Source organism: Yinghuangia aomiensis (assembly GCF_039542225.1).
GTDB lineage: Bacteria > Actinomycetota > Actinomycetes > Streptomycetales > Streptomycetaceae > Yinghuangia > Yinghuangia aomiensis.
This window is the reverse complement of record NZ_BAABHS010000016.1, coordinates 112,961-170,631: the sequence shown is the minus strand read 5'-3', so window position 1 is coordinate 170,631 and position 57,671 is coordinate 112,961. Positions and strand designations below refer to the sequence as shown.

General features: G+C 73.5%; 48 protein-coding genes and 1 pseudogene (2 of these 49 running past the window's edge). 26 read left to right on the top strand and 23 right to left on the bottom strand.

What is annotated here, in order from left to right; all coding sequences use genetic code 11:
- Window positions 1–56 carry the 5' portion of an NIPSNAP family protein gene (locus tag ABEA93_RS22905; RefSeq protein ID WP_345677565.1) on the bottom strand. It extends 823 nt beyond the left edge of the window, so only the first 56 of its 879 coding nucleotides appear in the window; the start codon lies at window positions 54–56; its stop codon lies beyond the left edge, outside the window.
- A gap of 260 nt (window positions 57–316) precedes the next feature.
- On the opposite strand from ABEA93_RS22905, the gene ABEA93_RS22900 reads away from it, so the two are divergent.
- From ABEA93_RS22900 to ABEA93_RS22875, 6 genes are all read left to right on the top strand, one after another.
- Window positions 317–775 (top strand): ArsR/SmtB family transcription factor, encoded by a 459-nt coding sequence (locus ABEA93_RS22900; protein ID WP_345677564.1) that lies wholly within the window; start codon window positions 317–319, stop codon window positions 773–775.
- Window positions 772–2,010 carry a cation diffusion facilitator family transporter gene (locus ABEA93_RS22895; protein ID WP_345677563.1) on the top strand — a complete coding sequence of 413 codons (1,239 nt, stop codon included), beginning with the start codon at window positions 772–774 and terminating at the stop codon, window positions 2,008–2,010. The genes ABEA93_RS22900 and ABEA93_RS22895 overlap by 4 nt, the downstream gene beginning before the upstream one ends.
- A gap of 522 nt (window positions 2,011–2,532) precedes the next feature.
- Complete coding sequence (locus ABEA93_RS22890) at window positions 2,533–3,528, top strand: SDR family oxidoreductase (RefSeq protein WP_345677562.1); 996 nt, start codon at window positions 2,533–2,535, stop codon at window positions 3,526–3,528.
- Between the two features lie 297 nt (window positions 3,529–3,825).
- Window positions 3,826–4,743 (top strand): methylenetetrahydrofolate reductase, encoded by a 918-nt coding sequence (locus tag ABEA93_RS22885; RefSeq protein WP_345677561.1) that lies wholly within the window; start codon window positions 3,826–3,828, stop codon window positions 4,741–4,743.
- A 182-nt stretch (window positions 4,744–4,925) separates the two neighbouring features.
- The gene (locus ABEA93_RS22880) at window positions 4,926–5,507 is read left to right on the top strand and encodes a dihydrofolate reductase family protein (RefSeq protein WP_345677560.1); all 582 of its coding nucleotides are present in this window, start codon (window positions 4,926–4,928) and stop codon (window positions 5,505–5,507) included.
- 156 nt (window positions 5,508–5,663) lie between these two features.
- Complete coding sequence (locus tag ABEA93_RS22875; RefSeq protein WP_345677558.1) at window positions 5,664–6,107, top strand: hypothetical protein; 444 nt, start codon at window positions 5,664–5,666, stop codon at window positions 6,105–6,107.
- Between the two features lie 125 nt (window positions 6,108–6,232).
- Here ABEA93_RS22875 and ABEA93_RS22870 read toward each other — a convergent pair whose 3' ends face one another.
- Together ABEA93_RS22870 and ABEA93_RS22865 are read right to left on the bottom strand one after the other, a co-directional pair.
- A complete protein-coding gene (locus tag ABEA93_RS22870) occupies window positions 6,233–6,973 on the bottom strand; it encodes a dienelactone hydrolase family protein (protein WP_345677557.1) in 741 nt (246 codons plus the stop codon).
- A gap of 208 nt (window positions 6,974–7,181) precedes the next feature.
- Window positions 7,182–8,426, bottom strand: a complete 1,245-nt coding sequence (locus tag ABEA93_RS22865; RefSeq protein WP_345677556.1) for a WD40 repeat domain-containing protein — start codon at window positions 8,424–8,426, stop codon at window positions 7,182–7,184.
- 419 nt (window positions 8,427–8,845) lie between these two features.
- Here ABEA93_RS22865 and ABEA93_RS22860 point away from each other — a divergent pair, with 419 nt between their 5' ends.
- The 3 genes from ABEA93_RS22860 (at window position 8,846) to ABEA93_RS22850 (ending at window position 12,387) form a co-directional block, all read left to right on the top strand.
- Window positions 8,846–9,745 (top strand): helix-turn-helix transcriptional regulator, encoded by a 900-nt coding sequence (locus ABEA93_RS22860; protein WP_345677554.1) that lies wholly within the window; start codon window positions 8,846–8,848, stop codon window positions 9,743–9,745.
- Window positions 9,746–10,143: 398 nt separating this feature from the next.
- The gene (locus tag ABEA93_RS22855) at window positions 10,144–11,397 is read left to right on the top strand and encodes a PP2C family protein-serine/threonine phosphatase (protein WP_345677553.1); all 1,254 of its coding nucleotides are present in this window, start codon (window positions 10,144–10,146) and stop codon (window positions 11,395–11,397) included.
- A 462-nt stretch (window positions 11,398–11,859) separates the two neighbouring features.
- A complete protein-coding gene (locus ABEA93_RS22850; protein WP_345677552.1) occupies window positions 11,860–12,387 on the top strand; it encodes a DUF3291 domain-containing protein in 528 nt (175 codons plus the stop codon).
- 28 nt (window positions 12,388–12,415) lie between these two features.
- On the opposite strand, the gene ABEA93_RS22845 is transcribed toward ABEA93_RS22850, so the two are convergent.
- Entirely contained in the window at window positions 12,416–12,637 is a 222-nt protein-coding gene (locus ABEA93_RS22845; RefSeq protein ID WP_345677551.1) for a hypothetical protein, read from the bottom strand.
- Window positions 12,638–13,014: 377 nt separating this feature from the next.
- Between ABEA93_RS22845 and ABEA93_RS22840 the strand changes: the two genes are divergently transcribed.
- Entirely contained in the window at window positions 13,015–13,716 is a 702-nt protein-coding gene (locus tag ABEA93_RS22840) for an ArsR/SmtB family transcription factor (RefSeq protein WP_345677550.1), read from the top strand.
- 65 nt (window positions 13,717–13,781) lie between these two features.
- Window positions 13,782–15,026, top strand: a complete 1,245-nt coding sequence (locus tag ABEA93_RS22835) for an MFS transporter (protein ID WP_345677631.1) — start codon at window positions 13,782–13,784, stop codon at window positions 15,024–15,026.
- 143 nt (window positions 15,027–15,169) lie between these two features.
- Here ABEA93_RS22835 and ABEA93_RS22830 read toward each other — a convergent pair whose 3' ends face one another.
- From ABEA93_RS22830 to ABEA93_RS22805, 6 genes are all read right to left on the bottom strand, one after another.
- Window positions 15,170–15,901 carry a type 1 glutamine amidotransferase gene (locus ABEA93_RS22830; RefSeq protein WP_345677630.1) on the bottom strand — a complete coding sequence of 244 codons (732 nt, stop codon included), beginning with the start codon at window positions 15,899–15,901 and terminating at the stop codon, window positions 15,170–15,172.
- Window positions 15,901–17,181 (bottom strand): MurT ligase domain-containing protein, encoded by a 1,281-nt coding sequence (locus ABEA93_RS22825; RefSeq protein WP_345677549.1) that lies wholly within the window; start codon window positions 17,179–17,181, stop codon window positions 15,901–15,903. The genes ABEA93_RS22830 and ABEA93_RS22825 overlap by 1 nt, the downstream gene beginning before the upstream one ends.
- A 265-nt stretch (window positions 17,182–17,446) precedes the next feature.
- The gene (locus ABEA93_RS22820) at window positions 17,447–17,797 is read right to left on the bottom strand and encodes a hypothetical protein (protein ID WP_345677548.1); all 351 of its coding nucleotides are present in this window, start codon (window positions 17,795–17,797) and stop codon (window positions 17,447–17,449) included.
- A 277-nt stretch (window positions 17,798–18,074) separates the two neighbouring features.
- Window positions 18,075–18,725: a hypothetical protein gene (locus ABEA93_RS22815; RefSeq protein WP_345677547.1), complete on the bottom strand. Its 651-nt coding sequence runs from the start codon at window positions 18,723–18,725 to the stop codon at window positions 18,075–18,077.
- Window positions 18,726–18,933: 208 nt separating this feature from the next.
- Window positions 18,934–20,541: a bifunctional phosphatase PAP2/diacylglycerol kinase family protein gene (locus ABEA93_RS22810; protein ID WP_345677546.1), complete on the bottom strand. Its 1,608-nt coding sequence runs from the start codon at window positions 20,539–20,541 to the stop codon at window positions 18,934–18,936.
- Window positions 20,538–21,599: an ADP-ribosylglycohydrolase family protein gene (locus ABEA93_RS22805; RefSeq protein WP_345677629.1), complete on the bottom strand. Its 1,062-nt coding sequence runs from the start codon at window positions 21,597–21,599 to the stop codon at window positions 20,538–20,540. The genes ABEA93_RS22810 and ABEA93_RS22805 overlap by 4 nt, the downstream gene beginning before the upstream one ends.
- 171 nt (window positions 21,600–21,770) lie before the next feature.
- Here ABEA93_RS22805 and ABEA93_RS22800 point away from each other — a divergent pair, with 171 nt between their 5' ends.
- Entirely contained in the window at window positions 21,771–22,154 is a 384-nt protein-coding gene (locus tag ABEA93_RS22800) for a VOC family protein (RefSeq protein WP_345677545.1), read from the top strand.
- A 156-nt stretch (window positions 22,155–22,310) separates the two neighbouring features.
- Here ABEA93_RS22800 and ABEA93_RS22795 read toward each other — a convergent pair whose 3' ends face one another.
- Window positions 22,311–23,039, bottom strand: coding sequence for a TetR family transcriptional regulator (locus tag ABEA93_RS22795; RefSeq protein WP_345677544.1), 729 nt, complete (start codon window positions 23,037–23,039; stop codon window positions 22,311–22,313).
- 241 nt (window positions 23,040–23,280) lie between these two features.
- Between ABEA93_RS22795 and ABEA93_RS22790 the strand changes: the two genes are divergently transcribed.
- Together ABEA93_RS22790 and ABEA93_RS22785 are read left to right on the top strand one after the other, a co-directional pair.
- Complete coding sequence (locus ABEA93_RS22790; RefSeq protein WP_345677543.1) at window positions 23,281–24,507, top strand: acyl-CoA dehydrogenase family protein; 1,227 nt, start codon at window positions 23,281–23,283, stop codon at window positions 24,505–24,507.
- Between the two features lie 198 nt (window positions 24,508–24,705).
- Window positions 24,706–25,401, top strand: coding sequence for an ester cyclase (locus ABEA93_RS22785; RefSeq protein ID WP_345677542.1), 696 nt, complete (start codon window positions 24,706–24,708; stop codon window positions 25,399–25,401).
- A 565-nt stretch (window positions 25,402–25,966) separates the two neighbouring features.
- Here the strand turns inward: ABEA93_RS22785 and ABEA93_RS22780 are convergent.
- Together ABEA93_RS22780 and ABEA93_RS22775 are read right to left on the bottom strand one after the other, a co-directional pair.
- Window positions 25,967–27,031 carry a tyrosine-type recombinase/integrase gene (locus ABEA93_RS22780; protein WP_345677541.1) on the bottom strand — a complete coding sequence of 355 codons (1,065 nt, stop codon included), beginning with the start codon at window positions 27,029–27,031 and terminating at the stop codon, window positions 25,967–25,969.
- 171 nt (window positions 27,032–27,202) lie between these two features.
- On the bottom strand, window positions 27,203–28,048 hold the full coding sequence (locus ABEA93_RS22775; RefSeq protein WP_345677540.1) for a thioesterase family protein: 846 nt from the start codon (window positions 28,046–28,048) through the stop codon (window positions 27,203–27,205).
- A 786-nt stretch (window positions 28,049–28,834) separates the two neighbouring features.
- On the opposite strand from ABEA93_RS22775, the gene ABEA93_RS22770 reads away from it, so the two are divergent.
- Entirely contained in the window at window positions 28,835–30,331 is a 1,497-nt protein-coding gene (locus ABEA93_RS22770) for an MFS transporter (RefSeq protein ID WP_425585048.1), read from the top strand.
- A 1,057-nt stretch (window positions 30,332–31,388) separates the two neighbouring features.
- Window positions 31,389–32,594 (top strand): hypothetical protein, encoded by a 1,206-nt coding sequence (locus ABEA93_RS22765; RefSeq protein ID WP_345677539.1) that lies wholly within the window; start codon window positions 31,389–31,391, stop codon window positions 32,592–32,594.
- Between the two features lie 16 nt (window positions 32,595–32,610).
- On the opposite strand, the gene ABEA93_RS22760 is transcribed toward ABEA93_RS22765, so the two are convergent.
- The 3 genes from ABEA93_RS22760 to ABEA93_RS22750 form a co-directional block, all read right to left on the bottom strand.
- Window positions 32,611–33,069 (bottom strand): flavodoxin family protein, encoded by a 459-nt coding sequence (locus tag ABEA93_RS22760; RefSeq protein ID WP_345677538.1) that lies wholly within the window; start codon window positions 33,067–33,069, stop codon window positions 32,611–32,613.
- 125 nt (window positions 33,070–33,194) lie between these two features.
- The gene (gene mscL, locus ABEA93_RS22755) at window positions 33,195–33,656 is read right to left on the bottom strand and encodes a large conductance mechanosensitive channel protein MscL (RefSeq protein WP_345677537.1); all 462 of its coding nucleotides are present in this window, start codon (window positions 33,654–33,656) and stop codon (window positions 33,195–33,197) included.
- Between the two features lie 221 nt (window positions 33,657–33,877).
- Window positions 33,878–35,116, bottom strand: coding sequence for a hypothetical protein (locus ABEA93_RS22750; RefSeq protein ID WP_345677536.1), 1,239 nt, complete (start codon window positions 35,114–35,116; stop codon window positions 33,878–33,880).
- A 375-nt stretch (window positions 35,117–35,491) separates the two neighbouring features.
- Here ABEA93_RS22750 and ABEA93_RS22745 point away from each other — a divergent pair, with 375 nt between their 5' ends.
- From ABEA93_RS22745 to ABEA93_RS22725, 5 genes are all read left to right on the top strand, one after another.
- The gene (locus ABEA93_RS22745; RefSeq protein ID WP_345677535.1) at window positions 35,492–35,686 is read left to right on the top strand and encodes a hypothetical protein; all 195 of its coding nucleotides are present in this window, start codon (window positions 35,492–35,494) and stop codon (window positions 35,684–35,686) included.
- Between the two features lie 181 nt (window positions 35,687–35,867).
- Window positions 35,868–37,490, top strand: coding sequence for an ATP-binding protein (locus ABEA93_RS22740; RefSeq protein ID WP_345677534.1), 1,623 nt, complete (start codon window positions 35,868–35,870; stop codon window positions 37,488–37,490).
- 1,355 nt (window positions 37,491–38,845) lie between these two features.
- Window positions 38,846–41,791 (top strand): SpoIIE family protein phosphatase, encoded by a 2,946-nt coding sequence (locus ABEA93_RS22735; protein WP_345677533.1) that lies wholly within the window; start codon window positions 38,846–38,848, stop codon window positions 41,789–41,791.
- A 368-nt stretch (window positions 41,792–42,159) separates the two neighbouring features.
- Window positions 42,160–42,534: an RNA polymerase-binding protein RbpA gene (locus tag ABEA93_RS22730; protein ID WP_345677532.1), complete on the top strand. Its 375-nt coding sequence runs from the start codon at window positions 42,160–42,162 to the stop codon at window positions 42,532–42,534.
- 219 nt (window positions 42,535–42,753) lie between these two features.
- Entirely contained in the window at window positions 42,754–43,173 is a 420-nt protein-coding gene (locus ABEA93_RS22725) for a hypothetical protein (protein ID WP_345677531.1), read from the top strand.
- A gap of 37 nt (window positions 43,174–43,210) precedes the next feature.
- Here the strand turns inward: ABEA93_RS22725 and ABEA93_RS22720 are convergent, their stop codons facing one another.
- From ABEA93_RS22720 to yczR, 4 genes and pseudogenes are all read right to left on the bottom strand, one after another.
- Entirely contained in the window at window positions 43,211–43,810 is a 600-nt protein-coding gene (locus tag ABEA93_RS22720) for an FxsA family protein (RefSeq protein ID WP_345677530.1), read from the bottom strand.
- 313 nt (window positions 43,811–44,123) lie between these two features.
- Window positions 44,124–45,284 (bottom strand): DUF6183 family protein, encoded by a 1,161-nt coding sequence (locus ABEA93_RS22715; RefSeq protein WP_345677529.1) that lies wholly within the window; start codon window positions 45,282–45,284, stop codon window positions 44,124–44,126.
- Between the two features lie 528 nt (window positions 45,285–45,812).
- Window positions 45,813–46,592 (bottom strand): annotated as a pseudogene (locus tag ABEA93_RS22710) (polyprenol monophosphomannose synthase); the annotation flags it as partial.
- A gap of 2,749 nt (window positions 46,593–49,341) precedes the next feature.
- Entirely contained in the window at window positions 49,342–50,880 is a 1,539-nt protein-coding gene (gene yczR / locus ABEA93_RS22705; RefSeq protein WP_345677528.1) for a MocR-like transcription factor YczR, read from the bottom strand.
- A gap of 104 nt (window positions 50,881–50,984) precedes the next feature.
- Between yczR and yczE the strand changes: the two genes are divergently transcribed.
- On the top strand, window positions 50,985–51,683 hold the full coding sequence (gene yczE, locus ABEA93_RS22700) for a membrane protein YczE (RefSeq protein ID WP_425585047.1): 699 nt from the start codon (window positions 50,985–50,987) through the stop codon (window positions 51,681–51,683).
- A 110-nt stretch (window positions 51,684–51,793) separates the two neighbouring features.
- Here the strand turns inward: yczE and ABEA93_RS22695 are convergent, their stop codons facing one another.
- Window positions 51,794–53,407, bottom strand: a complete 1,614-nt coding sequence (locus ABEA93_RS22695) for an amidohydrolase (protein WP_345677527.1) — start codon at window positions 53,405–53,407, stop codon at window positions 51,794–51,796.
- 59 nt (window positions 53,408–53,466) lie between these two features.
- Window positions 53,467–53,907, bottom strand: coding sequence for an Lrp/AsnC family transcriptional regulator (locus ABEA93_RS22690; protein WP_345677526.1), 441 nt, complete (start codon window positions 53,905–53,907; stop codon window positions 53,467–53,469).
- Between the two features lie 157 nt (window positions 53,908–54,064).
- Here ABEA93_RS22690 and ABEA93_RS22685 point away from each other — a divergent pair, with 157 nt between their 5' ends.
- From ABEA93_RS22685 to ABEA93_RS22670, 4 genes are all read left to right on the top strand, one after another.
- The gene (locus ABEA93_RS22685) at window positions 54,065–55,060 is read left to right on the top strand and encodes a hypothetical protein (protein WP_345677525.1); all 996 of its coding nucleotides are present in this window, start codon (window positions 54,065–54,067) and stop codon (window positions 55,058–55,060) included.
- Window positions 55,061–55,278: 218 nt separating this feature from the next.
- Window positions 55,279–55,773: a hypothetical protein gene (locus tag ABEA93_RS22680; RefSeq protein WP_345677524.1), complete on the top strand. Its 495-nt coding sequence runs from the start codon at window positions 55,279–55,281 to the stop codon at window positions 55,771–55,773.
- Between the two features lie 88 nt (window positions 55,774–55,861).
- A complete protein-coding gene (locus ABEA93_RS22675) occupies window positions 55,862–56,317 on the top strand; it encodes a MarR family winged helix-turn-helix transcriptional regulator (protein ID WP_345677523.1) in 456 nt (151 codons plus the stop codon).
- 74 nt (window positions 56,318–56,391) lie between these two features.
- On the top strand, window positions 56,392–57,273 hold the full coding sequence (locus tag ABEA93_RS22670; RefSeq protein ID WP_345677522.1) for an inositol monophosphatase family protein: 882 nt from the start codon (window positions 56,392–56,394) through the stop codon (window positions 57,271–57,273).
- Between the two features lie 69 nt (window positions 57,274–57,342).
- Here ABEA93_RS22670 and ABEA93_RS22665 read toward each other — a convergent pair whose 3' ends face one another.
- Window positions 57,343–57,671, bottom strand: partial view of a histidine phosphatase family protein gene (locus ABEA93_RS22665; RefSeq protein WP_345677520.1) — the 3' portion only. It continues 241 nt past the right edge of the window; the window shows 329 of its 570 coding nt (coding positions 242–570); its start codon lies beyond the right edge, outside the window; its stop codon occupies window positions 57,343–57,345.

Here is a 57,671-nt window from a genome sequence, read left to right as displayed (position 1 = left end):
TGGAAGGCCTCCAGGTGGTCGGGGACGGCCTGGTAGGTGCGCATGCGGTAGATCACGCGCGGGAGCATCCCGCGACGGAACCGTTGGGGGGAACTCGGCGGGGGCCAAGTCCGGTCCACGACATGGCAAAACGTTCCTGGCGGCGGCGCGGCGAGGCGGTGCCGGGGGTGCGGCCGTTCGGGGGAAGCGGGTGGGTGCGGCGGGGTGGACCGTTGCGAGGGGATACCCCCTCCCCGTACCCTCGTCGTATGAAGACCTGTTCAGATGTCAGGGCGGCGGCCGCACTGCGCGCCTTGCCGACCACGCGGAGCGGCAGATGACCGCCGACGCCGCCCCCCACGACACCGACGCAGGCTGCGGCGTCCGCATCGTCGACGCCGACCGCGTCCGCACGGTGCGCGCCGCACTCCCCGACGGCACCCGCGTCGCCGACACCGCCGCGGTCTTCGCCCTCCTCGGCGACCCCGGACGCCTCAAACTCCTCGCCGCCCTCCTCGAAGGCGAAATGTGCGTGTGCGACCTCGCCGCCGCCTGCGGACAAGGCGAGTCCGCGGTCTCCCACCAACTGCGCCTGCTGCGCGCCCACCGCGTCGTCACCGCCCGCCGCGCCGGCCGCATGGCCTACTACCGCCTCGCCGACGCCCACGTACGGCTGCTGCTGGACGTCACCCTCGCCCACCTCGACCACACCGACCACACCGACCCCGACACCCCCGACACGCACCGGCCCGACCCGGCCGCACCCGCCGCCGCCCCCGGAGGAACCGCACGATGACATCCGCGCACGCCCCCGGGGCGATCCACGACCACGCGCACGGCCCGCACGACGCACCCGGCCCCGGTACCCCCGGCCGCGGCAAAAGCTCCGGACACGGCCGCGGACACGGGCATGCGCACGGCCCCGGCGGACACGACGGCCACAGCCACGGCGTCAGCGCCGACGCCGACCGCCGCTACCTCACCGCCGCACTCGTCCTCATCGGCGCCTACATGGCCGTCGAGGTCGTCATCGGCGTCATCGCCCAGTCCCTCGCCCTCATCACCGACGCCGGGCACATGCTCACCGACGCGATCTCGATCGTGCTCGCCCTCGTCGCCATGCGCCTGGCCGCCCGCCCCGCCCGCGGCCGCTGGACCTACGGCCTCAAACGCGCCGAAATCCTCTCCGCACAGGTCAACGGCATCACCCTGCTGCTCCTGGTCGTGTGGTTCACCTACGAGGCCGTCCGCCGGCTGATCTCCCCGCCGGACGTCGAAGGCGGCCTCGTCGTCGTCACCGCGCTCACCGGCATCGTCGTCAACGTCATCGCCGCCTGGCTGATCTCCCGCGCCAACCGCACCAGCCTCAACGTCGAAGGCGCCTACCAGCACATCCTCAACGACCTGTGGGCGTTCATCGCCACCGCCGTCTCCGGCATCGTCGTCCTCACCACCGGCTTCGCCCGCGCCGACGCCATCGCCTCCCTCGTCGTCGCCGCACTCATGCTCAAAGCCGGCCTCGGCCTCGTCCGCGAATCCTGGAAGATCCTCCTCGAAGCCGCCCCCGCCGGCCTCGACCCCGACGAAATCGGCGGCGAACTCGCCGCCCAACCCGGCGTCTCCGAAGTCCACGACCTGCACATCTGGACCATCACCTCCGGCTTCCCCGCCCTGTCCGCCCACGTCCTCGTCGACCAAGGCGACGACTGCCACGCCGTCCGCGGCCGTCTCGAACACCTCCTGCGCGACCACTACGGCGTCGAACACACCACCCTCCAGATCGACCACACACCCCCCGGCCTCTGGCGAATCGCCGACGCCCCCGGCACCACCACCGACACCCACTGCAGCGACCCCCACGGCGCCGTCCACCGCCCCAACCCCGCCACCACACGCAGCAGCAAGAACGGCGCAGCCCCGGCCGACACCGGCAGCGACACCGCCGGCGAACACCACGACGCACCACACGAGCAGCACGGACACCGCACACCGAGCGAACCCCAGGCCGCGACACCGGGACACAGCCACTGAAGAACCGGCACCCGGCAGACCACCGCAGACCGGGGCTTGCCGGATCATCCGATCCCGCGGGCCCCGGTCTGCCCGTGTCCGGACGGGCGCCCGTCCGACGAAGGCGGCCGATGCAGGCGCGGCGCAGCGGAGTGCGTCACGACAGGGCCGGCGTGTCATCGAGGGGTGCTTGGGGTTGAGGACCATCGGAACGAATACCGGTGCTGGGGCTTCCGGGGGTCGTGGGGGCTTTGGCCTGGGGGTTCATCGGGGGCGGAGCCTTCGGCAGTCGTCGCCTGGGCCGACCGTGTCGAGGCCCGGGATACCGGTTGCGTTGCGACGGATGAGCAGGCTGCGGGAGGATGCGCGGCGTTTCGCGGGGCGCCGTCGCATGCGGAGTGGAAGCGGGTCTTCCTCCTGCAGGAAGCGGCGCTTCACGCTCCCCGGTTCGCCACCGCCGCCCGACGGCGTGCACAAAAACACCGGAAACATCCCCGGAATAGCGGACACTCCTTGTCGGGAATTCCCGAGAGGCTGGTCCGCATGAACGACAACGCCACCACACCCGCGGCAACCCCGGTCCCCGCCGACGCCGTCCCCGCGCCCAGCCTCGCCGGGATCGCCCCCGACGTGGATCTGTCCGGCACCGTCGCGCTCGTCGCCGGGGCGACGCGCGGCGCCGGGCGCGGCATCGCCACCCGGCTCGGCGAAGCCGGAGCGACCGTGTACGTGACCGGGCGCAGCACCGCGGGCCGACGGTCGGAGGTCGACCGGCCGGAGACCATCGAGGAGACCGCCGCCCTGGTCACCGCCGCGGGCGGCCGCGGTGTCGCGGTCGTCGCCGACCACCTCGTGCCCGCGGACGTCGCCGCACTGGCCGCGCGGATCGACGCCGACCACGGGCGGCTGGACGTCCTGGTCAACAACATCTGGGGCAGTGAGCACCTGTACGACTCGAGCGCCAAGGTCTGGGAGCACGACCTCGACAAGGGCCTGCACCTGCTGCGCCTGGCCGTGGACACCCACCTGATCACCAGCCACCACCTCCTGCCGCTCGTCATCCGCCGCCCCGGCGGACTGGTCGTCGAAGTCACCGACGGCACCGCCGAATACAACGGCGACCGCTACCGCATGTCGGTGTACTACGACCTGGCCAAGGCCTCGGTGCTGCGCCTGGCGTACGCCCAGGCGCAGGAACTCGCCCCGTTCGGCGGCACCGCGGTCGCGCTGACGCCGGGCTGGCTGCGTTCGGAGGCGATGCTCGACGGTTTCGGCGTCACCGAGGACACATGGCGCGACGCGGTCGCCGTGCAGCCGCACTTCGTGATCTCCGAGTCGCCCGCCTACGTAGGCCGCGCCGTCGCCGCGCTGGCCGGCGACCCGGACCGGGCCCGCCACAACGGCGCGTCCCTGTCGAGCGGCGGGCTCGCCCGCGACTACGGCTTCACCGACCTGGACGGCAGCCGCCCCGACGCGTGGCGGTACCTCGTCGAGGTCCTGGAGCAGGGCAAGCCCGACGACACCACCGGCTACCGCTGACCACCCTGCTCCTGAACCCGAAGGCGCGCGGCGGGCGTTGCCGGAGCCCTTGTACCGGGAGGGCTCCGGGCACCGCCCGGCGTCCCGGCACAAGAAGCCGGAGAACGTCCGCCGAAACGCCGAAACGCCGAAACGTCGAACCGTCGCGACTGCCGAACCCGCCGGCCTGCTCGCCCCCGGGGACGCCCGGCGCACCCGCGGGCACGGGGCCACGGTGCCGGGGGACCGGTCAGGAGCACAGTGTCACGGCTGCGTTCGGAGCATCACGGAACGAGCCGACCGGCTAGGGTCGCTGCCGTGGACCTCCAGCAGCGCATCGGCGACCGCGCGGGTGAGTTTCTGCTCTTCGCGGTGACGCCGCCCAGGCAGACGACCACCCCCGAGCGGGCTCAGGAGATCGCCGGCATCACCCGCACGCGGCTCGACGGCCTGAAGCCCGACGGGCTCGTGCTGTACGACATCGACGACGAAAGCGACCGGAACCCGGCCGAGCGGCCGTTCCCGTTCACGCCGACGATGGACCCCGCCGAGTACCTCGCCCGGCACTTGGGAGCGCTCGACCTGCCGGTCGTGGTCTACCGGGCGGTCGGCAAGTACAACGAGAGCGACTTCCGAAGCTGGCTCGCCGCGCAGCCCGACCGGGCCCTCTCGGTCTTCGTGGGCGCGGCGTCGCGGGAGACGCCGGTCGCCACCACTCTGTCGCGCGCCCAGTCGCTGCGGGCCGGGCTCAGGCCCGACCTCCTGCTCGGCGGCGTCGCGATCCCGGAGCGACACACGCGCACGGGTACGGAGCACCTGCGTTTGCTCGCGAAGCAGGAGACCGGCTGCTCCTACTTCGTCACCCAGGTCGTTTACGACGTCAACGCCGCCAAGGACCTGGTTTCGGACTACCGCTACGAGTGCGCCGCCCGTGATCTGGCGCCCGTCCCGATCGTGTTCACGTTTTCGGTCTGCGGGTCGATGAAGACGCTGGAGTTCCTGCGATGGCTCGGCGTGGACGTGCCCCGCTGGATCCACAACGAACTCCAGCACGCCGACGACACGCTGGAGGCATCGTTCGAGCATGCGCTGGCGACCGCCCGCGAGCTGATGGCCTTCTGCCGGCGGCTCGACGTGCCGTTCGGCCTCAACGTCGAGAGCGTGTCCATCCGCCGTGAGGAGATCGAGGCGGCGGTCGACCTGGCCACCCGGCTCCGGTCCGAACTCCGCCGCTGATCGCCCGCGCGCGGCAGCGGCATCCGGAAGCGACCGGAAGAGACGAGCGAGGCGGACCTGGCCGCCGAGACCGGGCCCGGTCCGGGGCAGGTCGACCTCGCGGTGCTGCGGCTTGATTTCCCGCAGGAGCGACAGCGCACAACCGGCTAATTTGGGGCACCCCCGAAGCAGAGGAGAGCCCCGTGGGCAAGGTGGTCATGTACAGCTCGGTGTCGGTGGACGGCTTCATCGCGGACGAGCATGACCAGCCCGGACCGCTGTTCGCGTGGTTGACCAGTGGCGACGTGCCGTTGGACGAGAGCGGCGTGCTGAAGGTGTCGCGGACGTCCTACGACTACGTGCGGCCGTACTGGGACCGGATCGGCGTCACGATCGTCGGCCGGCACGTATTCGACCTGACGGACGGCTGGGACGGGAAGCCGCCGAGCGGGATCGACCACGTGGTCGTGGTGACCCACCGGCCCGAGCCCGAAGGCTGGGACCCGGCCGCGCCGTTCCACTTCGTCGACGGCGTCGAGGCAGCCGTGGCCACGGCGCAGCAGCTGGCGGGTGACCGCATCGTCGAGGTCTCCGCCGGGGACGTCGGCGGCCAGGTCCTGGCCGCTGGCCTGGTCGACGAGGTGCGCATGGACGTCGCACCCGTCGTGTTCGGGTCCGGCAAACGCTACTTCGGGTCCGTCCACGCCCGGCACCTGCTGGAGGACCCCGACGTGGTGATCCCCGGCAACGGGGTGCTCCACCTGCGCTACCGGGTACGCCGCTGACCGATCCGTCGCCCGTGGCGCCGGGCCTGCCGGGCGACTTCGGCGGGCGGGCCCGGGCGGGCCCTACGCTGAGCGCGGCACATGCGCCGCCCGGATCCCCGTGCCCTGCGCACGGGCCGGACGGCACCCCGACCGGCCCGGCGAGGAGCACCCAGCGTGACGACCGTCAGAAAGCACGTCTTCGAACTCACCCCGTGGCCCTGGCGAACCCTGGCCTGGGTGCAGGTGCCCGACGGCCTCGAGACGTTCACGATGTACGAGATCACCACGATCGAGTTCGGCTCGCCCACCCGCGTCGAGGCCACGCCCGCCGAAGAAGCGCAGTGGTACCAAGCCGCGCAGGCGTTCGAGGAGGAACTGCGCGCCGCGCAGAGCCAGGTGCGGTGGGACCACGGCGTACGCACCCGGCCCGGGTTCATGGTCGACGTCCGCACGGTCCGGCGTCGCCGCTACGACCTGGTCCCCGGCCGCCGCAAACGCTCGCGTGAAGCCTGGGCCCGCTGCGAAGCACGCATGCGTGCCGCGGAGGAGGCGTACCGGCCGATACGCGAAGAGATCGAACAGCGCATCGCCCAAACGGCGGCCACCACGGGGGAGTAACCCCGGGGGCGGCCGCCGTCGGACGTGCACCCCGCCTTGCTGCGCCGGGTCGGTGCGGTGCGGGGCCGGTGCGGGCAGGCCGACGCCGCGAACCGCTCCGCGGCGTCGGCCTGCCCGCCTGGGTGCTACTTCAGGTGCCGGGTGAAGAACGCGGCCGCGGCGTCGCCCGTGTGCTGGGGGACGCCGGTGTGCCCGCCCATGTTGGCGACCAGGGTCTTGTCCTTGGTGCCGAACGCGTCGAACAGGTCCAAGGACGCCTGCCGGTGGCCGCCTTCGTCGTCCCACTGCAGCAGGACGTGCAGCGGGATATCGACCTGCCGGGCCTCCTCGACCACGGCGCGCGGCACGAAGCTCCCCGCGAACAGCACGGCGGCCCGGATGCGTGGCTCGACCACCGCCAGCCGGGTCCCGATCGAGATGATCCCGCCGGAGTACCCGACCGGTCCGCCGATCTCGGGCAGTGCCAGGAGCGCGTCCAGTGCGGACTGCCATTCGGGGACGGCCCGGTCGACGAGCGGGAGGACGAGCCGGTCCACGAGGTCGTCGTCGACCGGCTCCCCGGCCTGCATGACACGGCGCAGGTCGGTGCGCGCCCGGTCGAGGACGTCCCAGCGGGGCCGGTCGCCGCTGCCGGGCAGTTCGATGGTGGCCGCGGCGAAGCCGTCCGCCGCCGACCGCCGGGCCCGGTCCAGCAGCCGCGGGTGCATGTGGCGCAGTCCGAGCGGGGGGAGGCCGAGCAGGATCAGCGGCGCGGGAGCGGACGGGGTTGCGGATCCGGGCGTCCACAGGATGCCGGGGATCTCGCCGAGGGTGAAGGCGCGTTCGACGAGACCGTCGTCGAAACGCTGTGCGGAAGTGAAGTCCATGGTCGTGTCCTTCGGGAGTCGCGTGGAACGGCGCTCCCGGACGACCTGACTATCGTCCGACCGTGACCCCGGAGGGGAGCACCCATGTCGATACTGCGTTCACGGGTACCACCTCCTCGTTCTCTCGCACGGCCTCCCGGAACCTAGCAGGAGCCCCGGCCGGTCCGCCAACGCAATTCCGCCGCGGCTCCCGCCCCGGTGCGTCGGGTCAGGCGCGGAGGACGACGATGCGGCCGCCGTCGCCCCCGCACACCAGCAGATCGCCCGCGTCCGTGTAGACGACCCGGTAGGTGCGGCCCGTTCCCGTGCGCAGCTGCGGGTCGGGGAGGCCGGGGAGGGGGAGTAGCGGGGTGCCGGTGTCGGGGTCGCGCAGTGCGACGACACCGCGGTCGCCGACCGTGAGGCGGGTGCCGTCGGGGGAGAACGCCCAGGCGTAGCAGGTGCCCCACCGGTCGGTGCGGTGCGGATCGGGGACCGCCCACGCCAATGCGCCGGTGTCGAGTGCCATCGCGAACGGGCCTTCGGCGAACCCCCCGTTGGCGACCAGGAACCGCTCCGTCGGGTCGAACCCGAGCACGTCCACACCGCCGCACCCGGCCGAGTCGCGACCGGCGGGGAACGGGAACGGAAACCCGTGCCGCTGCACCCGCCGGCCGGTGTCGACGTCCCACACCTCGACGTGCGCCGGGCCCAACCCGAACGCGAGCGCCAGCAGCCGCCCCGACGGCGACAGGGCACCGGCCCGGCACTCGGGCTGCCGCGCCACGTCCAGTTCCAGCACCGGAACGCCGTCGGCGTCGAGGACGCGGACCCGGTTCCCCGTATCGAAGACCAGCAGCCGCTGCCGGGCCCGGTCCCAGGACGGCTGGACACAGAACGGGTTGAAGTCCGAGGTCTGCCACTGCTCGTAGGCGGCGAGGGTGCGCGAAGCGCCGGTGGCGAGGTCCAGGAGCCGGGTCTCCCCGTTGAGCGCATAGACCACGCCCTGCCCGGCGGCATCGAAACGCACCGTGTGCAGGAACGTCTGACGCTCGCCCGCCGGTTCGGTGTGTACCAGGCGCCGGACGCCGGTTGCGACGTCGACCAGGTGGATTTCGGCTCCGTAGGCCTCCTTGAGCATCGTCGCGACCACGAGCGTGTGCCCGCCCGGGTGCACGTCGAGCACCTGCGATCCACAGCGGTTCGGCGCGGCGGCGACCAGCACCGGCTCGCCGACGGCCGCCTCGGCCGGGTCGCGGAGCATCACGAACCCGTCGCGCAGCCGCTTGTGCATCTCCTTCGCCAACGCGTAGCCGGCTTCCGTCGGCGACCCGCAGTCCTTGGCGCTGTGCCGGGGCTTGCCGGACGAACCGCTGCCGCTCTCCCTGCGCAGCGATCCGCCGTCCACCCGCAGGCGTACGTACTTGGGCTTCGGAAAGCCGTGATGCACCAGCGTGATCTCGTCCGTGTCCACGACGCGGGACGCTAGCCACGGACACCGACAAGGCCGCGGAGGACGGGACGGCTTCGAGCCGGTCCGCGGTGGAGGCGGTCCGGGCTGCCACACCCGGCAAGGCACGCAGCTTCGCGCCGCCCGCGGGCCGCTTCAGGGGCGGAAACAAGCCATCACACCAACCATGACCCTCAAGATGAGGTTGAAGGCTTCCCGGGGGTGTCCGGTGTCCGCTCGCGTGCACCTGGCGGAAGGCGAAAAGGCGTACCCGCACCCGCTCCGGGCACCGCACGAGAGCGCTCGACGCGGTCCTCCCCCGCATCGACACCCCGGACGGCGGGGAGTACGGGGCGCGGCTGCGCAACCATGGCCGCACTGGTGCTCGGCCCGCGCGGCCCCGGCGGTCTTCGTTCACGCAGCGCCGCACCTAGACTCCCCACGTGGAGCCAACGCCCGACACCCGGACCGACGACGGCCTCGCCGCGCCCCGCAACGCCGCCGACGGCAACGACCCGGTCGGTGCGGTCGGTGCGGTCGGGCGCCGCGGACATCGCGCGGGCACCGAGGCGTCCGCCCCGGTCTCGGCCGCGGAGGACGCCGCGCTCGACGCCCTCGGAGCGTTGGCCGATCCGGTGCGCCGGGCGCTGTACAGGTACGTGGCCGCCGCGTCGGAGCCCGTCGGCCGGGCCGAGGCCGCGGAAGCCGTCGGTGTGGGCCGCACCCTTGCCGCGCACCATCTGGACCGGCTCGTCGACGCGGGCTTCCTCGACGCCGAGTTCGCCCGCCCGGCCGGGCGCAGCGGGCCTGGGGCGGGACGCCCGGCGAAGGTGTACCGGCGGGCAGCGGGGGAGACCGCTGTCGCGGTGCCGCCGCGTGCCTACGACACGGCGGGCACCGTTCTGGCCGCCGCACTGGAGCGTCTGCGTGCGGATGCCACGGTCGCCGCCGTGGCCCGCGAGGAAGGCCGCGCCGTCGGGCAGGCGTTCCGTGGCACCGCGGACGATCCCCGCGATCGTCTGCTCGCCGCCTTGACCGCGCAGGGCTACCAGCCGTACGCCGACCCCGCCGCGGGCCTCGACGCGCTGCGCCTGCGCAACTGCCCCTTCCACCGCTTGGCCGACGAGTTCCCGCCGCTGGTGTGCGGCATGAACCTGGCCCTGCTCGACGGCCTCGTCGATGGCGCCGACGCGACCGCCTGGCATGCGCGCATGGATGCCGCCCCGGGCCGCTGCTGCGTCACCCTCGCCCGCACCGAACCCCCGGCCGCCGACGATGCGGACGGCGCGGACGGCACGCGCAGCGCGGACGGCGCAGCGGAAGCCGCCGATTCCGGGATCTGACACAACACCGCCCGCCGCGCTCCGGGGGTTGAGAACAAACGAAAGCCGGCGCCGAGCCTTCGTCTTGCCTGGTGGAGGGCTGACGGGACGTGCTCGGGAATGGGTGCGCAGATATCGCCCTATTGCCTGTGCCGGCCATGGGCGCGAGCTGCTGCGTCGGCCCTCGGGGGCGACCGGGGCACGGCCGGCCGTGGGCTTCGCGCACGTGGCAGTTGCCGTGGCCGCCGTCTTCAATCGCCCCGGCAGGCGAATCGGCCATGCGTGCACCGACGGTCGGGATGCCGGACGAGGCGACAAGGCGCTCACAGGCGCGTCGTGAAAGCCGAACAAATATCCAAAATGTCCGAATTGTATGTATAATCTGCGTTCGGCCCGTCGGACAATGTTTGGAATCACCCATGGCGAACGCGAGCCTCGCGCCCGCGACCATTGCAGCGAACGGCGGGCGGCGACTCGCGGACCGGCTCGACAGGCTGAGGCGTCTGTTCTCCATGGGGCCGCCTCCCCGGCCGGAATCGCGGCACCGCTCGCGCTGGACGGCCGGCGCGCGGCTGCTCGTCGTTGCGCTGGCGGCCATTGTCGTCGCGGCCCACGTCTCGTCGCCCGGCGACGCCCGGCCTCGGCCGTTCCTCATCCTCCTGCTGGTCATGGCCGCGATGTCCACCTCGCTGCCGGTGACCGCAGGCCTGGCGGTGGCCTCGCTGGGCTCGGTGACCTTCGCCGAACTCCTCACCCCTGAGCCCCTGTGGTCGGCCGGCTACCTCGTCTTCGCCCTCAGCGGCGCCTTCGTGGTCCTGGCCTTGTGCGGATTCCGGAGGCGGCAGCGCCGACGCCTCACCGCCGTGTACGACGTCGCCGAGTGCGCCCAGCTCGCGGTCAGGCGCGTCCCCGTCACCCGGATGTACGACCTGACCTTCGCCCACGTGTACCTGCCCTGCGCCGAGGCCGCGAACATCGGTGGCGACTGGTACGACATGCAGCCCTCGCCGCACGGCGTCCGCGCGGTCATCGGCGACGTTACCGGGCACGGCCTCCCGGTGGTCGCCGCCGCCACCGCGCTCCTGGGCACCTTCAGCGAAAGCGGCTACCACGAGTCCGACCTGCGGGAAGTCGGCCGGCGCCTCGACGTCCGCATGCAGCGCCAGAACCTCTGGGCGCGGCACATCAACAGCGACCCGCACAGCCGGTACTCCACCGCACTCCTCCTCGGCTTCGGCGACGGCTACGTGGACATCGCCAACTTCGGGCACGTCCCGCCGCTGCTGGTGCGCGGCGGACAGGTCCACGCCCTGGACCTCGAACCGTCCCTGCCTCTCGGCATGGGCAACATGACAGGCGAGCCGCCGGTCACCCACCGCGTCCCACTCGCCGTCGGAGACGCGCTCGTCATGGTCACCGACGGCGTCACCGAAAGCCGCGACCGCGACGGCGAGTTCTACCCGCTGGCCGACCGCCTGGGAACGCTGGCCGCCCACTGCGGCGACGCCGAGGCACTGCGCGATGGACTGCTTCGCGATCTCGCGGACTTCCGCGGCTCCGACACCTCGGACGACACCGCGGTCCTGATCGCCGAACGAACCCCGGACCGGGACCGCATCGACTACGACCCCGACACCGTGCGCCTCTACGCGAAGAACGCCCTGTGGTCCTGAAGGTCTCTCCCGGCAGGCGAACGGCGTAGGCCGCCGCCCCTTCGACAGGCCGTTGCCCCCGGAACCGCGGATCCGGCCGAGCCGGCGTCCACCTGCACCGGACGCCGACGGTGGCACCGGTGGAGCTGCCCGTTCCCGCCGCGGCAGATCTTCCCACCCGGCTCGGCCACCCGACTCAGCCGCATGGATGTCGCCGATCTTTGCCGGCAGGTCGACGGCCGACTCCCACTCCTGGCAGGCCATCTCCGCGCGGGCATCCCCGACCGTCTGCCCCTGCGCGGCGGTGACGTCGTGGGGGAGGAGGCCGGCGGCTCGGCGCAGCAGTGTGAATGCGTCATCCATGCCGGGATTGTGGCCCGGTCCGGAACCTGCCGTCGGCGCCCGGCCGTTCAGCGTCCGCCCCGCATCTTCTAAAAACAATCAGGATTGACATAGACGTGCGGGGGATGGTGCCATGACGCCATGCCGAACACGCCTGCCACCCCCGCCCCGACGACCGACGCACCCGCCCCGGCCGCGCCCGCCGCCGGCCACCACCTCGCGCAGCTCAACGTCGCACGCCTCGTCGCCCCCATCGACTCCCCGCAGCTCGCCGAGTTCGTCGCCGCGCTCCCCGAGATCAACGGACTCGCCGAAGCCGCACCCGGGTTCGTCTGGCGCCTGCTCGAAGACCCCGACGACCCCTACGCCACCGTCCCCCCGGCCGTCTTCGGCCCCGAATACCTCGTCAACCTGTCCGTGTGGCGCGACGCCGACAGCCTCTGGGACTTCGTCTACCGCAGCAACCACATGGAGCTGCTGCGCCGCCGCCGCGACTGGTTCACCGACCCCGGCCGGCACTCCCAGGTCCTGTGGTGGGTCCCGGCCGGCACCCAGCCCACCGAACACGACGCCGCCGCCCGCCTCGACCACCTGCGCACCCACGGCCCCACCCCGGAAGCCTTCACCTTCCGCACCCGCTTCCCCGCCCCCGACACCGCCGGACGCTAGCGGCCCCTCGGACGGCCCGGCCGCGGCGTCACCCGGCCCAGCGGCCCGACAGGAACGTCACCGCCACCACCGTCCCCACGGGCGCGACCACGGCGGCATCCCTCCACGCCACACGCGGGCGGCGTATCGCCCACCGGGCGAGCAGCACCCGCAGCGGCCACCGCGGCAGCGACGCGCGGGGCACGGACATGTACCCGTAGGGCGTGCCCAGCGCCCACAGCGTGAGCCCGACGTACACCGCCTCCGCCACAGCAGAACGGCCGGCAGCACCACACCGCCCGCCATCGCCGGCAGCTCGCCCCGCCACTCGACGACGTCCCCGGCCTCGACGCCCCCGCCCGCGAAACCGCGAACTGCACCATCAGCGCCACGGCCAAGAACAACCCGCTCACCCGCACCGCCGACGCCCCGGCAGCCGGCAGCCCCGCCTGCGCCACCGTCCGCGCAACGCCGCCGACCACGCCGGCAGCGCACACGCCGGCAGCGCACACGCCGGAAACGGCGCCTCGGTATACCCGGCGGCCAGGAACACCGCAGTCTGCCGGGCAGGGCGGCGGGCGCGCATCGCAGACAATCCTCTGCAGATACTCCTTTGCAGAGAACTCTCTGCAAGACTAGCCTCGCCCCATGACCTCCCCCCACCACCCCGTCGGCATCCCCTCCACCCCCGACCCCGACCGCCCGCTACGCCACCTCGATGCCCGCGGACTGCGCGCCCTCGCCCACCCCCTCCGCGTCCGCATCCTCGAACTCCTCGACCGGCACGGCCCCGCCACCTCCACCACCCTCGCCCGCCGACTCGGCGAGAACACCGGCACCGTCAGCTGGCACCTGCGCCACCTCGCCGACCACGGCTTCATCACCGAAGACCCCACCCGCGGCACCCGCCGCGAACGCTGGTGGGCCCCCACCCCCTCGCGCCTCCACCTGGAGACCGCCGACCTCGCCGACGACCCCGAAACCCGCACCGCCGCCGCCGTGTACGTCGACGCCCTGCTGCGCCGCGCCTTCGACCGCGCCGCCCGCTCCTACGCCGCCGACCCCGGCGACGCCTGGCGCCGCGCCCGCACCACCAGCGAACGCACCGACCTGGCCATGACCCCCGCCCAACTCGCCGCCCTCAACACCGAACTCGCCGACGTCGTCGCCCGCCACGCCGCCACCGCAGCCGACGCACCCGGCCCCGACACCCGCCCCGTCGCCGTCCAAATCCAGGCCTTCCCCCTGGCCCCCGACGAATCAGTCCCGAACAACCCGGACAACTCGAACAATTCGGACAGCGCAGCCCCCGACACCCCCGACGACACCTCCCCGGACCCCACCCCGTGACCACACAAACCCCCGCCCCGGCCACCCGACCCGCAACAGCAGCAGCGGCCTCAGACCCGCGCAGCCTGCTCCTGCGCCACCGCGACTTCACCCTCCTGTGGTGCGGCGAAGTCGCGGGCAAATTCGGCGCATCCGTCACCGGCATCGCCATGCCGCTGACCGCGATCACCGTCCTGGACGCGGGCACCTTCGAGGTCGGCGTCCTCGCGGCGGCCGCATGGCTGCCGTGGCTGCTCATCGGGCTCCCGGTAGGGGCCTGGGTCGACCGGTGGCCGCGCCGCCCGGTCATGCTCGCATCGGCCGGGTTCTCCACGGCGCTGTTCGCCGCCGTGCCCGTCCTCGCGCACACCGGCGTCCTGAGCATCGGCGTGCTGCTGGCCGCCGCGTTCCTCGGCGGCGTGGCCGCGGTGTTCTTCCAGACCGCCTACACCGCCTACCTGCCCCGCATCCTCGCCCCCGAGGACCAAGCCGAAGGCAACGCCAAACTCCACGGCAGCGCATCCGCCGCGCAACTGGCCGGACGCGGCGCGGGCGGACTGGTCGCCCACGCCGCCGGCACCGTCAACGCCCTGCTGGTCAACTCCGCCACGTTCGCCGCCTCGGCCGCCTGCCTCGCCGCGATACGCCACCGCGAACCCGCCCGCCCCCGCACCCCCCGCCCACGCGGCGCACTCGCCGCGGAAGTCCGCGAAGGCCTCGCCCTGGTGTTCCGCGACCCGTGGCTGCGCACCCTGACGCTGTTCTCCACCGCGTCGAACGTCGCCCTCATCGGCCTGCAGACCCTCCAGGTCGTGTTCCTGGTCCGCACCGTAGGCCTCGACGAACGCACCGTCGGACTGCTCATCGCCACCACCGGAGCCGGCGGCATCGCGGGCGCGTTCGCCGCCCGCCGCGCCGCAACCCGCCTCGGCACCGCCCGCGCAAGCCTGGTCTTCGAACTCGGCGTCGGCAGCCTCACCCTCCTCACCCCGCTGACCACCGCGGGCTGGGGCCTGGTGTGGTTCGCCGCGGGCGGGTTCGCCACTTCCGCGGGCGTGGTGGCCGGAAACGTCGTCAAAGTCGGCTTCCACCAGGCCTACTGCCCACCCGCACTGCTGGGCCGCGTCGGCGCAAGCACCGCGTTCCTCAACTACGGCATCATCCCCGTCGGCGCACTCCTCGCCGGCACCCTCGGCACCGCCCTCGGCCCGCGCACCGCCGTATGGATCACCGCCGCGGGCGTACCCGCGACCGCACTGATCCTGTGGTTCTCCCCGCTGCGCACCGTCCGCGACCTGCCCACCCGCAACCCCACACCCGCGCACGCCTGAGCCGGGAATCGGACCCGAGCACGGCACCCGCGACAGCACCGGCACAAAAAAGGGGCCGGGGCCCGGGGAGAACCTTCTCTCCCCGGGCCCCGGCCCTGTGTGCTGCGTACGTCGTGCTCCGCCGTCCGTCGGCGGCGGCCGCGTCAGGCCGTCGTCGACCGCGCCGCGCGCAGCCGCTCGGTGCGCAGCTGCTCGTGCCACCGGTCTTCCAGCGGCGTCAGCGGCACACCGGTCGCCCACGTCAGCAGCAGGTCCGCCAGCCCGGGGTTGCGGGACATGACCGGGCCGTGCATGTAGGTGCCGATCACCCGGCCCGCCCAAGCACCTTCGGTGCCGTCGTCGGTGCCGTTGCCGAACCCGACCGTGGTGCGCGCCAGCGGCTGGGCGTGCGCGCCGATGTAGGTGACACCCTGGTGGTTCTCGAACCCGGACAGGACCGGCAGCCCCAGCTGCGGGTCGACGTCCGCCAAGACCTCGCCGACGCAGCGCCGGCCGACCGGGCCGCGCCCGGACTTCACGTCCAGCAGCCCCAGACCCGGTTCGACGCGGTCCAGGTCGTCGACGAACTCGTGCCCGATGATCTGGTAGCCCGCGCACACCGCCAGCAGCGTCGCGCCGCGCGCCACCGCCTGGCCCAGGCCCGGGTCGCGGCGCAGCCGCTCCGCGGCCAGGCGCTGCGGCCGGTCCTCGCCGCCGCCGATCAGGTAGATGTCGCCCGACGTCGGCACGGGCTGGTCGGAGCGCACGTCGACGCGTTCGACCTCGATGCCGCGCATCCGGGCGCGCCGCTCGACGATGAGCGCGTTGCCCTGGTCGCCGTAGGTGCTCAGCAGGTCCGGGTAGATCCACACCAGCCGCAGCTTGCTCATGCCGATCACGCCTGCGCCTCCTTGACCGTGCGCCGCAGCTGCTGGAACGCCGTGTAGTTCGCGATGACTTCGATCTGCCCGGGCGGGCACGCCGCGACCGCGTCGGCGAGGTGCTCGTGGACCTGGAACGTCAGTCCGGCGACGTCGAGGCGCACCGCGAGGTCCAGACGGCGCTGTCCGAGGACGAACAGGGGGCGGCCGGCGAGCTTGGTGTAGTCGACGTCCCACAGCCAGGAGGTGTCCTTGCCGTCCGCGTCGAGCGCGTTCACCGACAGGATGACCGGGGCGGGGGCGGGGTCGATCAGCGAGAACGTCTCCAGCCAGCCGGCCGGGTTCTTCGCCAGGAGCATCCGCAGGTGGCGGCCGCGGTAGGGGAGGACGTCGTAGCGGCCGGCGACCGCGGTGACGTTCTTCATGCGGGCGAGCGCGGAAGCGGTGTCCACGCCGAACACCGACGCGACCGCGGCCGCGGTGGTGGCGTTGGCGCGGTTGGCGCGGCCGGGCAGCTGGAGTTCCAGCGGCCACACCCGCCCGTCCGGGTCGACCATCTCGTCGCCGACGAGCGACCAGGTCACCTGGGGGCGGCGGAAGTCGCACTCGCCGCAGTACCAGTCGTCCCCGGGCCGGTTCATCACGCCGCCGCACGACGGGCACGACCAGGAGTCTTCCTGCCACATCTGCCCGGCGGCTACCCACACCACGTCCTTCGCCGACGAGGCCGCCCACACCACCAGCGGGTCGTCCGCGTTCGCGACCAGGATCGCCTCGGTGCCGCGCAGGCCCTCGCGCCACTTCTCCGCGAGCATGCGCGTCTCGGCGGCCCGGTCGAGCTGGTCGCGCGACAGGTTCAGCAGCACGATCGCCAGCGGCTCGGAGTCCCGGGCCACACCGGCCAGGTACTTCTCGTCGACCTCGATCACGCCGTAGCGGGCGTCGCCCGCACCGGCGAGGGCCGAGGTGATCCCGGCGGGCATGTTCGCGCCGAGCGCGTTCGACACCACCGGGCCGGCCGCCCGCATCGCCTCGGCGATCAGACGGGTGGTGGTGGTCTTGCCGTTGGTGCCGGACACCAGCACGACCTGCAGGTGGTCGGCGAGCTGAGCGAGGAGATCGGGCGCGATCCGCAGCGCGATCTTCCCGCCGATCACCGAACCGCTGCCCTTGCCGGCCCGGCGCGAGATCGCCGCGGTCACCCGGTTCGCGGTCACCGCCAACTTGGCCCGCGGCGGCAATGCCTCGGGCCTGCGCGCAGGCCCCGAGTGGCCCGGGGCGGGGGTACCTGTCATCGGATGCGTGCCCTCCAGCGGTCTCGCACTGCCGCGCGACCAGGCCGGCGGCCGTTCCCAACTCGACAACCCCGGGGCACGGAATCCGCCGAAACCCGAGGAAACCCCCGCACGGCATGCCGGAACGCGGCGCCCTGCAGGGGAATCGATTACGTCACACCAGCCTATCGAGAACAGCCCCCGCAGGCGCGAGCCCGCCCACCCCACACGCCGACCTGTCGACGAGTCGGTACACAAACGGCTCCGCGGACCCACCAGACACGGCCTAGGCCTGCGGTGTCCGGCCCAGCAGCCGAGCCAAGCGGGCCGCCACCGCCCGCTCGGCGGCCTGCCAATACAGCGGACGCCCCAGATCCCGATCGAAAAAGAAGCCCTTGTCGTCCGGCCGCGGCAGACCCTCCACCTCCAGCCACATCCCCACGTACCGCACCTCGCCCAGCGGCTTCGCGCCGTACCGGGCCCGCACCGCGTCACACGCCGGCGCCACCGCGTCCACGTTGTCGCGGACCCCCGCCGGGCGCAGCAGCAGCACCACGTCCGCCGTCCCGATCCGCGCCGCCAGCCCCTCCGCCCATGCGGCCTCGCCCCCGGACGCGGGCAGGTCGGCGGCATCCACCCGGACATCCACACACACGTACCCGAGCCGCCGCACACACGCCACCAGCCAAGCCCGCATCCGATCCGCACAAAAGAACGGCCGCATGCCCGGCGCTACCACCGCCACCACCGGCACATCCCGCTGCGGCGCCCCGCCCCCGCGCAGTCCCCACCATCGCCCGAGCATTACCGCCCGCCCCCGCGCCACCCCGGCCGCACCATACGAACCGCACAGACGCCGCGGAACCCGCACCGGCGCCGCCAGGCGCCGGCCGCCGCGCAGCCACACGCGCCCGTCATGCGCCGTCGGCGTCCGCGCCGCCCAACGCCACCGCGACTGCCGTGTCCGCGGCGGCCAGCAGGCCCAGCAGCACGATCCACGTCTTCTCCCGCCGGTCCAGCGCCCGCCAGCGCCCGGCGGTGCCCGCGCCGTCCGCCACGTCGGCGGCGACCTGCAGCCACGCCCACTCCGCCGCGCCGCGCCCCTGGGACAGGGCGTGCAGGCAGCCCGCCGCGACGACCGTGTCGCGCACTCCCAGCCCCCGTGCCGGAACCGCCGCCGGGTCCTTCGCGCCCGCCGGGCGCGCCGGCAGCCACCGCTCGGCCGCCTGCGGCACCACCGCCTGCGCGACCCCGACCGCGATCCGGCCCGCCGCCAGCAGCCGCGCCGCCCGCACCGCACCCCGCGGCACCCGGTGCGACCGTGCCGCCGCCGACACCCCCGCCGCGGCCCCCGCGGCCGCACCGGCAGCGGACAGCACCGCGGCCGCCGAAACCGCAGACGCACCCGCCCCCGGCCCGCCGGGCGCCGCACCACGTGCCCCGGCACCCGCCGACAGCACCCGCAGCCCCGCACCCGCACGCCCGCGCGACCGCGGCACCACGCCACGGCGCAGCGCATGTCTGCTGCCGGGCCGGACCAGATCCGCGCCGGCCGCCACCGACATCGCCCCCGAAAACCCGCGTCCCGCCGCGCCCCCGGCCGCCAAACCGCCCCCCATACCGCCGCCCTTCAGCCAGCCGGCGGCGCCGCGACCTTGCCGCAGCGCCCGCGCACGATCCCCGTTCGCCGCCCACTGTGCCGAACATCGCGGCACCGGCGCACCCGGATTCCCCTCACCTTGATCCGGAACCCCCGCATCCGCCGCCCCGGGCTCACGCCCGCCGTGCCCCCGCGGGCCGGTACACCACCACCCGGCGGCCCTTCGCCACCCGCAGCTGGGACGCACCCGGACGCACCTCGCCGTCGACCGCGAGCGGGGCGCCCTCCTGGATCTCCGTGAGCCGCATCGCACGCGCGGTGGTCGCCTCGTAGACGCGCGAACGCCCCAGCGTGCCCGACAGCACCGCCGCGACCAGCCGGGTCCGCGCCGCGGGCTTGGCCGCGTCGACCAGACGCACGTCCAGCAGGCCGTCGTGCAGGTTCGGCCGGTACGCGGGCGCGAACCCCGCCGGCGCATACGCCCCGTTGCCCAGGAACAGCAGCCACACCGACCGGGCCCGCCCGTCCACCCGCAGCTTGACCGGACGGGCCTCCTTCAGCACCGACACCAGCCCGACGAGCATCGCCGGCCACTTCCCGATCCGGCCCTCCAACGCCTCGCGCGCCCGCACCAGGTCCGGATACACCCCGATGGAGAACGTGTTGAGGAAGACCTCCGGGTCGGTCTGCGACATGGGCCCGAAGTCGAACGTGCGGTCCCTGGCGATCTCCGCCACGTCCACCAGCACCGCCTCGCCCGCGCGCACCGCACGGGCGGTGTCCTCCAGCCGCTGCAGCCCCAGGTCGCCCGCGAAGTGGTTGAGCGTCCCGGCCGCGAACACCGCGAGCGGCACGTTGAACTCGAGGGCGACCTTCGCCGCCGCGTTGATCGACCCGTCCCCGCCCGCGACCCCCAGCACCACCGCTTCCGCCGCGGCCGACCGCAGCAGGGCCTCCAGATCGGAGCCGCCTTCCAGATCCGGGTCCGACCCGGCCGGCCGCGCCCCCCGCTCGACGATCTTCGCCGCCGGCAAAAGCTCCCGCAGCCGCGGCGCGACCTCGCCCTCCGGGCCCGCCGACGCGTTCACCACCACCACAACCCCGTCGCCGTCCGGCAGCACCGGCACCCGCACCTGCGGCACCGGCGCGAACGCCGCCGCGACCGGGCGCCGCGGCCACCAGCGCAGCGTCACCGCCGCCAGCCCCGCCCCCAACGCCGCACCCGCCAGCACATCGCCCGGATAGTGCACACCCGTGTACACGCGCGACAACGCCACGCCGCCCGCCAGCACACCCGCCGTGGCCCCCAGCGACCGCGACTCCAACGCCACCCCCGTCGCGAACGCCGCCGCCGAGGCGGCGTGACCCGACGGGAACGACGTCGTCCACGGCTGCCGCGGCAACCGCCGCACCTCCGGCACCAGGTCCAAGACCGGACGCGGCCTGCGCGCCGCCCGCTTCATGACCGCGTTCGTCACCGTCGACGCCAACGCCACCGACCCCAGGCCCCGCAACGCCGCACGCCGCCCCGCCCGGCCCCCCGACAGCGCCATCGAACCCGCCGCCACCATCCACAACCGCGAATGGTTCGCCGACCGCGACAACGCCGGCAACGCCCGGTTCGCCCACGGCACATGGTGCTGCGCCAACCACGCGAACGCCGCATGGTCCACCGCATGCACCCGCCCCAGCACGCCGGGCCGCGCCCCCTCCTGCGCCAACGCGGCCGCGACCAGATCCCCGAACACCCGCCCGTGCGACCTGGCACCCGTGCCCGTCACCGACCCGCACCCCCTGCCACACCCGTACCTGTACCCGTACCGCTGCCCGCAGTGCCCGCGGCCAAGCCCGCCGACACCCGCTCCAGCTCCTCGCGGTACTCCACCACGCCCGCCCACGCCTCGGGCCACGCCGCCATGCCGTACGCGGCACCGGCGAACGCCCCCGCCAACGCCGCGATCGAATCCGAGTCCCCGGACGTCATCGCCGCCCGCGTCAACGCATCCACCGGCGCATCCGGGAACAGCAGGAAGCACAGCAGCCCGGTCGCCAAAGCCTCCTCCGCGATCCAGCCCGCACCGGTGATCCGGCACGGATCCGCCCGCCGGTCACCGAGCAGCAGCGCCGCGTCCAACCGGTCCAGGACACCGGCGCACTCGTCCCATCCGCGCGCGATGAACTCCTCCGGCGACGACGCGAACGGACCCCGCCACAGCTCGTCCCCGAGCCAATCACCTCGATACACACTGCGCTGCTGCCCCACATGCGCCCGCAAATACCCCGGCAGGTCCCGCGGTGCGACACCCACCCGCAGCGCATGCACCGCCGCCGCCGTCAGATCGGACGCGGCCAACGCCGTGGGATGCCCGTGCGTCAGCGCCGACTGCAGCTGCGCCGCACCGCACCGGTCCGCCTCCGACACCCCGTCCAGCAACGCCACCGGCGCCACCCGCATGTTCGCGCCGCAGCCCTTCGACCCGCGCCGCGTCGCCGCCTCCCACGCACCGCCGCGCGCCAACGCCTTGCACGCCTGCATGCACGTCGTCCCCGGCGCCCGGTTGTTGTCGGGGGACTGCCACCACGCCAGATACCGGCCCCGCAGCCGCGGCGTCAGACGCTCCGCCGACAGCGCGTGCCCGTCCTCCACCGCCGCCAGCAGCGCATCCGCCACCGCCAGAGCCATCTGGGTGTCGTCGGTCACCATCGCCACCCCGCCGTGCACCGGCAGCTCGCCCGCACCCGGCGCATCGTCGGGCACGTCGAACCTGCGGACGATCTGCGCGTACGGCAGAAACTCGGTGGGCGCCCCCATCGCATCCCCGTACGCCGACCCGAACATCGCACCCGCAACCCGCTCGTACGCCACGCACGCCCCTAAGCCTCGCCAGCCACACCACCCGCAAGCCCGGCCCTGCCGCCCGGCCTCGGGAACGGTCCCGCCGCAGCGTAACGCCCCTTCCCGGCCCCCACCGCGCGCATAACCCCCGCGGGAGTGGGCGAAGACACACCCATGGACGTCCTCGCCGGCCGCCTGCTCCTGCGGCCCACCGACCTCGAACGCACCCGCGCCTTCTACCGCGACGTCCTCGGACTCGCCATCTACCGCGAGTTCGGCACCGGCCCGCACCGCGGCACCGTGTTCTTCCTCGGCGGCGGCTACCTCGAAGTCTCCGCAGGCAGCCCCGAACCCCCCACCGCCGCCACCGAACTGTGGCTCCAAGTCCGCGACCTGCCCGCCACCGCCGCCGAACTCGCCGCCCACGACGTCACCGTCCTGCGCGAACCCCGCCGTGAACCCTGGGGCCTGGACGAAATGTGGATCGCCGACCCCGACGGCCTGCGCATCGTCCTGGTCGAAGTCCCCGAAGACCACCCCATCCGCTACCGGCCCTAGGCGAGAGTTCCGCGAGGGACGTGGCGGGCGCGGACCGGGCCGAGAGCCCGCCGTGCCGTATGCCTGTTCGACCGCGCCGCCCGAACGACCACACCGCCGTGCGACACGGATCCGGGCCCCACCGGGCGCTGCCGTCGACGACGAGGCGCTGCGCCGCTACTGCGCCTGATCGGCCCCGTCCGCGGCCTTCGCCGACTCGGCGGCCATGGCCAAGGCGGTGGGGAGGGCGCCCCACAGGAGTTCGGTGAGGTAGACGGTCAGCTCGGCGCGTTCGCACGGGTGTTCTTCGAGCCACCAGTCGCCGCAGGCCTGGACCATGCCGACGATGCCGTGCGCCCAGGCTCGCGCGAGGACGCCGGTGGCGCCGACCGGGTCGAACGAACGCGCGAGTTCCTCGCCGACGCGGCGCTGGTAGGCGGTCACATGGCCGTGCACGTCGGCCGACTCCGCTCCCGCGCGGTGCAGCAGGAACCGGTACACCTGCGGGTTGGCTTCGATGTGCGCCAGGTAGGTGTCGATGGTCGCCTGGATGCGTTCGCGGGGGGAGTGGCCGCGCGCCGGGTCGACGGCGGCGCGGATGGCGAGGGCGAGTTCCTCGGTGTGGCGTTCGGCGAGCGCCCGGTACAGGCCGTCCTTGTCGCCGAAGTGCCGGTACAGGATCGGCTTGGTGATGCCGGCCTCAGCGGCGATGGTGTTCATCGACGCGTCGGGGCCGTCGCGCATGACGACGCGGTCGGCGGCGTCCAGGAGTTCGAGGCGGCGCAGCGCGGAGCGGCCGCTGCCGGACCCGCCGGGGCCGCCCGGGGTGCGGGCGGGGGTGCCGCCCGCGGTGTTGCCGCTGGTCCCGGCGGTGGTGCCTGCCGGGGTGGACTCGTTGTGCGCCATGCGACCCTTCGCCGACCGTGCCGTGCGGCGCCGGGTGCCTGGGGCGTGCGGCGCTGCTTTGTCCCCGTCTTTCTACCGCGCCTTCCCGTGCGTGCGGTGCCCGGCACACCTTGACAGGCATTACCGGGAGTAACACACTGCCGGTTACCCGTCGGTAACAGCGTGGTGAACCCCTCGCAAGCCCCACCCGACGGACCCCGGCAGGCATCACACCACCAACCACCGCCAGGAGCCAGACCCGATGACCGCGTTCACCCCATTCTCCCTCCAGCTCACCGACGACCAGCGCACCGTCCAAGACTGGGTCCGCACCTTCGCCGCCGACGTCCTGCGCCCCGCCGCCGCCGAATGGGACGAACGCGAGGAAACCCCCTGGCCCATCCTCCAAGAAGCCGCCAAAATCGGCCTCTACTCCCTCGACTTCTTCTCCACCCAGGCCTTCGACCCCACCGGCCTCGGCATACCCCTCACCATGGAAGAACTCTTCTGGGGAGACGCCGGACTCGGCCTCGCCATCACCGGCACCACCCTCGCCGCCGCCGGCGTCGTCGCCAACGGCACCCCCGACCAGGTCGCCACCTGGGCCCCCCAGATGTTCGGCACCCCCGACGACGTCAAAGTCGCCGCCTTCTGCTCCAGCGAACCCGACGCCGGCTCCGACGTCTCCGCCATGCGCACCCGCGCCACCTACGACGAAGCCACCGGCGACTGGATCCTCAACGGCGTCAAAACCTGGGCCACCAACGGCGGCATCGCCCACATCCACGTCGTCGTCGCCACCACCGACCCCGCCCTCGGCGCCCGCGGCCAAGCCAGCTTCGTCATACCCCCCGCCACCCCCGGCCTGACCCAAGGCCAGAAATTCAAAAAGCACGGCATCCGCGCCTCCCACACCGCCGAAGTCGTCCTCGACAACGTCCGCATCCCCGGCGACTGCCTCCTCGGCGGCAAAGACAAACTCGACGAACGCCTCGCCCGCGCCCGCACCGGCACCACCGCCGGCCGCGGCAACGCCGCCATGGCCACCTTCGAATCCTCCCGCCCCGCCGTAGGCGCCCAAGCCGTCGGCATCGCCCGCGCCGCCTACGAATACGCCCTCGACTACGCCCGCACCCGCCACCAATTCGGCCGGCCCATCATCGACAACCAGGCCATCGCCTTCACCCTCGCCGACATGCGCACCCGCATCGACGCCGCCCGACTCCTCGTCTGGCGCGCCTCCTGGATGGCCGCCACCGGCCAACCCTTCGAAGCCGCCGAAGGCTCCATGTCCAAGCTCTACGCCGGCGAGACCGCCAAATGGGTCACCACCAACGCCATGCAAATCCTCGGCGGCAACGGCTTCACCCGCGAATACCCCGTCGAACGCATGCACCGCGACAGCGCCATCTACACCATCTTCGAAGGCACCAGCGAAATCCAACGCCTCGTCATCGCCCGCACCATCTCCGGCGTCCCCATCCGCTGACCCACCCCCACCCCGGCCGCCCGCGGGGTTCCGCCAAACCGCGGAACCCCGCCGACGGACCCGGAAACCCCGACACCCCAGCCCCTTGCCCACCCCGGCCCACCCGACGGACAGTGGAACAAGGAGCGCCCGCACCCGGCCACCCCGCCACGCCCCGCTCCACCCAGGGGGGAAAACCACCCCCAGGAGATGGAAACCATGGCCTTCGTCCAAATCGTCGACTGCAAGACCAGCCGCATCGACGACATGAACCGCCTCATGGACGCCTGGGTCACCCAAACCCAAGGCAAACGCACCGCCACCCACGCCATCGTCGGCACAGACCGCGCCGACAACGCCCACGTCGTCGAAATCGTGGAATTCCCCTCCTACGAGGAAGCCGAACGCAACTCCCACCTCCCCGAAACCGACCGCATCTTCCACGAAATGGTCGCCCTGTGCGACGAACCCCCGGTCTTCACCGACCTCGACGTCGTCCGCGACGAACAACTCAACAAAGCCGCCGTCACCCGCCTCTTCGAACAAATCAGCGCCGGCAACCTCGACGTGATACTCGACCTCTGCGCCGCCGACTACCACGACCACGACCAGGCCAACGCCATCGACACCGTCGGCGCCGAAGGCTTCCGCCGCGAATGCGCCGGATACCGCGCCGGATTCCCCGACTTCGCCTTCACCATCGAAACCCAGCTCGCCGACGGCGACCAAGTCGCCACCCGCTGGACCTGGCGCGCCACCAACACCGGCGAATACAACGGCATGCCCGCCACCGGCCGCGCCGTCGAAGCCACCGGCACCACCACCTTCCGCATGGCCGACGGCAAGATCGCCGAAGGCTGGTGGAACTGGGACAACCTCGGCGTCATGCGCCAACTCGGCATCATCGACGTCTGACACCCGACCCACACACCCACCCGCACCCACACACGCGACACGACACAGGGCCGGCCCCCCACAGCGGGGGACCGGCCCTCGGCACGTCCTCACCTCACCGGCCCCGACACCTCAGCGCCCGACACCCGGCAAACCCCGAAAACCCGGCCAACCCCCCAAGCCCGGAAACGAATCCGGCTCCGGACCCGGACCACCGGGACCCGGACCGTCCGGCTCCGGCGCACCCGGATCAGGCGCACCCGGATCAGGCGACGGATCCGGCGGCAACGGATCCGGAAAAGGATCCGGCAACGGCGACGGACCCGGAGTAGGCCCCGGCGCCGGAAACGGCTCCGGCGGCCACGGACCCGGCGAACCCGGACGCTCCGGATCCGGCCGATCCGGCCCCGGCGGACGCCCCGGCGGCCTCGGCGGATGAGTCACGGCAACCTCCCACACACAACCCCACCGGCCAACACCCCCGCACCCCGCCGAATACCCGCCCACCCCCCACCCGACCCACCCCACCACCCCACCACCCGAACGACCGCCCCCGACCAACCCCCAAGGAGAGCCTCGACCCGGCTCACCGCGCCAACGGCGACCGCCCCAACGCCTCCGCAGCCGCCACCGACGACGGGTCCAAATACACCGACGTCGTCGACACATCCCCATGCCCCAAGATGTCCGCCACCGTCCCCACATCCGCCCCCGCCTGCCGCAACAACACCGTCGCCGCCGTATGCCGCAACCCATGCGGCGTCACCGACTGACGCAACCCCGCCGGCATCAACGCCACATGCCGCCGCACCATCCGCTGCACATCCCGCGCCGACATCCGCCGCCCCCGCACCGTCACCACCAACGCCCGCAACGCATCCGCCCGCTCCTCCGCCGGATCACCCGCCGGCGCCACCGGACGCTCCCGCTCCCGATACGCCCCCAACACCGCCACCAACGCATCCGACAACGGCACATCCCGCGCCTTGCCCCCCTTGCCCCGCCGAATATGCAGCACCCACCCCCCACCCGCACCCAGCCGCACATCGTCCGCATTCGCCGCACAAATCTCCGACACCCGCGGACCCGTCTCCGTCAACAGCCGCAAAATCACCTCGTCCCGCAACGCCAACCGCTGATCCGCCCGCACCCCACCCGCCCCACCCCGCGGCACCGCCCCCGGCGACTCCCGCAACGCGACAGCCTCCTCCACCGACAACCCCAAACGCGCCCCCTTCGCCCGCGACGGCACCCGCACCCCCGCCACGAACTCCATCGGATCCGCACGCACATAACCCACCTGCTGCGCCCAACGGAACAACCCCCGCACCGACGCCAGCCACCGCGCCCGCGCATGCAGCCCACGCCCCGGCACGTCCTCCCCGTCCGCCCCGATCTTCCGCTGCCGCGAGAACCGCGCATCGGGAGCATTGGCGATCCGCACCACCGCCAACTCCACATCCCCCGACTCCACGTCGTCGAGCACCACCGACGGGCCCACCAACCGCGCGAACTCCTCCACATCGCGCACATACGCCGCCGCACTCGACGCCGCCAACGCCCCCATCGCCACCCGCAACGCCAGCACATCCACGTACTCACGCACCGCCGCGCCCACCTCGACCCGGCTCAACTCCCGCGGCGCCGCCACACCCGCACCCCTTCACACACCAAAGCCACCCGACACAACCACCACACACACCACGGCTCACATCACAACGACCGCAGCCAACCACCCACCACCGACACACCAACCCACACGAAACCCCCCCCAAGCCCACCCGACCAGAGAGCCCCACCGCAGAAAGCACTCACCACCCCGTCAAGCCTCCGGCACCGGAGCCGCGAAAAGCGACTGCGCCACCGAACCGAACAACCCCGCCTCGTCGAACAACCGCGTCCGCGCCACACCCACCCCCGCATCACCCACCTGCGTCGCCGAATCCACACACACCCACTCCGCCACCGGCATCCGCACAAAATGCAACGACAGATCCACGTTCGGCCACACAAACTCCCGCCAATCCAACGCCGCCCCGATCCCCGACCCCGAATCCGCCACCAACACCACCCGCTCCAACGCCCCCATCCCGCCCTCACCCGCCACCAACGGACGCCCACACCGCACCCACGCCACCGCCGGACCCGGCACCGCAAACGAACCCGACACAAACCGCCAGTCCATCGCCCGCCCGTACCCGAACCGCCCCAACGGCCCCTGCACCCCACCCGGCACCGCACCCGGAGCCCCCGGCGCCGCCACCGCACCCGACGGCAACCCCGCCACCTTCGCCGCCCTCACCCGCCACAACCGCGCCGACAAACACACCCGCCCATCGACACTCAACTCACCCTCCACCAACTGCACACTCCGCCCATCCCGCACCACCCGCACCGCAACCCCCACCACCCCCACCGGCACAGGACCCAAAAACTCCACCGTCAACCGCGCCGGCACCAACTCCGGCCGCGGCGCCAACCGCGCCATCCGCCCCGCCAACAACGCCGACGGCGGACCACCATGCTGCTGCTCCGCACTCCACGGACCCTGCGTCCACTCCGACGCCGCATACCGCTCACCACCCAACGGCACAAAGAACGCCTCGGCCTCGCCCAGCACCTCGCCGCCACGCCCCTCCACGACCCCGAACGCCCCGTCACCCACCACGCCGCACCCACCTCTCCACCCGCAACCGAACCGGACCCTGCCCGGCCACACACCACACAGACACCACCCCGGCAACACCCTGCGTCACCCTGGGCGACCGCATCCCATCACACGCCACACCCACCCGCCCCACCGAACACACCCGCCGAGACGGTCCACCGCCCAACCTGACACCACAGCGCCCCACCGCCCCCGCAGCGGGACACACCCCCGCCCACACGAGCCCACGATGAGCAACCAAGACGGCCGCGCCCTCGGCATCGCCGCCGCCCGCGACGGACCCGCAGCCTCGCCATCTTCGACATCGACGACCCCGACGTACGCCTCACCCAAACCGAAGCCAACGCACTCGCCGAACCGCTCACGGAAGACCGACCGGCGGGGGACAACCCAGGGAGCGAGGCGACACGGGGACGACGCCCTCGGAACGGACACCCGCCGCTGCGCCCCATCGCGGCAGAGGCCGGGCGCAGCGGCGGCCTGCTCTGCACGCCTGCAGCAACTTCCGGTCGAGCGTGGGGTCCGTGGGTGGAGCCGGCCAGGAACAGGCTGCTTACCGGAGCCGCTTCCGGTAAGTGGGGGCGGGGGACTGCCGATCCGCGCCTCCGAGCGCGTCTGCGCCCCACCAGGCCGCGCCGCCCGAGAATGCGCGCTCCCGCGAACACGCGCACCCTGGAGAAAAGCCTTTCGGCCCTCGGGCCGACCAGTCCCGGCCCAAAACGCCGCGGCACCGCACGGTGTCCACCCTCCCGGCGGAGGATGCCCGTGCGGCGAAGGGACGCGTCCATGCCTCGCCACCCACACCCCGCCGACCCCGGCCCCGCAGGCGGCCCCCCGGGAGCCCCCGACCGCCCCGCACCGCCGCCGCCCGGCACCGACCCGCCGCACCCGGCCGCCGACCCCCGCCGCGGAGTCCTCCTGCCGCTCGCGCTCGCCCAGTTCATCTGCAGCTTCGCCGGCTCCAACATGAACGTGATGATCAACGACATCAGCCACGACCTGGACACCACCGTCCAAGGCGTGCAAGTCGCCATCACCGTCTTCCTCCTGGTCATGGCCGCCCTGATGATCCCCGGCGGCAAACTCACCGACCGCTACGGCCGCAAACGCTGCTTCCTCGTCGGACTCGTCATCTACGGCATCGGCGCGCTGCTCAGCGCCGCCTCCCCGGGACTGGGCGTCCTCATCCTCGGCAACTCCATCCTCGAAGGCGTCGGCACCGCCTTGCTCATCCCGCCCGTCTACATCCTGACCACCCTGTTCTTCACCGACGTCACCTCACGCGCCCGCGCCTTCGGCGCCGTCATGGCCCTCGGCGGCATCGGCGCAGCCGCCGGACCCCTCATCGGCGGACTCATCACCTCGGCCATCAGCTGGCGCGCCGCGTTCGTCTTCCAGGCCCTCGTCGTCGCCCTGATCGTGCTGCTCAGCCGACGCATCCGCGACCCCTTGCCGCCTGAGCCCGAACGGCCGTTCGACATCCAGGGCGCGGTGCTGTCCGCCGTCGGGCTGACGCTGCTGGTGATGGGGATCCTCGCCGCCGACAACAACCTGTGGCTCACCCTCGGTCTGCTCGTCGCCGGCGCACTCGTGCTCGTCTGGTTCTTCCTCGCCGCGCACGCCAAGGAACGCGCGGGCGAGGAACCGCTGCTGTCGCCGTCCCTGTTCCGCAACCACACGTCGAACCTCGGCCTGGTCACGCAGAACATCCAGTGGCTCGTGCTGATGGGTACGTCGTTCGTCGTCGCGACGTACCTCCAAGTCGTCCGCGGCTATGACGCCGTCGCCACCGGCGTCATCTTCACCGCGGCAACCCTCGGCCTGCTCGCCTCGTCCCTCGCCGCCGAACGCCTCGCCAAGCGCCACGCGCAGCGCACGCTCATCGTCACCGGCTTCGCCGTCACCGCCGTCGGAATCGGCGTCCTGATCGGCCTGGCCGGCAGTTCCACGCGGGCGATCGCCTATACACCGGGGCTCCTGCTCATCGGGCTCGGACTGGGGCTGATGCTCACACCCTCGGTCAACATCGTGCAGTCGAGCTTCCCGGAGGACCAGCAAGGGGAGATCTCCGGCCTGTCGCGGAGCGTCTCCAACCTCGGCTCGTCCCTGGGCACGGCCGTCGCGGGCACGATCCTCGTCGCCAACCTGACCAGCCACGCGTACGCGGCGGCCATGGGCACGCTGGCGGGGCTGGCAGTGGTCGGACTGATCGCGGCGACACGGCTGCCGCCGGGGGAGCCGCCCGGCGTGCGGGCGGAGGCGGAGGCAGCGGCGGGGGAGTGAGGGCCCGGGCTCCAACCGCGAGACACCGGCGGTCCTGTCGGTCCTGGTGCTCGAAGACCTGGGTGAGACGGTCGGCTCCCGTGCCGAATGAGGCGGATTTGCTTCCGTAGGACGGGAGTTCGTATGCCATGTCGTGTAATCCCCATTACACGACATGATTACGGGTGGGGGAAGTGGGCCCGGGTGAGGGGCTGTTGGTTCCAGGGTGGCATGGGGGTGGGGATGAGGGCTACGGGGAGGGGGCTGAGGGGGTGACGGGGTTTTGAGGGCGGCGGGGGCGGGGGCTTGGCCGAGAGGCCAAGGCTCTCGGCCAGGTGTCGATCCGGGGTGGCGCAGCCGACTGCGGTGTTGCGCGCGGTGGCCGCGTGGGGGGCGTGCGACGCCGCCGCCGGACGGCGTCGGGTGGACTCTGCAGCGGCTACGGACGGCTGGGAGTTAGCTTGGCGTCGTGGGCAGCGCTCTGGGCCCGCCCAGCCGCCAGTTACGACCGCCGCCGACGCATGCACTTCGAAAACCCCAGGGATTCCACGGCGTTCAGGCCCCTTCTGCCCCCTTCCACAGTTCGCCGATAATGCACATTATGTCAAGTAGCGCGGGTTGGCCCTGCCCCCTGCCGACCGCCTTGGCCCAGAGTTTGGTTGTCAGCCCCGCGCCGTCTGCTGAGCCCACCACGTGCGGTCGACCGTCGGTACGTCACGTCCAACTCCTCGCCGCGGCGGGCGAAGGACGTGGGCGACGAACTCGGGCGGAAGCTGCCGGATCCCTCGATGCAGTGCGCAAGCCCGCTGGGTCGGATGTACACGCCGTCTGTCCCCCGGCGGCCGGCTCGCAACTTGCCCCGCAACCCCCGTCCAACCCCAACCAACTCCCCCTGTGGATAACGCAAAGCAACACCCCGTAACTCCTTGACTTCCTCCCTCCCCATCTCCTGGCACTTTCGGGGGGATTTCTCGGCTTCGCCTACCCGGACCACCCCCGCCGTTCTATCGTCGGCCCGATCGGAGTCACCCGAGGGAAGGGGCCTGACGTGACCCGACGGGGTTGGGGAGTCGCGCGGGTGGGTGAAGCGTTGGGGCTGGTCCCCCGCCAAGTCCGGCTGGCCGCGCGGGCCGGACTGTTGGATCAGCACGAGGACGGTTCCTTCGACGCCGACTGCGTCGCCCGTGCCGCCGCCGACCAGCGCCGGTTCCTCGACGCCCTGCACCGTGAAGAGCCCCTCAGCGCCGCCAAGGCCGCGCAGCGCCTGCACATCAGCCGTGCGCGCTTCGCCCGTGTGGCCCGTACCGCGGAACTCCCCGTCGTGGAACGCCAGTGGCTGCGCCGCAACGGCGCCGACGTGGCCGTGTGCTACTACCGCACCGCCGATGTCGACGCCCTACTCCCCCACGTCGTCGCCGACATCGAGCTGCGCGCCGCCGCGGCCGCCGTCGCCCGGTCCCAGGCCGCCGCGAAGGCCGCCCGTACCCGCGCCTACAACCGGGAACGCGCGCAGGAAGCCCGCCAGTTGCTGAGCGTCCGCCGCCCCGGTGCGGACGGCGACCCGGTGGAGACCGTGCTGTGGGCGGTCGCCCTCGGCACCGCCGCCGGCTACCTGCCTCCGCGGCTGCGCCGGTTCCGCGACGACACCCGTGCCGCCGCCCTCGCCGATCTGGTCGGCCAGGCCCGGCTGCGCCCCGGCGAGCTCACGGCGCTGGCGCAGGACGCGGTCTCCCCCGCGCTGCGCGTCCTCCCGCAGCTTGCCGCGCCCGGCGAGGTGGCGTCCCGCCTCGGGGTGCCCGCGCTGCGCCTGGCCTGGCACGTCCCGGCCGTGCACGGCTACGTCGCCCGCTCCACGCTCGACGAACTGGCGTCCGAACCCCCGGCTTGGCTGGTCCAGCTGCGGGGCGATCTGGAACTCGAACGCGTGTCCGCCATGTGGAGCCGCGAGCAGGAGCGCGTGTGGGAGGCCGCCCGCGGACGCGCCGATGCGGTGCTGCGTGATGCCGAGCGTGTCGTGGCGCGTGTCCCCGACGAGGCGGTCGCCGAACTCTTCGGCCTGGACTTGTCCGTCGTCGAGGCGCTGCGCCCGCGCAGCGGCGGTTGGACGGCCGGCTACGTCGCCCGTCTGCTGGCCACCCGCCCCGCCTGGCTGGCCGACGACCGGACGGCCTGGGCCGAGGCCGAGCGCCGTGCCGCCTCGGCGCGGCGCCGGGCGGCAGCCCGCCAGGCCCGCGGCCAGGAGCAGCGGCGGGACTCCCGCCGCAAGAACGACCACGACGCCTGAGAGACGCGGCCGCCGGCTACTCCTCCGTCATCAGCTCCGCGGCCACGAGTGCCCCGAGGTCGGTGCAGGCTTCGCGCGCGGGTTTCGTCACGGTGCCGACGACTTCGACTGCGGGGCGGACGCGTCGTAGTCCCATCACGTTCGCGGCGCCTTCCACGGCGCGGACTGCTCCGGCTGTGTCGCTGCCGCCGTGGACGTAGAGCCCGTAGGGCTTGTGCTGGTTGGTGCCGGAGTCGACGTAGAGGACTTGGTCGAACCAGTGTTTGAGGGCGCCGGACATGTAGCCGATGTTGGCGGGGGTGCCGAGGAGGTAGCCGTCGGCTTCGAGGGTTTCGGCGGGTGAGCAGGTGAGGGCGGGGCGGACGCGGATGTCGACGCCGGTGATGTCGGGGTCGCGGGCGCCGGTGAGGGCGGCTTCGAGGAGTTCGGCGAGGGTGGGTGAGGGCGAGTGGTGGACGACGAGCAGGACGGTCACGTGCGTGGTCCCCTTTCGCGGGCTCCGGAAGGGTCATGCTCTCAGCCGCGGGGCACACGGCGACGCCCGCCGCCCCGGGGTGTTCGGGGGCGGCGGGCGTCGGTTTCGCGCGGTGCGGGTGGGGTTCAGCGGCCGGCCGGGGTGGTGGCGTGGGCTGCGGCCTGGGCCGGGAAGCCGGTGCGGCCGGTGAGTTCGGCGGTGCAGTAGGCGCAGCGGGTGGCGGCGGCGGGGATGAGGCTGAGGCACTCGGGGCAGTCGGTTTTGGCGACCGGCTCGTCCTTGATGGGTTCGAAGCGGGATTGGAGCTTCGCGACGGGGAGGACGACGGCGAAGTAGATGACCGCGGCGACGAGGACGAAGCTGACGAGTGCGTTGACGAAGGCGCCGTAGGGGAACGTGGTGTCCGCGACGGTGAAGGTTTCCTTGCTGAAGTCGCCGACGGCGCCGGTGGCGACGCCGATGAGCGGGGTGAGGAACGCGGTGACGAAGCCGGTCACGACGGCGGTGAAGGCGGCGCCGATGACGATGCCGACGGCGAGGTCGACCACGTTGCCGCGCAGGAGGAAGGCGCGGAAACCCTTGAACACCGGGTACTCCAGGGGGGTGTAGTGGGGGGTGTGCGGGCGGGGTGGGCCCGGGGCGGCCGTGCGGCAGCCCGGCGGGCCATGCTGCCGATCTCGGCGTCGCGGGTCCATCCGCTTAACCGTTTCGAGTTATATGTCGTATTTGTTGTGTGGGGTGTTCGGGGATGGGGTCGGGCCGGGTCGGCGTGGTGCCGGCCCGGCCCGGTGGGGGCGCGGGGTGTGGGTCAGTCCTTGGGGATGTAGGCGTCGCAGGTGGAGAACGCGTTTTGCTGGACGCAGAGGAACAGGGGGTTCCACTTGCTGCCGGTGTCCGCGACGGCCTTGGCGAGGGTGTCGGCGCATGTCTGGTCGGCCAGGCCCCAGAGCGATCCGTCGGGCCAGCCGGCCTGGGCGGTGCGGCTCTGGATGGTGTCGAGGCATTCGGTCGACGGGTCGTACGTCTTGATCTGGTTGAGGAACTCCAGGTACTGGGGGTTGGTCGGGGCGGCGGCGAGCGCGTTGAGGGTGTTCTGCGCGGCGGCCTTGTCCTGGGGGGACGCGGTGGGGCTGTTGACGGTCTGCAGTGCGGTGGTGGTCTGCTGCATGACCTGCTGGATCTTCTGCTTGTCCTGCGGCTTGACCGGTGCGCTCTTGGGGTCGGCGAGGGCGACGAGGCCGCCGCTGACGATGTTCAGGGCGTTCAGGAGGCGCTGCCGGTCGACGGCGGAGAGCTTGGGGTCTTGGAGTTGGGCGGTGGCTTCGGCGAGGCTGCGGCCTACGCCGAGGTAGAACTCGCGGTCGACGGGTGAGGTCTTGGGGTCCTGGGCGAGCTGGAGGGCGGCCCGGGCGCCGTTGACGATCTGCTGGTAGCCGGCGCGGTCGGCGGCGGGGGTGTTGGGGTCGTTGAGGGCTTTCATGGCCGCGTTGACGCCGTCGATGATCTTCTGGTTGGCGATCTTCTCGGCGGCCGGGGTGGTGGGGTTGTTGACCGCGGCGATGGCCTTGTCGAGGGCGTCCTTGAGTTTCTGCTTGTCGGCGGCGGAGATGTTGAGTTTCGCGATGCCGTCGTCGATCTGCTGCTTGGTTTCCGGGGGCACCAGGTTCTTGATGCTGCCGGTGGTGGCGGTGCCGCCGCCGGAGGGTGTCCCGGTGCCGGTGGAGGGTCCTCCCGAGGTGGCTCCCTTGCTGGAGGTGCCGGTTCCGCCGGTGGCGGTGCCGCCGCTGTTGGGGGGCTTGTAGGGGTTGTTGGGGGTGTTGGGTTGTCCGGTGGGGGTGCTGCCGCCCCCACCGCCGCCTCCACCTCCGCCGCCTCCCGTACCGCCTCCGCCGCCGGTGGGTGGTGCGGTGGGGTCGCCTGGTGCGGCGGGCCGGTCCTGGACGGGGGCGCCTACGGCTGCGGCGGCCGCGGCGGGGAGTGCCATGGCTGCGGCGAGGCAGGAGACGCCGATGATGCGGGGGATCCGTTTCCCGGTGGTTTTGGACATGCGTGTTCCAGGTGCGTGCTGGGCGGAGCGTCCCTGTCCGGGTTCACCGCCGCTGCGGGGCGGTGTGGCGGTCACCGGAGGTGTGGGCCTCGAACGGTGCGCGTGGGACAAAACCCACTCTTCGCCTCTGGGAGGGCGGTCGCAACTGCTGGGCTGTCCGGGCCTGGTCGGACACAAGTGCTTGGTGTGTACAGGTTGTTCGCGGGTTCGCCGGATGCGGTGCGATTAGCGACAAATACCCCCATTTGGTGGCTCCCCAGAGCGTGAGCAATTTGTCACGATAAGACCACTTTCTGTGATGTTCGTGGCGTCGTGTGACCGTCGTCGTCCCCCGCACCAAGTGCACCCCCGCGTGCACCGCCCCCAGGAGTCACCGTGGTTCTGTCCATCTCCGGAGTCCTGCTGCTCGGCGTCATCGCCTTCCTGTTCTTCCGCAAAGACGGAATGAAGGCATCCCACGCCATCGTCTGCGCACTCTTCGGCTTCTACCTGGCCAGCACTGCGATCGCGCCGCACATCAAGGCGAGCGGCAACAGCCTCGCCAGCCTGCTGTCCGGCATCAACTTCTGACGCGCCGCCCCCGGCGCGCTGCCGAAGCGGCACTCCGAACCCTGTCCCCGCCCCGCGGCACCCGCCGGCCGGTCCCCCGGCCCCAGGCCCCGACTCCATGGCGAGCCGGGGCCTGACGGCGTCCCCGCCCCCGCTTCGCACACCCCTTCGATCGAACATCCGTACCGATGGGAGACCCGCTGTGCCTGCCCCCCTGCCGCCCACCACGCCCGCGCTGTCCCGGCGCATCGCCGACGCCACCCGCACCGGCCTCGGCCACGCCCGCACCGGACTGGCCGCGTCCCGAGCCCACGCCGGACGCGTCCGCGGCCACGCCCGCGACATGTTCGCGCCCCTCCTCCACCTCGGCCGCGGCTTCCGCCGCGAAGTCGCCTGGGCCCGCACCTGGTGGAAAGAAGCCACCCCCGACCGCCGCAAAGGCGCCCTCGTCGGCGCCGTCGCCGTCGGCGTCCTGCTCTACTTCCTGCCCTACGGCCCCCTCCTCGCCCTCGGCGCCCTCATGGCCGGCGCCGCCTGGCTCGGCCGCGACCGCACCCCGCCCCCGCCACCCGGACCCCCGCCCGGCGACAACCGCCTCCAAGCCATCTACAACGGCCTCGTCCCCCACCTCGCCGACACCCACGATCCCGACGCCCGCTTCGAAGCCGGCGCCGCCCACAGCAAAGCCTTCGAACACCACGAATTCGACGGCGACCAGCTCACCCGCCTCGAACTGCGCTACTCCCCCTACTTCGCCGACGACGACCCCGAAGCCCGCCACCGCATCGAACGCGTGATCGAAGCCAAGGCCGGACGCGCCCGCGAATACCTCTACGGCTGGGACACCGAAGCCAACCGCCTCACCGTCGCCGCCCTCCCCCCGCTCCCCGGCCCCGTGCCCGCCCAGCCCTACGTCACCGCCCCCTGCGAAATCGTCCTCGGCTTCACCGACCCCACCTCCACCAACCGCCTCATCCCCGTCACCACCTCCACCGCCGCCGACGCCGACCCCGACCCCGACGGCACCCAACTCCCGCCCGTCGTCTGGCGCACCGGCACCCGCACCAACGCCCCCCACCTCCTCGCCGTCGGCGGACCCGCCTCCGGCAAAACCACCCTCCTGCGCACCATCGCCGTCCAAACCCTCCGCGACGGCGACGTCCTCGCCGTCGACGCCACCGGCTCCGGCGACTTCGCCTGCCTCGCCGGCCGCGCCGGCGTCCTCCGCGTCGAAACCACCCAGAACGGCGCCCGCGAAGCCCTCACCTGGCTCCGTGAGGAAACCGCCCGCCGCGCCGCCGCCATCGCCGAAGCCAAACGCTCCGGCCGCGCCGCCCCCGAAGACGCCCGCCGCCCCCTGTGCGTCCTCCTCGACGAACCCGCCGACCTCGCCGACCCGGACGTCCACACCCTCCTCGACCTCCCGCTGCGCCTCGGCCGCACCACCCACATCAGCATCGTCGCGACCGCCCGCCCCGCCCAGCTCGACCGCCTCCACCCCGGCCTGCTCTCCGAGACGCACACCCGCGTCGCCCTCGGCCCCCTCGACGCCGCAACCCGCGCCGCCGCCCTCGGCTCCGCCCCCGGCATCGCCGGCGGCGAAGGCGTCCCCGCCGGCCGCGGCTACGCCCGCGTCGGCGGCGGCCCCGTCATCCGCCTGCAGACCCCCTACACCCCCGACCCCCTCGAAGACGACACCCCGGACGCCGACCGCGCCCGCGTCCTGGCCCTCCTGCCCCCGGTCGCGGCACAAGGAGCGCTGCCGGTACACGGGACCGAGACGGAAGCCGCGGCGACCGCACCGTCGCTGGTCAAGACGATCTGACGAAGAAGCGGGTGCGTTCACGAGGGCACCCGGGCGACGACACCGTGGAGCCCCTGCCGACCGGACGTGGTCGACAGGGGCTCCACGGTGTCCGCGGGGGCCGGGCTGGACGGCACCGGCAGGCGCCGACGGCGCAGCGCCGACCAGCGTCGGCCCGGCGCTGTTCTGCCGCTGCGCCGCCCGGACGCGTTTCAGACGGTGCCGTCGGCAAGGCAGGGCGGGGATTTCCACCCGCATCCGACACCGCCACGGCCCGCACGGCGCAGCGGCAGAGCGAACACCCGGTGCGGCGGCGGCCGTTGACTCAGAACCTGTCCTCGGGGCGCAGCGGGCCCGTGAGCACGATGCGTTCGTGTCGGGTCATCTGGTCGAGGAGGTGCAGGGTCCGGCTTCGGACGGGCACGTCCGGCAATGTGCCGCGGAAGTCGTAGTCGGCTTCCCGGATGTGCTGCCCGGGCGCCGGGCCGGCCTGCCGGGGAATGCGGCTAGGTGTTGGGCCAAGGCGATGCGGGCGGCGGTGCGTTCGGCGTCCTGCCGGGCGAACACATCCCCGACGACCGCTTCCACGGCTCGGCGTGCGCGGGCTTCGGCGGGTGGATTCGCGTGCGCGGGCTGGTCGGGCCGACTGCCGGCGGTGTGCCGTTCGCCGACGGTCCCTGTGGCGAACAGGAACGTGACCCGGGCCATCCGACGCGGCGCGGGCATGCGGTCGTCTACGGCCAACCACGAAACCATCTCGACTGCGTCGGCTTGTGTGGCGGCCGCTGGTGCCCTGATGGACGATCTCGTTGCCGAAGCAGCCCAGGAAGTCCCTGTTGTCGAGGAACTGGCCCCGCGTGGGGTCGTACTGCATCCGGGCGTTTGTGGGGATCGGGCCGTCGGCGCCTGTCCGGTCGTCGACGATGCGGCGGAAGATGTGCCGTATCTCGGGCCCGGGTTCCTCGTCGGGGGGCTTGGGGTGTTCCGCCGTGCGGATCGTCGGATCGTCGGGCCCGGGTCGGGAGCGGAGCGGGCGGCGGTGTCCGATCGGGGGCGGCGGAGGCGGCGACTCTTTCGGGGATGGGCTGTACGGGTGATGTCGCGTGGGGTGTGTGCGCCGTGGGGTGCGCCCCGCGTACGCCCATTGGGGCACGAATGAGCCAAACGTCGCGCAAGAGGCCTTGGTGGGGGCCATGATGGTGCCGCACGAGCGGCGGCGCGGCCTGCGGAACGGGGGCGTGTGCGGCTGTGTGGCCCCGCGCGCGGGGGCCGTTGCCTGTCGATTTTTTGAGCCCGACGATCCGCCGGTGCCTGGCGCGCGGTGCGGCGCGTGCGGCCGGCCGGGGGCGGGGCCGGCAGCCGAGGACGTGGCGCCGGTGTTCGACCTCGCGAAGCTCTCCCCCAGCGACGTGGTCGTGTGCGGGTCCGATCTGCGGCAGGCCGCGGCGCGGGCGTCGACCGCGGAGGAGGCCGCGGTGTTGGTGGCCCGCCAGTTGCGTGCGGTGTTTTTGGAACCGCCGCTGGAGGCCCCGGAGTCCGTGCCTGCTGCGCCGGCCGGTTCCGTGCCGTTTCCGGGAGTCGACGCTACGGCGGCGCAGCCGGGGAGTGCGGACAGTGCGCTGCATCCGGCGGTTCCGGCTCCGCCGACGGGGTTAACGGGTGTCCGCGGGGCCGACGTCTTGCCGCGGCCGTTGCCGGGCGGTGTCGAGGGCGGTGGCACGGTCGGTTCCGCCGACGCCGCCGTTTCTGGCTCCGCGGGTGTGCCGGTCGCGCCCGGGCCGCTCGGTGCGACCGCGCTTGGAAGCCCGCCCCCGTCGGCGCCCCAGGCGTCGTCCTGGGCTGCTCCCGCGGTGTCGGCGCTGCCTGAGCCGGTGTTTCCTCCTGCACCGTCCGCCGTGCTGCCCACGGTGGTCCCTCCCATCGTGCCTCCGCAAGGTGCCGGATCGTTCGTGGGCCCCGTGTCTCACCAAGTCGCCTTGGCCCGCGTCTACATCACCCTTCGCGAGGAGGCGGGTACGCGCGCTCTGGTTCTCCTCGGTGGCGACGGTGGCGCTCCCGAGCCGACGCATCCCGGGTTCCCTGCCCGGATTGCGTTGTCGGGTCCTGGTGCGCCGCAGGCGGTGCATCCCGCGTTGGCGGCGGTGTTGGACCGTCTTGGTGTGGAGGCGTGCGGGGGTGCGGGGTGGGAGGCGGAGCGGTGTGCGATCGCGCATATTCCGGATCCGCATGCGGCGGTGCACGGGGTGCGGACGGTGGTGGGGTTCGGGGGTCCGTTGCCGGACGGCGAGGTGTTCGCGGTGTTGTTGTTCTGCGGGGTGCATGTGCCGGTGGGGGCGGGTGAGGCGTTGCGGGGGTTGGTGCCGGCGGCGCGGTTGGCGTTGATGCCGGCGCCGTGGGCTCCGGTGCCGTCGCCGCGGGGGACGACGGCTGTGGTGGCGGTGGAGTCGGGGGTGACCGGGGCCACGGGGGTGGTGGACGGTTTTGCGGCGGCGGCGCGGTTGGACGCGTTGGAGCAGTTGCTGGCGGTGGCGGAGGACACGACCGTCGAGCAGGCGCGGACGGTGGAGACGTACCGGGGGCGGGTGCGGACGCAGGCGGAGCAGCTGCGGTTGAAGCAGCGTCGTCTGGAGCAGGAGACGCAGATTGTTCGGACGCTGTACCACGTGGGTCAGAAGTTGTCGCGGAAGTTGGATCTGGACGAGTTGGTGCTGGCGGCGACGGAGGCCGCGGTGTCGGTGATCGCGGCGGAGCACGGGTTGCTGCTGTATCGGGACTGTGGTGCGGAGGAGGGGCCGGACGGGGAGGACACGATCCGGTATGCGTCGGCGTCGCGGAACGAGCCGGGGGACGGCGGGGGTGCGCATCCGTTGTTGCCGCCTGCGGGGTTGCGGTTGCTGCCGTCGCATTTGCTGACGGATGTGGTGCGGTCGGGGGATGTGGCGGATTTTCCGGGGGTGTTCGCCGGGGAGGGGCATCGGGCGCCGTGGGGGTCGGCGTACGGGGGTGCGGTGCGGTCGTATTTGGCGGTGCCGGTGGTGTCGCGGGAGGGGGATGTGCTGGGTTCGTTCGCGTTTTCGCATGCGAAGCCGGACATCTTCACGGAGCGGGACGAGCAGTTGGCGTTGGGGATTGCGGCGCAGGCGGCTGCCGCGATCGAGAACGCGCGGCTGTACCGGAACGTGCGGGATATGGCGGTGCGGTTGCAGCGGTCGTTGCTGCCGCCTGAGGTGCCGGATATCGACACGTTGGAGATTGCGTGCCGGTATTTGCCGGGGGCGCGGGGGACGCAGGTGGGGGGTGACTGGTTCGACGTGATCGCGTTGTCGGCGGGGCGGGTGGCGTTGGTGATCGGGGATGTGATGGGCCGCGGGTTGGGGGCGGCGGCGGTGATGGGGCAGTTGCGGACGGCGGTGCGGGCGTATGCGGTGATGGATTTGCCGCCGGCGCAGGTGATGCGGCACTTGAACCGTTTGGTGGCGGGGATGGGGGCCGAGGATCAGATCACGACGTGTGTGTATGCGGTGTACGACCCGGGGGCGGGGTCGATTCGCTGGTCGAATGCGGGGCATCTGCCGCCGGCGTTGGTGGGTGCGGCTGGTGGGGTGCGGTTGTTGGACGACGATCTGGGGGTGCCGTTGGGGGTGGCGGCGGCGTCGGAGGGGACGGCGTTCGACGATGCGGAGGTGCCGTTTGCGGCGTCGGACCGGTTGCTGCTGTACACGGACGGTTTGGTGGAGCGGCACGATGTGTCGTTGACGGATCGGCTGGGGGATTTTGCGGCGCAGATGGGGGGTGCGGCGCGGCGGGTGGACGGTGTGCAGGACACGTGTGACCGGTTGTTGGGCGGGATGCTGACGGGTCGGGAGCACGACGATGTGGCGTTGTTGCTGGTGCGGGCGCGGGAGGGTCGGGACCGGGTGGCGTCGGTGGAGTTGCCGCCGACGGCGAAGGCGGCGCGGGAGGGCCGGGCGTTCGTGCGGTCGGTGATGGGGCGGTGGGGTGTCGCGGACCGGGCTGCGGGTGCGGGGTTGTGGGTGGATGCGGCGTGTTCGGTGGCGACGGAGTTGGTGGCGAACGCGGCGGAGCATGCGCGGACGCCGATGGAGTTGGGGTTGCGGCTGCGTCCGGGGTGCCTGGTGGTGCAGGTGGCGGATCAGGACGGGCGGTTGCCGCGGAGGTTGGCGGCGTCGGTGTCGGAGGAGCGGCACCGGGGGTTGGCGATTGTGGGGGCGTTGGCGTCGGACTGGGGGGCGCGGCCGACGGATTCGGGGAAGGTCGTGTGGGCGGAATTGCCGGAGCCGGGGGTGCGCCGGGCGAGGTGACGGCGGCGGGTCGGGCGGTGGTTTTCGGTGCCGGGGGCGGCGTAGGGGTTTGGTTCGGTTCGTACGGGTGATCGATGAGGGGGCGGTGGGGCGCGCGGTGGTGTGGAGGGGGTGAGGGATGGCACCGCGGCCGGGTCGATGATCGATTGATCGACCCGATGATTTATCCAAGATGTGATGAAAAGCCCGAATTGGGGTAGTACCTGGGCGGTGCAGGCCGGGGTGCCCACCGCGCCGCGAGGGCGCGGGGAACACCTCCGGAACATCCCGGGAATCTTCGGGCCCTGCCGCACGTTGATCGAGCGTTACCAGAACGAGGCAGCCTCGGGCTGTCGCAGTGGACTTTCAAGCCCAGGAGGCACGATTTCATGAGTGAACGAGCTCTCCGCGGCACGCGCCTCGGTGCCACCAGCTACGAGACCGACCGTGGAATCGACCTGGCCCCCCGCCGGACCGTGGAGTACGCGTGCCCGCGCGGCCACCGGTTCGAGATGCCGTTCTCCGTCGAGGCGGAGATCCCCTCGGTATGGGAGTGCCGCAGCTGTGGCCTCGTCGCCCAGCTGGTGGACGGCGCCCCGCCGGAGGAGAAGAAGAACAAGCCCGCGCGTACGCACTGGGACATGCTGATGGAGCGGCGCACCCGCGAGGAACTCGAGGAAGTCCTCGCCGAACGCCTCGCCGTACTGCGCTCCGGGGGCATCGACCTGCACCACGACCCGCGCGACAACCGCAAGACGGCCTGACCACCGGCCGCGCAACGAGAGGTTCGCGCAGGCACCGACCGCAGACCGGACGACCGCAACGACGAACGGCGTGGGCCGCACCCCGGGCAGGGGGTGCGGCCCACGCCGTTTCCGCATGCCTGCGACAGCCCGACAGCCTGGCGGTTCGACAGCCCCGGTGCGGCGACCGGCCCCGGGCCGCAGCGGGGTGGGGCGGCGCGGCGGCGCTACCATCCGTCGATGGTCCGCCGTGCGAAGAAGCCGCGCCGTCTCACCGTCGGCACCGACACCTACCTGTGGTCCGTACGCCACGCCCACGGCCCGGTGACGCGCGACGCGGCAGGCGCGTTCGTCCGCGTCGGCGAGGACGCCTGCCGCGAGACCCTCGCGCTGCGCCCCCTCGGCCGCGCGGGCGGGCTGCGGATCGAGTTCCGCAGCGGCCCGGGACGGCTCGTCCCCGACGGGTGGCTGCCGTCCGGCACGGTCGGCACCGACCTGGACGCGCTTCTCAACCTCCACGAACCCGGCACCGTCCGCGCTCTCCTCGACGAAGCCCTCGCCGACGGCTGGGACCCGGACCACCCGCGCGTGGCGTTCGTCGACGGCTGGACGCTGTTCGACGGCGCCCGCACGCGGCGCAGCGCGGGCGCCGCGGGCTGACACGGGCTGCTCCCCCGCCGGGCTGTGGGGCCGGGGGTTACGGCAGGTAGTGCGGTCCGCCGGTCGGGCCGCCGTGGTGGCCCGGGTCGCGGCGCGGCGTGCCGTCGGGGTCGACGATGTCGCCGTGGACGACCTCGCCGGACACGACCTTCCCGTCCGGGCGGTGCATGCGCATCTGCTCCTGCGCTTGGCGGGCCTGCCCCATCGCGGCGCCGAACCGGGTCCGGCGCGCCACCTGGCTGCCGACCGCCCCGCCGATCAGCTTGCGCACCAGCGGCCGGGTGAACGGCAGGAGGCACAGCAGACCGGCCACGTCCGAGATGAACCCGGGAATGATCAGCAGGATGCCGCCCAGTACGACCAGCCCCGCGTCCGCGGCGGCCCGCCCCGTCCGGGAGGCGTCCACGCCGGGTCCGGCCTGGCCCTGCGCCGCGGCGGATTCCGCGGTGGCGGCGTCACGCAGCCGGGTCAGCGCCCGGCGGCCTTCGTAGCGGATCGCGAGCGAGCCGGCGATCACACCGGCCAGGAGCAGCAGCACGGTGTCGCCGGCGCCGATCGCGGAGCCGACCCGGCTGATCAGGTAGATCTCGGCGATCGGCCAGGCGATCAGAGGAATCAGGACTGCGGCGCGGCGCATGGGGTGCGGGTTCTCCTTCCGGCCCGGGTCCGGGGCGGGCCGCGCCGTGCGGGGCGCGGACGTACCGGATCGGGCTGCCGCCGCGGCGGGCCTTGCACGGTCCGTGTGGCGGGTGATGCGTGGGGGGACGGTGGTGCTGTGGGGGCGCCCCGGGGAGTGCCGGCTGGGTGCCGGGTGCGGGATGTCCTTGATGAGAATGACGCCCTGGGAGCGCGGAGTGTTCCCGACACGGCGGGACGGGCGCTTCCGGGCGCGGCGCCGGGGTTGCGCGGCACGTGGCGGGTGGGTGTCGGCCGGGGTGCCCGTGGGGGTGTCAGTCGGTGTCGGAGGCGGCCAGGACGGCCAGGCGGCGTCCGTCCGGGGACAGGGCGGCCAGGCCGATGTCCCAGGCGACCTGCCAGTACCAGGGGGTGTCGGCGTCGAAGACGAACCAGGTGCAGGCCCGCACGCGCGTTTCGACGGCATCGAAGGGGGTGCCGTCGGGGCAGCCGGCGAGCGCGGCGATGGACTGCCACGCGGCGAGGCGGCCGTACGCGCCGTAGACGCCGGAGTTGTAGGCGCCGCCGTTGGCGGCCGCGCCGAACAGGATGCGCCAGGCGTTTGCGGGCGGCTGCGCGGCGATCGCCCAGCCGGCGCGGTCGTGGACGCCTTCCAGGCAGGCCAGGCCCAGCGCGGGCAGCACGGCCGGCACCACGGCGGCGTCCAGCGGGCGGGCGAAGTCGAAAACGCGGGCCTCGGCGCCGCCGTTGGATTCGTCGGGCCAGTTCGCCACCGCCGCGGCGATCGCGTCGGCCACGGCAGGGGCCGTGACCTCCGTCGCGTTCGGGGTGTCCGCGGGGGCGGAGGGCGGGCGTTGCGTGTGGACCGACGGGCCGAACGCGATCGCGAAGCTCAAGCCGCCGATGCCGTGCACCGGCACGTCCGCCTGAGCCTCTACCTCCCACCGGGTGAGCGGCAGCCGGGCCAGCGGGTGGTCGCGCCACTGCGGCGACGTCGGCCACGCGGCGATTCCCGGGGTCTGGGTGACGTCCACGTCCCGCAGCACCAGCTCGTGGACCAGGCACGTCCGCAGTTCGTCGGACACGAGGCCGGACGCGGGATCCGACGCGGGGCCGGGGAACACCGCGGCGAGGTGCTCGGGCGGGTGGCCGGAGGCGAGCAGCGAGGCCAGGTAGCGGTCGCCCCGGCGCGGGTCGGCACCGCGGCGGGCGGCGGCCAGGCGCAGCAGGAGGGTGACGCTGTCCCGGCCCGGGGTGGTGCCGAGAAGGCGGACGGCGTGGTCGACGATGCTCGCGTACTGCCACACCCGCGGCTCGGTGGCGCGGGCGTCGGCTTCGGCGGCGGCCAGGGCCAGGTCCGCGACGAAGCGGACGTCGCCGTCCGCGGCCCGCTCGTTGAGTGCGGTGAACAGGTCGCCGATGCTGTCGGTGCCCGGTAAGCCCGCCACGATGTCCGCTATCCGCTCCCCCGCCATGCCGCCGAGCGTACGCGAGCCGAGGACGCGCCATCAGCCGAATATCGCCGGGCGCGGCCGCCCCCGGACACGCCGGACGGGGCCGGCCCGGGGTGGGCGCGGCCCCGTCGGTGAGGCTTGGCTGGGTTACGGGCGTTCGGCGGGGCTGTCCGGGCGGGCAGCGGACGCCGTGGCGGCCGATTCGGTGGCGTCGTCACCGGTGGTCTCGGTCGCCTTGGCGTCAGCGTCAGTGTCGGCCTTGGCCTTGGTTTCGGACGCGGCGGGCTTCGCCGACGCGTCCGCTGGGTCGTCGGCCGGGGCCGGGTCGCCCTGCACGGCGTCGGCGGCGGTGTCCGCCTTGGCCGGAGCAGCCGGCTTGGCTGCCTTGGCGTCCTTGACGGGCTCCTTGACGGGCTCTTGGACCGGCTCGTGCGGTTCGGCCGCGGGTGCGGTCGGCGCGGCGGTCTCGGCGACGGTGTCCGTGCCGGGGAGCGCGGTTGCGGTGGCCGGTGCGGTCGTCTCGTCGTCCGGCCCGTCCGCGTCGTCGGGCTTGCGGCCGCGGACCTTGTCGATGCCGCGCCCCGCACCCCAGGCGGTGACCCGCCACAGGGCCTCGGCGAGGATCGCGCGGCTCATCTTGCTGTTGCCGCGTTCGCGTTCGACGAAGGTGATCGGGACCTCGACCACGCGGAAGCCGTTGCGGACCGCACGCCAGGCCAGGTCGACCTGGAAGCAGTACCCCTGCGACGCGACCGAGTCCATGTCGATGCCGAGCAGGGTCTCCTTGCGGAACGCCCGGTAGCCGCCGGTGACGTCGCGGATGTCCAGGCCCAGCATCATCCGCGAGTAGGTGCTGCCGCCGCGGGAGATGAACTTCCGCGACGCGGGCCAGTTCACGATCGCGCCGCCCGGCACCCACCGCGAGCCCAGGACGAGGTCCGCGTCGCGGATGGCCTCCAGCAGCCGGGGCAGCTGCTCCGGCTGGTGCGAGCCGTCCGCGTCCATCTCGACGAGGATGTCGTAGCCGCGGTCGATGCCCCAGTGGAACCCGGCCAGATAGGCCGCGCCGAGGCCTTCCTTGCCCTTGCGGTGCATGACCTGCACGTGCGGGTCGTTCTCGGCGATCGCGTCCGCGATGGCGCCGGTGCCGTCGGGGCTGTTGTCGTCCGCGACCAGCACGTCGACACCCGGCGCGGCGGCGCGCACCCGGGCGACGATCCCTTCGACGTTCTCCGACTCGTTGTACGTCGGGATGATGACGAGGACCTTGCCCAGGTCGCCGAACTCGGCCGCGCCGTCGGCCGGGGCTGCGGGCTCGTGGGCGCTCACATCGTCTCCTTCGTCACGCGGCCGGCCGGGACGGTCCCCGACATACGGCGTACCCGGCCCGGGGCCGGGGCGGAGGCGGCAGGACGGTGCGGGGGCGCTGCTCCCCGTGCGTGCGTCACGTCGTGGTCTTCCTCGTCGTCTTCGTCGCCCCCCGTGCCGCGCCGTGCGGCCGCGTCGGAGGCGTGGATCGCGGTGGTGCCCCGCCCCGGACGGCGCCGGCCCGCGCCCCGCGGCGAACCCCGGGCACGGCCCGGCGCCGTGCGCGGCGGGAAGGCCTGTCGGCTGTGACGGTACAACGTGCGGGCCCGCCGTGGGGTTTCGCGGTACGCCACGCGCCGCGGCACCGTACCCGCCCGGCCCACCCCGCCGACGGACGCGTTGGCCCGCGGAAAGGCGGCACGGTCGGTGGGGCCTTGCCGCGGCGGGAGATTGGGCCGGACCGGGTCCGCGCCGGCGCGGCAAGGCCGGGATCCCGGGCGGTGGCGGCGCAGCGGGGATCGGGCGGGTTTGGGCGGTCCCGGGCGCGACACGCCGCCGTTGCGGTGTTCGCGGCGGATGGGCGGGGCGGGGGTGTGGGGTGCGGGCGGGTCGGCGGGGGGCGTGTTCCGGGGCCGGTGTCGGGTGCGCGCGTTGACCGCGCGGATGGGACAAGGCTGTTGCGTAAGTGCGCCCGAATGGAGCAACACGGAGGAGTGGTGGTCGGGCGTGTGTGGTGCGGCGCCGGTGGGGTGCGTTGGGTGCGGCGCGGGTCGGGCTGCCCGCTGTCCACCGCTGCGCCGGGCGGTCGTCCGCCGGACCGTGGCCCGGCAGGACGGCCGCGGCGAGAGTGTCGAGTCGCAGCGCGGCAGGGCGTTGGTGCTCGGCCGGATCCGCGACGAGCCCGGCTTCCCGCGCCCACCGGTCGAGCCGCTCGGCCGGTGCGGGCCCGGTCGCCGGGATTCCGGCGCCGCGTCCGTTGCGGTGCTCGGCTGAAGTCGGCGGAGTCTCGGGATGTCGTGGAGGCGCTGCGCGCGGCCGGGGCCGCACCCCCGGGGGGTGTGCCGGGCGGGCGGCGTCGGGCCCGCCTTCGACGACCGCAATCGCGACGCCTCGCCGGGGGCGTCTACCTCCCCCGCCCGGCGAACAGACCGATCCGGCCGGTCGTCGACGGGGCTGTATGAGCCGGCGGGAGCCGCCAGAGCCTCGGTCCTCCGAACCCGGCCCCTGCTCGACGTCGGCGCGGCCGTCGGCGGCTATGCACCGGGACCCGGCGGGCCCGAGGCCATGCGGACGGAGGCGATCAAGGAGTCGGCGGTGGTGCGGACGAGGGTGCGGTAGGCGCACTCCGGCCATGACGGACGCGCGGGGCGCAGCGTGGACGGCGGTGGGCGACGGCTCAGGCCGCCCTTGCCGCGCACGCCCCACCGGCGTCGAGCCGCCGACGCGTTACGGCGACGCGTGAGGGCGACATCCGTGCCGGGCCACGCTCGGGCCCTGCCTCCCAGGACCTCGGGCGTGGGCTTCCCCTCGGCCGACTGCGCCTACCGGGTGCGTGCCGAATCGACGGGGAGGCAAGCGGACGTCGGTCGTGTGGTCGTCCGTTGCTCGACCGGAGACGGTCCGCAGGCACGGTTCCGGTATTCCGGGGGCTGCCGTTCGGGCTGTGTGGGGGGGCTCTCCGTGTCAGGGGGTGCTGCGAGTGGGTCCCGGCCGTCCTTCGGGCCGGCCCCGGACGCCGCTGGCTGCGGGTCGCGGTGGCCGTTGTCTACTGGGCGGCCGGGTACCCACCCGGGTCGCACCGTCCGCCGGGTTCCGCCGCGCGCGTCGTGCCGGGGCGGGCGCACGGGTGCCGCCCCGGTCCGGCGCGGCCGCGCGGGGCGGCGTCCCGGGCGGTACGCGCGCGGGGCCGGGTCTGGCTGTCGGCGGCAGGTGCCGTCGGGCCCGGTGGTGCGCGTGCCGTCCGGGGGGCGTGGCCCGGTCGGTCGTCCTGCGGTGGACATGAGCGAACGTAGTGGGCCGGGCGGGCGGGGTGTCAACCGTGCCGTGACCTGCGAAGTTGTGGTGTTTCGCCTGGTCAGGCGGGTGAGGGGCGGGGCGTGCGGGTGGTGGGCGGAAGGGCATCCACCCGCCGGTCGGCGTAAGCGCCCACCCGTTCGGGGGCGGGCGGGCTGCGGGAAGTGATGCGTGGGGCGAAAGGCCACCCGGCCTGCAGGGATCCCGGCACGCTGCCGGGCGACGAAGCGGTTGTGCCGACGGGCTTGGCGGTGTCCGCCGGCTACCGACCCGACGGGCCGCCGATGCCATCCGTGTTCATCGGCCATCCGTGTTCATCGGCCGCGCCGAGTGGGGCGCCCCTCGGAGCAGCAGACGCCGGTTTTCGGCGGCCCCCCACGACCCCCGCCTGACTTTCGCGTCGTGGGGGGCCGCCGTGTGGACGGTCGGGTCAGGCAGCGAGGGCCGAGCGGCGCAGGGCGCCAATCCCCGTTCGTGCGCGTGCGCTCGTCCTGGGCCCTGCGGCGCCGCGGATCGTTGCCCGGGGTCCGGTGCGCGCGGCCACAACGGCACCTGGTCGTCCGCCGGTTCGCCGATGCGTTCCGCCCCGCCTCGTCGGCCCTGTCCGTTGGACACCCGCTCGCACGGCCGCCGGTCGGTCCGCGGCCGTGCGGTGTCGGTCCCGGCGGGCAGCGGCACGCGCGTCGGTGCGGCGTTCGGCTTCGGCAGGCCGCCGGTGGGGCGAGGCCTCCGGCCCCGCTACGCCCCGCCTCGCCCGTCAGGCCACGCACCCCGTGAACGCCGGTGTCAGTCCCCCGTCCCCACGAGCGCGCCCGGTTTCCGCGGCGGCGAGCGTGAGGCGGCGGACGGCTTCGGTGAGGGTCGGGGTGTCGAGGGTGTAGGGCAGGCGGACGTGGCGTTCGAAGGCGCCGGTGGTGCCGAAGAGGGTGCCGGGGGCCAGGCGCAGGCCGTGGCGGGCGGCGGCTTCGGACAGGACGGTGGTGGAGAGGTTGTCGGTGCGTACCCACAGGGACAGGCCGCCGGGCGGGTGGCGGTGGGTCCAGGTGGGCAGGTGGGTGGCGAGTTCGGCGGCGAGGTGGGTGCGGGCGGCGCGGACGGTGGGGATGCGGGCGTCGAGTATGGCGTCTTCGTGGTCGGCCATCAGGTAGTGGACGACGAGTTGGTCGAGGACGGGTGCGGCGACGTCGAGTCCGGCGCGGGTGGCGGTGAAGCGGCGGATGAGTTCGGGGGTGGCGCGGATCCAGCCGATGCGCAGGCCGCCCCAGAAGGACTTGGCGGCGGAGCCGAGGGTGACCACGGTGCCGGCGCGGTCGAATGCGGCGACGGGTGCGGGGTGGTCGGGGTGCGGGGCCGGGGGGGTGTCCAGGGCGAGGTCGGCGCAGGTTTCGTCGACGACGAGGACGGTGCCGGTGGCGCGGGCGGCGTCGACGAGGGCGCGGCGGGTCTCGGCGGTGGCGAGGTGGCCGGTGGGGTTCTGGTAGTCGGCGATGACGTAGGCGAGGCGGGGGCTGGCGGCGCGCAGGGCGTCGCGCCAGGCGGGCAGGTCCCAGCCGTCGTCGGCCATGGGCACGGGGACGGGGCGGCCGCCGCCGGCGCGGACGGCTTCGATGGCGTTGGCGTAGGTGGGTGATTCGACGGCGACGCGGTCGCCGGGGTGGACGAAGGTGCGCAGCAGCAGGACCCACGCGGACAGGGCGCCGGAGGTGACGAGGATCTGGTCGGGGGTGGTGGGGGCGCCGCGGCGGGTGTAGCGGGCGGCGATGGTTTCGCGCAGGAGGGGCAGGCCTGCGGGGTGGTAGCCGTGGGCGGTGGTGTAGGCGGGCAGTGCGTCGGCGGCGTCGGCGACGGCGCGGTGCAGGGGGCGGCCGGGGCCGGGGAGGGCGGCGACGCCGAGGTCGATGATGCCGGTGATGGAGGACGGGACCAGGGCGCGGGTGGGCGGTTCGGGGTGGTGGTTGGGCAGGGCGGTCCAGGAGCCGGAGCCGCGGCGGGAGACCAGGTAGCCGTCCGAGCGCAGGAGGTCGTAGGCGGCGGCGACGGTGGTGCGGGAGACGCCGAGCCGGTCGGCGAGGCCGCGTTCGGCGGGCAGGCGGGCGGTGAGCGGGACCCGGCCGTCCAGGACGAGCGCGCGGATCCGGTCGGCGAGCGCCCGGTAGGCGGGGGTGGCCGGGCCGGACGGGCCTGCCGGTGCCGGGCCGGGCAGGGAGGCGGCCGCGGTGGGGTCGGCGGCGTGCTGCCAGGGGTCGAGGAGGTCGGCGAGGCGGGTGCTGGTCACGGTCAGATGCCGACTGCTCATCAGTCCACTCCTGTGCGATTGGCTCTGGATCGACAATCCAGTTTTCCGGATTCTCGCATCAGTGGCTCTTTTTCGGGAGCCTGTTTCGGGGAGGACACGAACCGGTGGACTGGTTGCTGGCACGCCGCATCGTCCAGCTGTACGCGGGATTGGCCCTGTACGGCTTCAGCATGGCGCTCATGATCCGCGCCGGACTCGGCCTCGACCCGTGGGACGTCTTCCACCAGGGCCTGCAGGAACGCACCCCGCTCAGCTTCGGCATGGTCACCGTCGCCGTCGGCGCCGCGGTCCTGCTGCTGTGGTGGCCGATCCGCCAGCGCCCCGGCCTGGGCACGGTCTCCAACGTCGTCGTCATCGGCCTGGCCGTCGACGCGTCCCTCGCGTTCCTGCCCGACGCGCACGGGATCGGGTGGCAGGCCGTTTTCATGGTCGCGTCCGTCGTCCTGAACGCCGTGGCCGGCGGCGCGTACATCGGCGCCCGCTTCGGCCCCGGCCCCCGCGACGGCCTCATGACCGGCCTGGTCGCCCGCACCGGCCGCTCGGTACGCCTGGTCCGCACCGGCATCGAGCTCGCCGTGCTGGCCGCCGGCGTCCTCCTCGGCGGCTCCGCCGGCATCGGCACCGTCGTGTACGCGCTGGGCATCGGCCCCCTCGTCCAGGTGTTCCTGCCCCTGTTCACCGTCCCGCAGGGCGACAAGGAACGCGCACGGGTCGCGCGCCGCGGAGGCAAACGCGCCACCGGCCCCCGACCGCGGCCGCGCGAGACCCCGGTGGTGGCGGCAGCCGCAAGCGCCGCGGAGTAGGCGGCGCAGCGGACCGCCGCGTGCGCGGAGGGCTGCGGTCGGCCCGCGTGCCGGGAGAACGCGGCAGGGGGCGCGGATGCCCCCTGCCGTGGTGGTTTCGCCGTGCGGGTCTACTCCGCGTCGTCCGCCCGATGGATCGTGCGCCCGCGGACGACCGTGTGCAGGCAGACCGGGAGCGGTTCGCCCGGGGTCAGGTCCGGCAGGCCGGGGGTGCCGGAGCTGGGGTCGGTGGACCACGCGGACAGGCGCGAGTCGGGGGCCTGGACGGTCAGTTCGCCGGTACGCCACACCGCGTAGGTGGCGGGGGCGCCGGGGACGAGGACGCCGTCGGCGTCCCGGCCCAGGGCGCGGTGCCCGCCGCGGGTGTGCGCGGTGAACGCGGCACGGACCGAGATCCGCTCGGCCGCAGTCCGATGGAAGGCCGCGGCGCGGACGGCGGCCCACGGGCCCAGGGGGGTGACCGGCGCGTCCGAGCCGAACGCCAGGGGGACCCCGGCGCGGTTCAACGTGGCGAACGGGTTGAGGGCGGCCGCGCGTTCGGCGCCGAGGCGACGGGCGTACATGCCGTCCGGGCCACCCCACGCCGCGTCGAAACCGGGCTGGACCGACGCCACCAGGCCCAGTTCGGCGAAACCGGCCAAAGCGTCGGCCGACACCATCTCCGCGTGCTCGACCCGGTGCCGCAGCGCCCGCACCGCGGCCGCGCCGTGCCGGTCCGCGGCGGCGCGGGCTCCGGCGACCACGGCGTCGACCGCCGCGTCGCCGATGGCGTGGAAACCGGCCTGCACACCGGCTTCGGTGCACGCGGCCACGTGCCCGGCGACCTCTTCCGCGGTCAGGTACGCGCGCCCGGACGTGCCGGGGCGGTCGTCGTAAGGGGCGTGCAGACAGGCGGTGTGCGAGCCGAGGGCGCCGTCGGCGAACAGGTCCCCGCCCAGGCCCCGGACACCCATCGCGGCCGCCAGGTCCCGGGCCTCGCCCGCGGATGTGACGGCCTGGCCCCAGTACGCGTCCACGTCCGGCCCGGCCCCCTCCGCGGCGATCGCCAGCAGGCCGGCCAGGTCGTCCGCACCGGAGATGTCCGGGCCCGCGCACTCGTGCACGCCGCCGATGCCGAGCGCGGCCGCGCGGGCGAGCGCGGCACGCTGCGCCGCGTCCCGCTGCGCCGGGGTGACGGCGGCGAACGCGGCGGCCCGCACCGCGTGGTGCGCTTCCCCGGTCAGCGGGCCGTCGGCGTCGAAGCCCGGCAGGCCGGCCACGTCCGGCACGAGGGCGCGCAGCGCGGGCGACGCGAGCGCGGAGTGCACGTCGACGCGCGACAGGTACACCGGGCGGCCGTCGGCGGCGCGGTCCAGTTGCGCGGCGGTCGGCAGGCCGTCGGGGAACTGCGGGTCGTCCCAGCCCTGGCCGAGCACGACCGCGCCCGCGGGCTGCGCCGCGGCGAACGCGGCGACGGCGTCCAGGGCCCGGCCGGGAGCACAGCCGGACAGGTCGAGTCCGGTCAGGGCCAGGCCGGCGCTGGTGGTGTGGACGTGCGCGTCGACGAACGCCGGGGCGACGAGGGCGCCGCGCAGGTCGACGACCTCGTCCGCGGCGGACAGGTGCGCTTCGGCGGCGCCTTCCGCGCCGATCCAGGCGACGGTGCCGTCTTCGACCACCATGGCGGTGGCGAACGGGTCCGCGGGACTGTAGACGGCGCCGTTGCGCAGGAGGATCACGGTCATGGGGAGTAAGTCTGCCGCTTCGGAGGGCAAGGCCCGGCGACCGGGCCCTTCCCCACCCCCTACAGGTTCGGCGGCCGTCCCTCGTACGGTGTGCTCAGCACCACCGTCGTGCGGGTCGACACGTTCGCCGCCGCACGGATCTTCGCCAGGAGCGTCTCCAGGTCGCCCGGGGCGCCGACCCGCACCTTGAGGATGTAGCTCTCCTCGCCCGCCACGCTGTGGCAGGCCTCCACTTCGTCCAGGCCGGCCAGCCGCTCGGGCGCGTCGTCGGGGGCCGCGGGGTCGATGGGTTTGACGGAGATGAACGCCGTCAGCGGCAAGCCGAGCGCCTCCGAATCCACCACGGCCGCGTAGCCGCGGATGATCCCGCGCTGCTCGAGCCTGCGTACCCGCTGGTGCGCCGCGGACGTGGACAGGCCGGTGGCCTTGCCCACATCGGTGTAGCTCATCCGCCCGTCGCGCACCAGCAGCCGGACGATCTGTCGGTCGAGGTCCTCCACGCGCCCCAACCTAGGGCATGACCGGGCCCCGCCACCCGCTCGCCCCCGCCCCGACACCACGACCGGACCACCACCGGCCGCCGCAAACCGCGATCGGCACGAACCAATTCGCGTGTCCCCGGGACCGGCCCGTTATGCGCCACTACGCTGGATGCCCATGACGACCGCAGGCCGCCCGCCCGTGCTCGACCAGCTCGACCGCGCCCTCCAACGCGCGCTCGCCCGCGACGAAACCTCCCCCGCCCGCGCCCGCCAACTGCGCTGGGTCGCCGGCGAACTGCGCCGCGCCCTGGACACCGACGGCTTCCCCGAACAGGCCCGCGACTCCCTCACCGACCTGTTCAAAGCCGGCCCCCTCACCGCCTACATCACCCTCGCCTCGCGCGGCGACCTGCGCACCCGCGCCGCCCCCGGCAGCCCCGCCTCCACCAACGCCAGCATCCGCATCCGCCTGGACTGCCTCGACATCCTCGCCCGCGCCGGCACCGTCCCCATCGAAGCCCCCGAACGCCCCGCCCTCCCCGAACCCAAAACCCCCGTCGGCCCCCGCCAGCGCTCCCTCCTGCACGGCTGGCTCGAAGCCGGCGCCGACCGACCCGGCGCCGACCCCGGCCGCGTCCGCCTCTTCGCCCTCATCGGCGTCGTCCTCGACACCGGCGCCCGCGCCGGCGAACTGTGCGCCCTGCGCACCCGCGACCTCACCGCGGACCTCGCCACCGTCACCATCGTCCGCAAACCCCAAGCCCGCTCCATCGCCCCACCGGTCACCGAACACCACCACCTGACCGCCCCCACCCGCATCGCCCTGCGCCAATGGCTCACCGTCCGCGACGACCTCATCCGCGAAGTCCAAGGCACCGCCAACGCCTTGTGGGTCTCCGTACGCGGCAACCACGCCGGCATCCTCGACGCCGCCGGCCAAGCCCAACTCCGCCCCGCCGGAATGCCGTTGATGCCCCGCGGCCTCGCCCGCGCCTACACCCGCACCGTCGTCCAGGTCAACGCCGACATGCTCGGCCAACCCGGCTGGGAACCCCTCCCGTACCGCCTCGAACAACTCCGCCGCGCCATCGACCCGCACCCCGAACCCGAGACGGAAACCGCACCCCCGCCGACCGGAAAAGCCCGCAAGACCGCCAAGACCGCCCCCTGACCGAACCCGGCCGCAAGCACCCTCCCGCGGCCGGCCCGCCCCGGGCCGACCCACCCGCCGTGCCCGCCGCGCAACTGTCCGCTGTCGCCCGCACGTTCGTCCCCACCAGGGGCTGCACAGCAGCCCACCCCGGGGGCTATGGTCGGCGCAGCGGCACCACCGGGGCCCGCCGGACGAACGGGCCTCCTCCGCGGACGCGACAGGGGGGAACCACCAACATGAGCAGCATCGCCCTGGACATCCGCGACGCGGCCGACCACCCCGACACCCCGCCCGCCGGCCCGGCCCCCGCACCGGACGACGACGTCACCGGCAGACCCGCCACCCCGGCCGCCCGCACCCGCACCGCACCCGCCCGGGTCCGCTGCGCCCACTGCGGCACCGTCCTGGCCACCGACCCGGACCGGCCCACGGACGCACGCGAGGCGACGGACACGGCAGGGGACTTCGCCGATCCGGACGTCGAACCCGACGACAACGGCTCCGCGATGCACGCCGAAGAAGCGGCCCCGACGCCGATCCCGGTCCACGCCCTCGACCCGGCCCCGGCCACCCCCTTCACCGCCGTGACCTGCCCCGGCAGCGGCCGCGGCGCCGACCCGCGCACCGGCGACGTCCCCGAGACCAAGCCCGACCCGGCCCCCGCACCCGCCACCACACTGCCGCCCGGACTCCACTGGCGCAGCCAGCCGTTCTCGCACCGCGGCTACTGACCGCCCGCCGCGACGGCACCCGGACACGAACCCCCGCCCACGCACGACCCCGCCGGGCCGGTGCCCCCGCGACGGCTATATTCACCGCGTGGACGCCACCCCCCAGCCCGGCACCGACCTCGACCCCGCCGAGTTCACCGCCGCCATCGAGGACTTCAACCGCGTCTACATCCGCCTGCCCGCACTCGAACAGCATCCGTTCACCACCCTGTCCGTCCTGGACACGCTCGCCACCGCGGAGCGCCCGCTGCGCCTGACCGAACTGCTGCGCACCGAGCAGATGACACAGCCGGGCATCACCCAGCTCGTCACCCGCCTGGAACGCGAAGGGCTCGTGGAGCGCCGCCCGGATCCCACGGACAAACGCGCCGTCCTCGTGCACATCACCGACGCCGGACGCGGCATCGGCCGGTCCCGCACCGCGGACCGCACCCGCCACCTGGCCCCGCTGCTGGCCGCACTCACACCCGCGGAACGCACCGCACTCGCCGCCGCCTTGCCGGCCCTCACCCGGCTGGCCGCGCTCGGCCGGGAACGCGACTGAACACCGTGCATTCGCCAACCCGGCCCGGCGCGGCCCCGGCGGCGCAGCCGGGGGTTGGCTAGGGTTCCGGTCCCATGACCACGAACACCGCATCCGGCACCCCACCCCGTGCCGGGACCGACCCGCAGCTGGCCGTCACCGCGGCCCTCGCGGGCGCCGACATCGTCCGGTCGCTGTGCGGCACACCCGTGTCCCGGGTCGACAAGGGCGCCGGAGACTTCGCGACCGCCGCCGACCTCGCCGCCGAACAGGCCATCGTCGACCTGCTGCGCACCGCACGCCCCGACGACGCGGTCACCGGCGAGGAATCCGGCCGCACCGGAGCCGACCGAGCCGAACGCCGTTGGCTGGTCGATCCGCTGTGCGGCACGCTCAACTACGCGGCAGGCAACCTGGCGGTCGCGGTCAACGTCGCGCTGCGCACCGGCGACCGCACGACCGCGGCCGCGGTCGCGGCCCCGTTCACCGGGGACGTGTTCTGGACGGACGGGACCGGCGCGTACGTGCGCCGCGGCGCAGCGGCGGCATTCGGCACCGCGGCATCGGCGGGCGGCAGCGTTTCCGAGACCGCGGTGCCGTCGCCCGGCACGTGCCTGGTCGATGTGAACCTCGACCCGCCGTTCCCGCACGCCCCCGCCTTCCGCGCCGTCGACCTGCCGGCCGCGCCGGGGTTCGCCGCCCGGTTCCGGCCGCGCGTGGTCTCCACGACGCTGGCGGTGGCGTGGGTGGCGTCGGGGCAGCGCGCCGGTTATGTCACCGACGGCGGCGACCTGCGCGGCAGCGTGCACTTCGCCGCGGGGATCGCCTTGTGCGAGGCGGCGGGCTGCGTCGTGACCGGCATCGACGGCCGCCCCCTCGGTACGAGCACCGGCGGCCTGATCGCCGCCGCGGACGCCGACACGCACACCGCGCTCGTCGAGGCCATCCGCAGCGGGGAGCGCCGGTCGGGCATCTAGTCGACAGGGCCAACATCGCCTCATGGCGCGGCAGTGGCTACACCTTGGACGGGGTAGGGGCAGCCGCCGTTACGGCACGTTCCACCCGAGCACGACTGGCAGCTTGTGCTCGTAACCCAGCGTGTTGACCGTCCCCGGATGCGGGTGCCCGAACTGCCGCGCGGCCGACGCGTCGAGCCCGAGCCAGCGCGCGGTGAGTATGCGTGACAGGTGGCCGTGTGCAACGACGGCAACGTCGCCCCTGTCCAATAGCGGCCTGACCCGGCCGAGGAAGGCGTCGACCCGCACTGTCACGTGCCCGAGGTCCTCGCCGCCGTCGACGCCGTCGCGCCACAGCTCCCAGCCGGGCTTGAGATCCTGGATCTGATCGGCGGTCAGCCCCTCGTAGCGGCCGTAGT

Excerpts from the sequence above, each read along its gene's own strand:
- ABEA93_RS22870 (WP_345677557.1), bottom strand. The coding sequence starts at position 6,973 with ATGGACTTCACTTCCGCACAGCGTTTCGACGACGGTCTCGTCGAACGC.
- ABEA93_RS22855 (WP_345677553.1), top strand. The coding sequence starts at position 10,144 with ATGGCGAACGCGAGCCTCGCGCCCGCGACCATTGCAGCGAACGGCGGG.
- ABEA93_RS22770 (WP_425585048.1), top strand. The coding sequence starts at position 28,835 with ATGCCTCGCCACCCACACCCCGCCGACCCCGGCCCCGCAGGCGGCCCC.
- ABEA93_RS22795 (WP_345677544.1), bottom strand. The coding sequence starts at position 23,039 with ATGGCGCACAACGAGTCCACCCCGGCAGGCACCACCGCCGGGACCAGC.
- ABEA93_RS22680 (WP_345677524.1), top strand. The coding sequence starts at position 55,279 with ATGAGCAGCATCGCCCTGGACATCCGCGACGCGGCCGACCACCCCGAC.
- ABEA93_RS22900 (WP_345677564.1), top strand. The coding sequence starts at position 317 with ATGACCGCCGACGCCGCCCCCCACGACACCGACGCAGGCTGCGGCGTC.
- yczR (WP_345677528.1), bottom strand. The coding sequence starts at position 50,880 with ATGAGCAGTCGGCATCTGACCGTGACCAGCACCCGCCTCGCCGACCTC.
- ABEA93_RS22695 (WP_345677527.1), bottom strand. The coding sequence starts at position 53,407 with ATGACCGTGATCCTCCTGCGCAACGGCGCCGTCTACAGTCCCGCGGAC.
- ABEA93_RS22850 (WP_345677552.1), top strand. The coding sequence starts at position 11,860 with ATGCCGAACACGCCTGCCACCCCCGCCCCGACGACCGACGCACCCGCC.
- ABEA93_RS22790 (WP_345677543.1), top strand. The coding sequence starts at position 23,281 with ATGACCGCGTTCACCCCATTCTCCCTCCAGCTCACCGACGACCAGCGC.
- ABEA93_RS22840 (WP_345677550.1), top strand. The coding sequence starts at position 13,015 with ATGACCTCCCCCCACCACCCCGTCGGCATCCCCTCCACCCCCGACCCC.
- ABEA93_RS22670 (WP_345677522.1), top strand. The coding sequence starts at position 56,392 with ATGACCACGAACACCGCATCCGGCACCCCACCCCGTGCCGGGACCGAC.
- ABEA93_RS22715 (WP_345677529.1), bottom strand. The coding sequence starts at position 45,284 with ATGGCGGGGGAGCGGATAGCGGACATCGTGGCGGGCTTACCGGGCACC.
- ABEA93_RS22730 (WP_345677532.1), top strand. The coding sequence starts at position 42,160 with ATGAGTGAACGAGCTCTCCGCGGCACGCGCCTCGGTGCCACCAGCTAC.
- ABEA93_RS22725 (WP_345677531.1), top strand. The coding sequence starts at position 42,754 with ATGGTCCGCCGTGCGAAGAAGCCGCGCCGTCTCACCGTCGGCACCGAC.
- ABEA93_RS22825 (WP_345677549.1), bottom strand. The coding sequence starts at position 17,181 with ATGACAGGTACCCCCGCCCCGGGCCACTCGGGGCCTGCGCGCAGGCCC.
- ABEA93_RS22750 (WP_345677536.1), bottom strand. The coding sequence starts at position 35,116 with ATGTCCAAAACCACCGGGAAACGGATCCCCCGCATCATCGGCGTCTCC.
- ABEA93_RS22895 (WP_345677563.1), top strand. The coding sequence starts at position 772 with ATGACATCCGCGCACGCCCCCGGGGCGATCCACGACCACGCGCACGGC.
- ABEA93_RS22685 (WP_345677525.1), top strand. The coding sequence starts at position 54,065 with ATGACGACCGCAGGCCGCCCGCCCGTGCTCGACCAGCTCGACCGCGCC.
- ABEA93_RS22815 (WP_345677547.1), bottom strand. The coding sequence starts at position 18,725 with ATGTCGGTGGCGGCCGGCGCGGATCTGGTCCGGCCCGGCAGCAGACAT.
- ABEA93_RS22890 (WP_345677562.1), top strand. The coding sequence starts at position 2,533 with ATGAACGACAACGCCACCACACCCGCGGCAACCCCGGTCCCCGCCGAC.
- ABEA93_RS22805 (WP_345677629.1), bottom strand. The coding sequence starts at position 21,599 with ATGTTCGGGTCGGCGTACGGGGATGCGATGGGGGCGCCCACCGAGTTT.
- ABEA93_RS22800 (WP_345677545.1), top strand. The coding sequence starts at position 21,771 with ATGGACGTCCTCGCCGGCCGCCTGCTCCTGCGGCCCACCGACCTCGAA.
- ABEA93_RS22785 (WP_345677542.1), top strand. The coding sequence starts at position 24,706 with ATGGCCTTCGTCCAAATCGTCGACTGCAAGACCAGCCGCATCGACGAC.
- ABEA93_RS22720 (WP_345677530.1), bottom strand. The coding sequence starts at position 43,810 with ATGCGCCGCGCCGCAGTCCTGATTCCTCTGATCGCCTGGCCGATCGCC.